Genomic DNA, 54,421 nt, shown 5'->3' on the forward strand with positions numbered 1-54,421 from the left:
GCGGCAGCAACCAGCGCATCACACAGGTGGAGGCCTTGAGTTGCAGGGTCTGGCGGCGACTGCCGATCTGCTCCACCGCATCACCGAGCAAACCAAATACCTGCTGCGCACGCACTGACCACTCGCGCCCCTCTTCGGTCAGGCTCAAGCCCCGTGCCTGGCGTTGGAACAGCGCGTAACCCAAGTGACTTTCCAACCCGGCAATCTGCCGGCTCACCGCACCCTGAGTGATGTGCAGTTGCTCGGCGGCGCGGGTGAAGTTGCAGCACTGGGCCGTGACCCAGAAAGTGTGCAGCGCGGGCAGTGGAGGAAGACGTTTCATCGGGCTCAGCCATGACGTGAGGACATGGCTAGTATGACTTTTTATCGATTGTTGCCGCTACGGGCCAGCCGTTCCAATACCGCCTCGAATCAATAACAAGAGCGACTTGTATGGCGACCTGCGGCGAAGTGTTGGTGAAGCTCCTGGAAGGCTATGGCGTTGAACAGGTGTTTGGCATCCCCGGCGTGCACACCGTGGAGTTGTACCGCGGCCTGGCCCGTTCCAGCATCCGTCACGTCACCCCGCGCCACGAGCAAGGGGCCGGGTTTATGGCGGACGGTTATGCACGCACCAGCGGCAAGCCCGGCGTGTGTTTCATCATCACCGGCCCAGGCATGACCAACATCACCACGGCCATGGGCCAGGCCTATGCCGACTCGATCCCGATGTTGGTGATTTCCAGCGTGCAATCACGCAGCCAGTTGGGCGGCGGGCGCGGCAAGTTGCATGAGCTGCCGAACCAGAGCGCGATGATCGCGGGCGTGGCGGCGTTCTCCCATACCTTGATGTCGGCGGCGGACTTGCCCGCGGTGCTGGCACGGGCATTTGCACTGTTCCAGGCCGGCCGTCCGCGGCCGGTGCATATCGAGATCCCGCTGGATGTGCTGGTGGAAAACGCCGACGCACTGCTGGGCAGCAAGCCGATCAGCGTCACGCGCGCCGGTGCCGCACCCTCGGCGATCAAGCAGATGACTCAGTTGCTGGCGTGCGCCAAGCGCCCGTTGATTCTCGCCGGCGGCGGCGCCATCGATGCCGCGCCCGCGCTGACCCGCCTTGCCGAAACCCTCGGCGCGCCAGTGGCGCTGACCATCAACGCCAAAGGCATGCTGCCCGCCGCGCACCCGTTGCTGATCGGCTCCACCCAAACGTTGGTGGCCACCCGCGCATTAGTCGCCGAAGCCGATGTGGTACTGGCCATCGGCACAGAGCTTGCGGAAACCGATTACGACGTGACCTTCGCGGGCGGGTTTGAGATTCCCGGCGCACTGCTGCGCATCGACATCGACCCGGACCAGACCGTGCGCAACTACACACCTCACGTCGCCTTGGTAGCCGATGCGCAGATCGCCACCGAAGCCTTGCTGGCCGAGTTGGACAGCAAGGAGTTACCCCTGCGCAACACCGACTGGGGCAGCCAACGCGTCGCGCGTTTGTGGGCTGAATTGGCCCCATCCTGGGACGCCGCCACCCGTGCGCAAACCCTGTTCCTCAGTACGATCCTGGAGACGTTGCCCGGCGCCGTCATGGTGGGCGACTCCACCCAACCGGTGTACAGCGGCAACCTCACCCTCAACCTCGACCACCCACGCCGCTGGTTCAACTCCTCTACCGGCTACGGCACCTTGGGTTACGCCTTGCCCGCCGCGATAGGCGCCTGGCTGGGGCGCGGCGATGGGCAACCGGTGGTGTGCCTGATCGGTGACGGCGGACTGCAATTCAGCCTGCCGGAACTGGCCAGCGCGGTGGAGGCACGCACGCCGATCATCGTGTTGCTGTGGAATAACCAGGGCTACGAGGAGATCAAGAAATACATGGTCAACCGCGCCATCGAACCGGTCGGCGTGGACATCTACACACCGGATTTTGTCGGCGTGGCCAAGGCGCTGGGTTGCGCGGCTGAACGCATCGAGGGCATCGAGCCGTTACGCAACGCATTGCTGGCCGCCTCTGATCGACAGGGGCCGACGCTGATTGAAATTGACCAAGAGCTTTGGATGAAGGAGGTCGCGGTATGAACGCAGTATTGAACGGTGTGTATATCGACGGCGAATGGCGTGCTGGCCACGACGTGCTGGAGGTGATCAACCCGGCGACCGAATCCCGCTTGGCCCAGGTCAGCGTAGGGGACATGGCTGCCGTGACCCAGGCAGTGGATGCCGCCAGCCGGGCGTTTGCCGGCTGGTCAAAAAGCACCGGCCGTGAGCGCGGCGCCCTATTACGCAAAATCGCCCAAGGGGTAAGCGAACAGCGCGAAGCCTTAATGCACCTGCAGTCGAGCAACAACGGCAAACCGCTGTTTGAGGCGGGCATCGATGTGGACGACGTGATCGCCACCTTCGAGTACTACGCAGGTGTTGCCGAGGATCTGGACGCCGGGCAAGACCGGCCGGTGGCACTGCCCAGCGATGAGTTCAGCGCTCGCCTGCGCCGCGAGCCATGTGGCGTAGTGGGGCTGATCGTGCCGTGGAATTTCCCTATGGTGACCACCGCCTGGAAACTCGCCCCCGCCCTCGCCTCCGGTTGCTGCGTGGTGCTCAAGCCGTCGGAAGTCACGCCCCTGGCAGAGCTGCAATTGGCGCGAATCATCGCCGAATCCGGGCTGCCCGCAGGCGTGTTCAACCTGGTCTGCGGCACGGGCCTGGCGGTCGGTGCACCGCTGGCAGCGGACCGTCGTGTGGCGAAAATCTCCTTTACTGGCAGTAATGCGGTGGGCGTGCAGGTGATGCAACGCGCCGCCGAAACCATCAAGGGCGTCAGTCTGGAACTGGGCGGCAAATCTTCGTTGCTGGTGCTGGCAGGTGCTGACCTCGACTTGGCCGTGGAACTGGCCTGCGGCGGTGGATTTTTCAACGCCGGGCAGATGTGTTCTGCCACCAGCCGCGTCCTGGTGGCCGACACCTTAGCGGACGAATTCCTGCAACGCTTGCGGGCGCGGGCTGAAGGGATTCGCGTGGCTGACCCGTTTGCTGAGGACGTGGAAATGGGCGCGCTGATCAACCGTGCGCAGTATCAGCGGGTATTGGGGCATATCCAGCGAGGCATCGAGGACGGCGCGCGGTTGCTGTGTGGCGGTGAACGTCCGGCGGATCTGGCCAGGGGTTATTTCATCCGCCCGACGGTGTTTACCGCTGTGCCGTTGGACAGTGCGTTATGGAACGAGGAAATCTTCGGCCCGGTGCTGTGTGTACGAAGTTTCGCAACTGAAGATGAGGCGATTGCCTTGGCCAACGACAGCGATTTCGGCCTGGTGGCCAGTGTGGTGGGCACCGATGTCGAGAGCGCCGAGCGGGTTGCAAATGCCCTGCAGGCCGGACTGGTATGGATCAACGCGCCGCAGGTGATCTTCCCGCAGACGGCGTGGGGGGGTTACAAGCAGAGCAGCATCGGACGCGAGCTGGGGCCTTGGGGGTTAGCGGCGTTTCAGGAGATAAAGCACGTCATTCGGTCTAACTGACACTGCAGCCCCTGCTGTAGAAGGTGAACCCCTGTGGGAGGGAGCTTGCCCCCGATAGCGGTGGATCAGTTACAGATGCTTAGACTGAAACACGGCTATCGGGGGCAAGCCCCCTCCCACACCTTGATTTGCGTTGTTTGTGGGAACTGCAATTTTTAGATAGTGCCTGCGACTTTCTCATTTGCCCCCCTGCCCCATGCGTGGCCTGATTCACCCTTGTTCACTCAAGGCAGGCCCATGGAAAACGTTCACGCAAAACCCACCACTGCCGTTTGGCTGATGATGAGCGTGGTGCTGGTCGCCCTTAACCTGCGCCCGTCGATGGCTGCAGTGGGGCCGTTGTTGTCTTCGATTCGTGGCGATGTGCCGTTGAGTTTCAGCAGCGCGGCGTTGCTGACCATGTTGCCGGTCATGACCATGGGCCTGGCGATGTTCTTTGGCATGGGCCTGGCCAAGCGTTTTGGTGAGCACCGCAGCATTGTCCTGTCGCTGCTGGTGATCGGCGTGGCGACGCTGTCGCGGTTGTTCCTGGATTCGGCGCTGGAGCTGATCGTCAGCGCGATTGCGGCGGGGATCGGTATTGCGATGATCCAGGCGTTGATGCCGGCGCTGATCAAGTCGCGCTTCAGCGATAACGTTTCACTGTTCATGGGCCTGTACGTCACCGCCATCATGGGTGGCGCGGCGCTGGCGGCTTCGTTCTCGCCCTTCGTGCAAACGCACACCGGCAGTTGGCGTATCGGCCTGGCGATCTGGGCTGTGCTGGCGTTGCTCGCCTTGGTGTTCTGGTACGCCCAGCGCTCGGTAATGCCGCCATTACCCGAGGCCGGTTCCGGCCCGCAGGAATCATTTTTCGGCAATCGCCGCGCCTGGTTGCTGGCGATCTTTTTTGGCTTGGGCACCGCGTCCTACACGTGTGTACTCGCGTGGCTGGCGCCGTACTACGTGGAGCAAGGCTGGAGCGAGCAGGACGCCGGTCTGCTGCTGGGCTTTCTGACCGCCATGGAAGTGGTGTCTGGCCTGATCACACCCGCCATCGCCAACCGCCGCCAGGACAAACGCGGCGTGGTAGCCGTGCTGCTGGTGCTGATCATCATCGGTTTCTGCGGCCTGATCCTCAGCCCGCAATCCCTCAGTTTGCTGTGGCCGTGCCTGCTCGGCCTGGGCATCGGCGGCCTATTCCCCATGAGCCTGATCCTGTCCCTCGATCACTTGGACAACCCGCGCCGTGCCGGTGGCCTCACTGCCTTTGTGCAAGGCATCGGCTACCTGATTGCCGGCCTGTCGCCGCTGATCGCCGGGATGATCCGTGACCAACTGGGCAGTTTCGAATGGGCCTGGTGGTCGCTGACGGCGGTGATCGTATTGATGTTGCTGATCGTCACGCGCTTCAACCCGAGGCATTACGCGCAACATATCCGCTGAGGTCGTGTTGCAAACAGTATTTGTCCCACTGCAAACATAGAAACGCCCTACAGAGCTTTCTATTGGTACGCACGTTCCGTTAAGCTTTTGGGCTGTCTTGTACTGAGTTCGGTACAAAGGGTTTACGGACGAAACCGATGTTAAACAGTAACTTGCTCAGAAAACTCGATATGCAGGACTTGATGGTGTTTATCGCCGTCTACGACCAGAGCAGCGTTACCGAGGTGTCCGAAACGCTGTTCGTCAGCCAGTCCACCGTGAGCTACAGCCTGAAGAAGCTGCGCACCAGCTTTGAAGACGAGCTGTTTATCAACACCCGAGCGGGCATGCGTCCTACGTACAAGGCCACCACCATGTACGGCCATGTGCAGAAGATCCTCGAAAGCATCAACCTGTGCCACGCCGGTGGCCAGGCCTTCGACCCCACGCAAAAAGCCGTGACCTTCAACGTATGTGCACCGGAATACTTCGAACAGTTGATCCTGCCGCGCCTGCTGAAAACCTTCGACCGGGCCGACTTGCCGGTGATCGTCAATGTGCAGAAGCTGGAAACCGACATCCCCGCCGATGACCTGCGCGAAGGCCGCCTGGACTTGGTGATCTGCTTCGGCCCGCACTTTCATCGCGCCCACAAAGACGTCAAGACCCAGATGCTGCTGGAGGACGATTTGGTGTGTGTCTTCGATAAACGCTCAGCGCCCAGGGAGCCAGCATTCAGCCTGCAATCCTTCGTCGAACGGCGACATGTATTCCCCACGCCGTGGACCTCCGACACCAACATGATCGACGGCTGGCTGGCGCGCCAGGCCCACAAGCGCCAGGTGGTCGCCCGTGCCAACAGCTACAGCGCGGCATTGAAGATGATCACCGGCACCGACTTTATCCTCACCCTGCCCCGCCGCGTGCAAAAGCTACTGGCGCCGGAGCCGGTGTTCGGCCATTGCGAGGCGCCCAACGGATTGCCGGGGTTCACCCTTGATATGCAGTGGAACGAAACCAGTGAACAGGACAGTGCCAATACCTGGTTTCGCGAGCAGGTGGTGAAGGTATGTGCCGATCAGGGCTTGTTGTAAGCCTTAGCCGATAGCGACTTTGCTATAGGCATCGCGGTCCATGTCGCGCAGTTCAACGCTCAGTTGTACCTGCACGCCTTCGGGCCACGGGCTAAGGTCCTGCAACACCGCCAGCAGGCTTTCCGACAGCTGCTGCTTGACCTGCGGCGAACGCCCGCTGAGCAATGACAGCTTCACCGCAATAAATCCGCGCGGATTGAGGGAGGTACCTACCTGAAAATGCTCAAGCTTCACCGCACGGCTTTTGATATCGAACTCGGAGCCGAATTGCCCGGACGCCATTAGCACATTGTTGAGCCGCAACAGGGTTTTATCGACGGTCAGGTCTGTCAGGTTGGCGGTGTATTCCAGGTGCAGATGCGGCATGGGTTGCTCCGAGGCTTGTTGTAGGAAGATTCTTGAATATATAGCGTCACGCCTTGGCGCCCAACCCTCTATCGCTCATGAACGCCTCCAGTCTCGACCGCACCCAACGCTCGGCGGGGTCGGTGTCCACATGGCTGAGCCAAACCATGGACAAATCCAACGTTGGTGTCTCGAACGGAAACGGCTCACAAAACAGATTGCCCGACACCGCCATGGCTTCGGCGGTGTAGTCCGGCAGGCTGGCGATGAGGTCGGTGCCGGCCAGCAACGCCGGCAACGCGCTGTATTGCGGTACCGATAAAACCACGTGGCGCTTACGGCCAATCTCGGCCAGCCACTCATCGGCAAAACCCGACACGTTGGCGGTGTGAGACACCAGCACATGGGGCCGCGAGCAATATTCATCCAGGGTAAGCGGTGTGTCCGAGGCATCCGCGCGCAGGAGTCGCGGACGGATATGGCGCAGCAACTTGCGCTTGGCATTCGCCGGCAGACCACGGGTCTGGGTGATGCCAACGGTGATATCGCCGGACGCCAGCAGGTCAGGGATGCGCCAATAATCCACATGCTGCACCACGAACACCACTTGGGGCGCTTCCTGGCGCAGCGCGCGCAGCAACGGCGGCAACAGGCCGAACTCGACATCGTCGGACAGACCGATGCGAAACGTCATGGTGCTGATGGAAGGGTCAAAATCGTGGGTCAGGCTCAAGGCCGACGACAAGGAATCGAGGGCCGGGGACAGATGCTGAATGATTTCCTCGGCGCGCGCGGTGGGCTCCATGCGATGGCCAACACGAATAAACAATGGGTCGTTGAACAAGGTACGCAAACGGTTCAGGGCCGAACTGATGGTCGGCTGGCCGAGGAAAAGTTTTTCGGCCACCCGCGTCACATTGCGCTCAAGCATCAGTGCTTCGAAGACCACCATCAGATTGATGTCGGCCTTGCGTAATTCATTGCGATTCATCGGCGCCTGCCCGTTTCACCAAGACAGGTCGCAGTGTAGAAAGCGCGGCGCACGCCGTCTATGCGCTTAATTGCCGATAAGCCAGCATCACAGGCGGATAGGTTGCTCAGGGCTTGAGCGGAAACTCCTGATCGCGCTCGGAAAGCTCCGTACCGTCGTCCGGATGCTTCCAGGTCTGCGGCTTTTCCTCTTCGCACTGCCGCTGGGGTTGCTCACGCTCTGGTTCATCGCGCCGCTTTTGTTCGTTACCCATAGCCACCTCTTTCCTTAAGCATCGGTCACCTGTTCAAGCATAGGACAGGGAAAGAGATTTTGACGGCCACAGGGATTGATAATCCCTGAACATCAATAAACCCAAAATTTTCACTTATCATTTCTAAATGTGTCAGCCACTATCCATAGTCTTAAGCGAAATAAGCACTTTGAAAAGAACGCTGGAGACACAAAACCATGACTAGCCCTTCCCGCCCCGACTCTGCCCGCTCGAAAGTTGGCGCGGTATTCCGCGTTACTTCGGGCAATTTCCTCGAACAGTTCGACTTCTTTCTGTTTGGTTTCTACGCCACCTACATCGCGGCTGCGTTCTTCCCGGCCGCTAATGAGTTTGCGTCATTAATGATGACCTTCGCCGTGTTTGGCGCAGGCTTCCTGATGCGCCCACTTGGCGCAATCATTCTCGGTGCCTACATCGACGACGTCGGTCGCCGCAAAGGGCTGATCGTGACCCTCTCGATCATGGCCAGCGGTACGTTGCTGATCGTGCTGGTGCCGGGTTATCAGACCATTGGCCTGTGGGCACCGCTGCTGGTGTTGCTTGGTCGCTTGCTGCAAGGCTTCTCGGCCGGTGCGGAACTGGGCGGGGTGTCGGTGTACTTGTCTGAGATGGCCACCCCAGGCCGTAAAGGCTTCTACACCAGCTGGCAGTCGGGCAGCCAACAGATCTCCATCGTGGTCGCCGCTGCGCTGGGTTATGGCCTGAACGTGTGGATGGAACCGTCGGTGGTTGCCGACTGGGGCTGGCGCATTCCGTTCGCCGTCGGTTGCGTGATCATTCCGTTTATCTTTGTGCTGCGTCGCAACCTGGAGGAAACCGAAGAGTTCGCCAACCGCAAGCACCGCCCGACCATGCGCGAAGTGCTGGCAACCCTGGTGAAAAACTGGACCGTTGTGATCGGCGGCATGCTGATGGTGGCCATGACCACTACCGCGTTCTACCTGATCACCGTGTACGCGCCGACCTTCGGCAAGACCGTGCTGCAACTGAGCACCTCGGACGCCCTGCTGGTGACGTTGCTGGTGGCCGTGTCGAACTTTGTATGGCTCCCCATCGGCGGCACCCTCAGCGATCGCTTCGGCCGCAAGCCGGTACTGATCGCCATGACAGCGCTGGCGGTTCTTACAGCGTATCCAGCACTGTCTTACGTGGTGAATGCACCGAGCTTCGGCCATATGCTGGAAACCCTGCTGTGGTTCTCCTTCCTCTATGGCATGTACAACGGCGCGATGATCCCGGCGCTGACCGAAATCATGCCGGTGGAAGTGCGCGTGGCGGGCTTTTCCCTGGCCTATAGCCTGGCAACTGCGATCTTCGGTGGCTTCACCCCGGCGATCTCCACCTGGTTCATCCACATCACCGGGGACAAGGCCTCACCGGCCTACTGGATGATGTTCGCCGCACTGTGCGCACTGTGTTCGACCCTGGCGTTGTACCGCCGCGCCAACACTCGCGGGCAGATGCTGCAGGGGGCGGTATGATGCGACCTCTGCTCAACACACTGGCGGCCTTGGCCCTAGGCGCGCTGGCGCTGTCGGCCCAGGCCGAGGAGCTCAACGTAATGACCTCCGGTGGCTTCACCGCCGCTTATAAGTTGCTTGGCCCGCAGTATGCCCAGCAAAGCGGTGACACCCTCGATACCATTCTCGGCCCGTCCATGGGCAAGGCGCCGGAAGCGATTCCCAACCGCCTGGCCAGGGGCGAACACGCCGATGTGGTGATCATGGTCGGCTACGCCCTGGATGACTTGATCAAACAAGGCAAGGTCGACCCGGCGTCTCGCGTGGAACTGGCGGACTCGCGGATCGGTTTGGTGGTGAAGGAAGGCGCGGCGAAACCCGCCATCGGCACCGATGCAGAACTGAAGGCAGTGCTGAGCAAGGCCAAGTCAGTAGCGTACTCGGACAGTGCCAGCGGTGTGTATGTCGAGAAAGAGCTGTTCAAGAAGCTCGGCATGCCGGCCAAGGGCACGATGATCGAACGTATTCCGGTGGCTGAGCAGGTTGCCAAAGGTGACTACGAAGTGGGTCTGCAGCAGGTCGCCGAATTGTTGCCCGTACCGGGCGTGACCTATGTGGGCAAAATCCCCGAAGACGTGCAGTCCGTTACGCGTTTTGCAGCAGGTATTCCGGTGAACGCCGAACATCCAACCCAAGCCAAGGCGTTGCTGAAGTACCTGGCCTCGCCCGAGGCGCAACCGCTGGTGCAATCCACCGGCCTGGACTCGGTGTCACGCTGACCGAAACGGCATCTCCCGCACCAACCGTTCCAACTCCAGCGCCGCGGGCGGCAATGTCCGCCCGCGGCGCTTGATCAAGCCCACATTGCGCATCACCTGCGGCTCCACCAACGGCACGCTTACCAGAACCGGGTGCGCGCACGCCGGCATCGCAATCGAAGGCACCATCGCTACCCCCAACCCCGCCTCCACCAACGCGATCATGGTGGTCACGTGGTGCGTCTCGCAGACACTCGGTTTTTTCACACGTACGCCGCGCAAGGCCTGGTCAAGCAGGAAGCGGTTGCCCGAAGTTTTGTCCACCGTGATGTAGTCATGCTCAAAGGCTTCGGCCCAGGTCACGCTGTCACGTTCGGCCAACGGGTGATCACGGCGACAGGCGAGTACGTATCGCTCCTGCAGCAGCAATTCGAACTCCACTTCATCGGGCAGGCTGCCGCTGAAACTCACGCCAAAATCCGCCTCGCCATTTTCCACCGCATTGCACACCTCACCGGCACTGGCATCCAGCACCCGCAGGCGAATCTTTGGATACAGCTTGTGGAATTCGGAGATCACGTGAGGCATGAAGTAGTACGCAGTCGAAGGCACGCAGGCGATGATGACATCGCCCATGCGCGTGGACGCGACGTTACTGATGCCCATCAGCGCGATGTCGAGGTCGTCGAGCATGCGCTCGACTTGCGGCAGGAATGCACGGCCCACCATGGTCAGGCTGACCCGTCGGGTGGTGCGCTCGAACAGCTTTACATCAAGCGCGGATTCAAGTTTTTCGATGCGCCGACTGAGCGCCGGTTGCGAGATACGGATGGCCTCCGCGGCGCCGCGAAAACTGCCCTTGTCTACCACAGCGCGGAAGGCTTGGAGGTCGTTGAGGTCGAAGTTGATGATCACGGAGAACGGCCAGTCAATAGCGGGATGGACGGCATTATCGTACGACTGTCGGTGGGAAGCCATGCATGAGGACCGCCAGAAAAACTGCAGTTGTGGCTTAGCCGGATTCTGAGAGCCCCGTCAGTTGCTTCCTGTTTTTTCTGACGTAAAGACACGCTCGCTCTGGTTCCCTAGAATCCCGCGTTCGACTTTATGACTAATGGACCCAGCCATGGCCGAACCGATCGTAAAAAGCACACCACTGACTTGGTACGTCGAGCATTTCGCCTTCTTCAGCGGTGCCTTTACCTTTCTCGCTATCGCGGGACTGTTGATATTTATCTACCGACGTTCCGGATCGCTGCTGTTTTTGCGGGATTGGATATGGCGGTTTTTTGGGGGCAAAACGCGCTTCGAAACAGAACGTTTTGAACGCATGCGCAAGGATTTGCGCGAGCTTGAATATTACCGCTACGAATTCAACATCCCTGCCAAAACGCTGCGGGAGGCAGACTTGGCCGAGGATTGGATGTACAGCAATGAATTCGCCCCGCGCGACTTCGGCCGCGTGAAGCGCTACATAGAGTGGGGCGACTTCACAGCGCTGAATTTCATCACCCGGCGGTTCGCACAATGGCGCATCAACTGTTTTTTTGTACTCGCTTTCGTGCTTTTGGCAGGTGTAGCCATTGCGGTTCCGCTGATTGAATCGAAGTACCTGATGGTGTCCCTGAAAAACGCCCCAGATGCCCCATCGTTCTATTTATCTGAAGATAACGTGAAGTTCGGCATCTGGTCCGACAACGTCTTGATGGTAGAACACTGCCGGTCGTCCGAGTCGCTACAGGCTTTTCTTCTCCCGGGATTACCGGAAGAGAAACTCGACATCATTTGCTCATTCTTCCTCGACAAGAACTACAACAAATACGTACGAGAGGGTTTGAGCGAACAGCGCGGGCTACTGTTCTCGCTGGTACTCGTGTCGATGGCCTGGATGATTTACCTGGTGATCCTGATCGCGCGAATGGAAGTCGCCCGACGACTCTACAGACAATGGCAGGCCAACCAGTCTTGAAAAAGCTGCCTTGAAAAAAGCACTTAGGTGCGTAGTCTGCAATCCGACCGTTTTCGACTGAGAGTTCAATGAGCAAGGCATCCGGCAGAAAAACGCTACACCGAGCGCTGAAAGGAGCTGTATGCCTGGTAGGCCTGCCCTGCCTCGCCGCGCTGGGCTTCTTCACTTGGCAAAACTTCTACCCCGTGAGTACGGCGAGCGGCTGGACTGTTCAGGTGCTGCACCGCGATGTGCCCAAAGCTGCCTCGCTGATGCCGTTACCGGACGGCGCGTTGATGGTCAGCCAGGAGCTCGACGACGCCAAGGGCAGTATCGTGCGCATTCACCTGGACGGGACACGCGAAGTGGTGGTGGGCAAGCTGTCCAAACCCGACGGTATGCTCTCCACCCGTGGCGGCTGGGTATTCAGCCAGGAAGCACTCGACTCTCCCGTCAGCTTCCTCAAGGACGGTACCGTCACAGAGTTATTCAGGGGCGAAAACGTGCAAGGTCTGTGGGACGACGGGGACTACCTCTATGCGATGGAGGACCGTCGCGACGAGGGCCGTCTCCTGCGTTATCGCTGGAGCGACCGGACCTTGAGCGTCGTGCGCAAAGACCTCGATGAGGGTGAATCCATCATCCGCTGCACCGATGGCCGCATGCTCTACACGAAGAAGAAAGAAGGCACGGTGCGTGAGCTAGCCGCAGACGGCAGTGATCCGGTGGTACTGGCCAAGCTGAACCAGCCGACGTTTTTGATGTGCGATGAGCGCGGGTTATGGATCAATGAAGACGCCACCCACCGCGCGCGGCTGTTGTTGATCGACAAGCAAGGCCGCCAGCAGACGATTTTGTCATTCTTGAAAGCGCCACAATCGATCGTGCCGACTGCGCGCGGGACTTATCTGCTGGCCGAGGGCGGGCGTGATCGCGTATTGGAGCTGACCCCGCCCCAGCACGCTGTCGCGCAGGAGTGAGCGCGCTGCTTACGCAGGTGATGCCATTCAGTGCGAGCGCCTCGGTGAGCGTCTCTCGGTAAATCAATATACCCGTCTCCCAAAAAACGATGGCGTGTCGACGAAGACCGGCAAACACCCAGGCTTCAATCTTGGAAGGAGGTATGAACAAAGCTGTGCGGAAGGGTATGTAGGACTTTTATGGCACCAAAAACGAAAAAGCCCCGTAGCTTATTCAGCTACGGGGCTTTTTCTATGTAATGGCGGAGAGATAGGGATTCGAACCCTAGGTACCGGTGAAGGTACAACGGATTTCGAATCCGTCCCATTCGGCCACTCTGGCATCTCTCCAACGGCGCGCATCATAACAGCATGATTCGTGGATGCAAAGCGCCTAAGCGATTTTTTTCCGTGCTATCAGATGCTTGCGTCGATTACAGAGGTACGCCGAGACGATTGGCGACTTCTTCGTAAGCTTCGATAACGTCACCGAGGCCCTGGCGGAAGCGGTCTTTGTCCATCTTCTTCTTGGTGTCCTTGTCCCACAGGCGGCAGCCGTCCGGGCTGAATTCGTCGCCCAGGACGATGGAACCGTCGTGGAACACACCGAATTCCAGCTTGAAGTCCACCAGCAGCAGGCCTGCGTCGTCGAACAGCTTGCTCAGTACGTCGTTGACCTTGAGGGACAGCTCTTTCATGCGAGCCAGTTGCTCAGCGGTGCCCCAGCCAAATGCCACGACGTGGGATTCGTTGATGAACGGGTCGCCCTTGGCGTCGTCCTTCAGGAACAGTTCGAACGTGTAAGGGTTGAGCTTGAGGCCCTCCTCCACACCCAGGCGCTTGACCAAGCTGCCGGCGGCGTAGTTACGCACGACGCATTCGACCGGGATCATGTCCAGCTTCTTCACCAGGCACTCGTTGTCGCCCAGCAGTTTGTCGAATTGGGTCGGAATGCCGGCCTCTTCGAGTTTCTGCATGATGAAGGCGTTGAACTTGTTGTTCACCATCCCCTTGCGGTCCAGTTGTTCGATGCGCTTGCCGTCGAACGCCGAGGTGTCGTTGCGAAACAGCAGGATCAGGCGGTTGGCGTCGTCGGTCTTGTAAACCGACTTGGCCTTGCCGCGGTAGAGTTCTTCACGTTTTTCCATGATGGGCTCCGCTTTGAGTGAGGTGGGCTAGGCGATATGTCGCCAGTCGAGCCCTGAATCTTGATCGGCCAATTGCAGCCAGTCCGGGTCGCACCCGAGGGTGTCGACAAAACATTGCCGGGCAAGCGTCGGCAGGTTGTTCTTGCTGCTCAGGTGGGCCAGGACCAGGTGTTGCAGGTCTTGCCAGCCCAACTCATACACCAGGTACGCCGCCTGGTGGTTGTTCAAATGTCCCAGTTCGCCGCCCACCCGCTGCTTGAGAAAGTAGGGATAGTGACCGCGAGCCAGCAGGTCTCGGCAGTGGTTGGACTCGATCATCAAGGCATCGAGGTCGCGGTAACCGTCCAGCACCTTGGCGCAGTAGGAGCCCAGGTCGGTCAGAACGCCGAAGCGTCGCTGGCCATCACTGAATACATACTGCGTCGGCTCCTGAGCGTCGTGCGCCACGGCAATCACATCAATGCTCAAGGCACCGATTTGCAGTTGCTCACCGCCAGCCAGGAAACCTGCGGGCTCAATGGGCTTGCGCATCCCGCGCAAGGTGCCGCGACTCAGGTACACAGGAAGATTGTAGCGCCGAGACAGCAAACCCACGCCATGCACGTGATCGGCATGTTCGTGGGTCACTAGAATAGCGCTCAGCTGCGTGGGGTGAACCCCCAGGCGCAGCAGGCGCCGCTCGGTTTCTTTTAACGAGAAACCACAATCCACCAGTACGTACGTGTCGTCGTGGGCGACCAGCGTGCCGTTCCCTTGGCTACCGCTACCGAGAACAGCAAAACGCATCGGATCAGCCCAGGTTGTCCTGAATTACGCCCAACACTTTGCGGGCTGTTTCAGCCGGCGCAACGGTGTTGATGTTCTTCTCGACAGTGACTTGCACAGTCTCGCCAACCTTGCTCAAACGAACCTGATAACGCTCGGCGCGGGTCTCGATTTCTTCCTTGGTCGGCTGGCTGCCAAACAGCTTGCCGAAGAAACCAGGCTCGTCGTCTTTGCGCTCGGCCTTTTCAGCCACGTTGATGTAGTAGAGGCCGAGGCTACGGTTGATGTCTTCAACACGCCAAGGGCCTTGCTCCAACGCGCGACCGACGCTGGCCCAGGCGCGGTTCAGGTCTTCACCCAGGTTCAGCACCACGTTGCCACTGCCGTCCTCGGTGAGGCTGACGCGACTCGGGGTGTCGTAATCACGTGCGGCGAGCAGGGAAACGGAACCGCCCTTCTCGGAAATACGGCTCATGCTGGCCAGCATCTCGTCGACCAGTGCCGAGTCAACGCCGGTATTGACCGAACGGTTGGTGAAGGCGACGTTGGCGGTGCTGCCGGCAGGACGCTCGGCACTCACCACGTAGACTTCACTGGTATTGCGCTGCACGCCTGGCTCGATGCGAACACGCACGCGGGCTTCGCTGTCAGCCACTACACCACCGGCTTGCAAACGCTTGGCCATGGTGGCGGACAGTTCGCTGCCTTGCTGCCATGCCGTGGTGAATTCGCCGGTCTGCGGGCGCTGCTCGTCGATGCGGAAACCGTTGTCCTGGAAGAACTGCACCGCCACTGGCCAGACTTCAGCAGGTGGGCGCTGAGCAACGATCCAGCGGGAATCACCGCTCTTCTGGAGGCTGTAGTCGCTGGCATCCGCCACGGCCGAGATCGGCTGTGGACGTGGCACTACGTATTCACCCTTAGTGGTGTCGTCGGCAACGTTGCGTGGAATCGGCAGCAACGGGTCAAGACGCTTTGCAACGTTGACGTCCGGCGGCAATTGCATCGGTTTGGTTGCTTGTGCTTCCAGGTAATCGCTGCCGCGGTCACGGAAGTAGCCTTCCGGGCCCCAGATCCAACCGCAGCCACTGGTGCTGGAGATAATCAAGGCAAGTGCGGAAAGTCCGGCCAATCGCTTCATGCGTAGTGCTTCCTCAATTAAACCAGGACGCCGGACTGGCGCAGGGCCTGTCGCAGCGGTTCGTGACAGGCTTCGCTGAGACGGGTGAGCGGCAGACGGATACCGTCCGGCATCAAGCCCATCTCGAACAGCGCCCATTTCACGGGAATAGGGTTGGATTCGATAAAGAGTGTCTTGTTGAGCGGCATCAGCTTCTCGTGGATCGCACGGGCGGTCACGGCGTCGCCAGCGATGGCAGCAGCGCACATGTCACTCATGGCACGTGGGGCCACGTTGGCGGTCACGGAGATGTTGCCCTTGCCACCCAGCAGGATCAGCTCGACAGCCGTGGCGTCGTCACCGGAATACAGCAGGAAGTCGCTGCTCACACCGGCCAGGATGTCCTTGGCGCGCTGCAGGTCGCCAGTGGCTTCCTTGATGCCGATAATGTTCGGCACGGTGGACAGGCGGATCACGGTCTCGGCCTTCATATCGCACGCGGTACGACCCGGCACGTTATAGAGGATCTGCGGGATGTCGACGGCTTCGGCAATGGTGCGGAAGTGCTGGTACAGGCCTTCCTGGGTCGGCTTGTTGTAGTACGGAGTCACCAGCAGGCAGGCGTCGGCGCCAGCCTTCTTGGCGTTTTTGGTCAGCTCGATCGCTTCTCGCGTCGAGTTGGCACCCGTACCGGCGATCACGGCGATGCGGCCCGCAACACGCTTGACCACGAACTCAATCACCTGGATGTGTTCTTCCACATCGAGGGTGGCCGACTCACCTGTGGTGCCGACCGCCACAATGGCGTTGGTGCCTTCTTGCAGGTGGAAGTCCACCAGTTTGCCCAGGCTGTCCCAGTCGAGATGACCTTGTGCATCCATGGGTGTGACCAGTGCCACCATACTGCCCGCAATCATGCAACCGCTCCTGCCGGAAAAAGAGAGCCGTAATGGTACTGGCGCCAAGATGCTTGTACAAGCGAAGTACCGCGTGAGGATGCGTTCTGGGGCAACTAAACGATGGGCAATGCCATCATTGGACGAAAGCATGGGTTACAGCAGGCTGGAATCACGCCGTTCACGTAATGAAAACGCCACCTCCTATCCCTTGGCGGCGCTTTTCGCTACCCTTCATGCTTTGATCGATACGGCCCTCATGGTATCGACCGCTCATCGTTTAGGAAGGCTGCATGTCCACCCCCACAGTTCGCGAACAATTCCTTGTTATCAGTGCCCTCGGCGCCAACCCCATGGAGCTGACGAACGTCCTGTGCCGCGCCAGCCATGAAAACCGCTGCGCCGTCGTGACCTCCCGCCTGACACGCCATGGCGAGTGCAGTGCGCTGGTCCTCCAGATCTCCGGCACCTGGGACGCCCTGGCACGCCTGGAAACCGGCCTGCCGGGCCTGGCCAAGAAACATGACTTCACCGTCAATGTAGTGCGTAGCGCCGCGCTGGAAAACCGTCCCCAGGCCCTGCCTTATGTGGCTTACGTCAGCTCGGCGTACCGCTCGGACATCGTCAACGAGTTGTGCCAGTTCTTTATCGACCATAACGTCGAACTGGAAAACCTGACCTGCGACACCTACCAGGCCCCGCAAACCGGCGGCACCATGCTCAACGCCACCTTCACCGTGACCCTGCCAGCCGGTGTGCAGATCAGTTGGCTGCGCGACCAGTTCCTGGATTTCGCCGACGCACTGAACCTCGACGCGTTGATCGAACCATGGCGCCCACAGAACCCAATGTAAGGAAGTATTCATGGCAGTAGTCATCGACCAACCCATAGCCGACTTCGAAGCCCAGGCCACCAGCGGCCAGACTTTTAGCCTTGCGGCCCTCAAGGGTAAGCAGGTGGTGATCTACTTCTATCCGAAGGACAGCACCCCCGGCTGCACCACTGAAGGCCAAGGCTTCCGTGACCAGTACGCGGCGTTCCAAGCGGCCAACACTGAAGTGTTTGGCGTGTCGCGCGACAGCGTGAAGTCCCACGAGAACTTCAAAGGCAAGCAGGAATTCCCTTTCGAGCTGATCAGCGACAAAGACGAGGCGGTTTGCCAGCTGTTTGATGTGATCAAACTGAAGAAGCTTTACGGCAAGGAATACTTGGGTGTGGATCGCAGCACCTTCCTGATCGACAAGGAAGGCGTGCTGCGCCAGGAATGGCGTGGCGTAAAAGTGCCAGGGCATGTGGATGCTGTACTGACAGCAGCGCAGGCTTTGAATAAGGCCTGAAAATGTGAGAGGGGGAGCAGGCTCCCCCTTTCCGTTTCAGAGCAAAGGCGCCACCACTGGCTCCTGCCGCGGCCACGCATCCAGCACTGCCTTGAACAGCGTTGCCAGGGGAATCGCAAAGAACACCCCCCAGAATCCCCATAGCCCACCAAACAACAATACCGCGCAAATGATCGCCACCGGATGCAGGTTGACCGCCTCCGAGAAGAGCAACGGCACCAGCACGTTGCCATCCAGGGTCTGGATGATCCCGTACACCGCCATCAGGTAAATGAACTGGTCGCTCCAGCCCCACTGGAACAAAGCGATCAGCGTCACTGGTACCGTCACCACTACCGCGCCGACATAGGGCACCACCACTGAAATACCGACCAGCAATGCCAACAGGGCCGCGTAATTCAGGTCCAGGGCAATAAAAGCGATGTAGGTAACGCCGCCGCAGATAATGATCTCGATGACTTTGCCACGAATGTAGTTGGCGATCTGCCGGTTCATTTCCTCGGCAACCCGAGTAATCAGCGCTCGCTCACGCGGCAGGTAGCCACTCACCCAGCGACCGATCATGGCGCGATCCTTGAGAAAGAAGAACACCAGGATCGGGACAAGCACCAGGTAGATCATGATATTGACCAGCAGCGGCAAGCTGGACAGGGAAAACGTCAGCGCCCATTGCCCGAATTTCCCGATTTCGCCGCGCGCCACTTCAATGGCCTGCAACACCTGCTCATCCGATACCAGATGCGGGTAGCGCTCCGGCAACAGCAGCAACAGCGACTGCCACTTGGCGAGCATGCCCGGCAACTCGTTGAACAGCGTTATCAGTTGATGCCACAGCAGCGGCAACACCACCACGATAAACACCACCAGCAGGCCCATGAACAAGGCGAAGACCAACCCCACTGCCGCACCGCCCGGCAAGCGCAAACGCTCAAGGGTGGTGACCAGGCCCTGCATCAGGTAAGCGAGCACCATCCCCGCAAGTACGGGCGCCAGCATGCCACCCAAGGTGAGGACTGCGGTAAAGGCCAAAAACAACAGGACGGCTAGTACCACGGCTTCTTCATCAGAGAAGTAGCGCTGGATCCAGTCTCGTAACACTTTGAACATCAATCAACCTCGGGTGGTAGGGGCAACGGCTCAGGCCTTGCGCAACCAGTAACGGTACACACCGGCGGCATCTTCTTCATGCAACAACGTGTGGCCGGCCAGTTTGGCAAATGTGCGGAAATCCCTCTGGGAACCTGCGTCCGTTGCGATCACCTTGAGCACGGCACCGCTGGTCAATCGGTTGAGTTCCAGCTTGGCCTTGAGCAAGGGCAACGGGCAATTGAGGCCGCTGGCGTCGAGCTCGGCATCAAAGGCTACAGCGTCGGTCATGGTTTTACTCCGGGCAAGCGTTCGGGGTGCTTAGAATATCTGGTCCGAAGCTCAGTGTCCGGCTACAGTAAGCTCTTTGTCGAAAGGCTATGTGCATGACTTTTTTGCGCCCCACCCTGCTGACGCTGGCTTGCCTGCTGGCCTCTCCAGGCTTCGCTGACGACCTGCCGTCGCTTGGCGACGCCAGTTCTGCCATTGTCTCGCCACAACAGGAATTCCAACTGGGCCGTGCCTGGCTGGCCTACCTGCGCGGACAGGTTTCCCAACTGAACGACCCGCAACTCAAAGATTACGTCGAAACCAGCGTGTATAAGCTGGTAGAAACCAGCCAGGTGAACGACCGACGCCTGGAGTTCATCCTGATCAACAGCCCGCAACTCAACGCGTTTGCCGCGCCAGGCGGTATTGTCGGCGTGAACGGCGGCCTGTTCCTCAACGCCCAGACCGAAGGAGAATACGCCTCGGTGCTGGCGCACGAATTGGCTCACTTGTCACAGCGTCACTTCGCCCGTGGCGTTGAAGCGCAGCAGCGCATGCAGATCCCGATGATGGCTGCTCTCCTCGGTGGCATCATCGCGGCAGCCGCCGGCGCAGGTGATGCGGGCATTGCTGCGATCGCCGGCACCCAGGCGGCGGCGATCCAGGAACAACGGCGGTTCTCTCGGCAGAATGAACAAGAGGCTGACCGTATCGGTATCGTCAATCTGGAGAAAGCCGGCTACGACCCGCGCTCCATGCCGACCATGTTCGAGCGATTGGGGCGTCAATACCGCTTCGACGCCAAGCCACCAGAATTCCTGTTGACGCACCCGGTCACTGAATCGCGGATCGCCGACACCCGAAACCGAGCCGAGCAATCCAAGCCCGGCGGAAAGGAAGACAGCCTGCGCTATCAACTGATTCGCGCACGGGTGCAGCTGCAATATGAGGACACCTCAGGACTCGCCGCCAAACGCTTCCAGGCGCAACTGGACGAGAATCCGAAAAACGATGTGGCGCGTTATGGCCTGGCCATCGCCCAAATCAAGGCCTCACAATTCAAGCAAGCGAGAGATAGCCTGCAACCGCTGCTGGCCAAAGCGCCCAATGACATCACTTATAACCTGGCGCAAATCCAGCTGGACATAGACAACAGCCGTCTAGCCGACGCCCAGCAACGCACGGATCGGATGCTGACCCAATACCCCGGCAACTATCCGCTGAATCAGATCCGAGTCGACCTGCTGCTTAAACAAAATCGTACAGCGGATGCGGAAAAGGCCCTGGATGGCCTGCTCAAGTCTCGTCCGGACGATCCGGACGTGTGGTATCAAGTCGCCGAGACACGCGGGTTATCCGGCAACATCATCGGCCTGCACCAGGCGCGCGCTGAATACTTTGCTCTGGTGGGCGACTTCCAGCAGGCGATACAGCAACTGGACTTCGCCAAACGCCGCGCCGGCAGTAACTTTCCATTGTCGTCACGTATCGACGCACGCCAGCGTGAGCTGATCGAACAGGAACGCCTGGTAAAAGGGATGATGAGCTAAACCCATCACCCACAAAAAAGCCCCGCCATCGTTGACCGACGGCGGGGCTTTTTATTGGCTTAGCGGATTACTCGGCCAGCTTGAAGGTAATGAAGCTGGCGCGCCCCTGACGCAGCACGCGCATCGACACCGAGCGATTCTTCGGCAACGCCTTGGCGATGTCAGTGAACTGCTTGGTGGAGTCAATCGCCTGATTGTTCAGATGGGTGATCACGTCGCCCGGCTGCAGGCCGATCAACGCTGCTGGGCCATCCTGCACTTCCTTGATCACTACGCCGCCCTTGAGGTCGAAGCTTTTCTTCTGCTCTTCGGTCAGCTCAACGACTGCAATGCCCAGACGGTTGCTGCTTCGCTCAGCACCCGATTTGTTATTGCCGAGGGCGTCCAGAGTCGCACCTTCTTCAGGAATAGCGCCTACCGTCAGTTCAACGTTCTGGCGCTTGCCGTCACGAATTACTTCCAGCTTGGCCTTGCTGCCCGCCTTGAGTGCACCGACCAGGTGTGGCAGGTCGGCCGACATGACAATCGGTTGGCCATTCATGGTCAGGATCACGTCGCCGACTTGCAGACCGCCTTTAGCAGCAGGGCCGTCGTCCTGGATCTGTGCAACCAGAGCACCAGCAGGCTTGTCGAGACCGAAGGACTCAGCGAGGTCTTTGTTCACTTCCTGGATCACTACGCCCAACCAGCCACGGCTAACCTTGCCACCGCTTTTCAATTGGTTGGAAACATCCATGGCCACGTCGATCGGAATAGCAAACGACACGCCCATGAAACCACCGGAGCGGGTGTAGATCTGCGAATTGATACCCACTACTTCACCGGCCAGGTTGAACAGCGGGCCACCGGAGTTACCTGGGTTGATCGGCACGTCGGTCTGGATGAATGGCACGTAGTTCTCATTCGGCAGGCTGCGACCAATGGCGCTGACGATACCCTGAGTCACAGTGTGGTCAAAACCGAACGGCGAGCCGATGGCGACTACCCACTGCCCGGCCTTGAGGTCCTGGGATTTGCCCAGTTTCAAAACGGGAAGGTCCTTACCGTCGATTTTCAGCAGCGCAACGTCTGAACGTGGATCGGTACCCACCAGCTTGGCTTTCAGCTCGCTGCGGTCGGCCAGGCGAACGAGAATCTCGTCAGCGTCAGCGATCACATGGTTGTTGGTAAGGATGTAGCCATCAGGGGAAATGATGAAGCCCGAGCCCAGGGACTGCGCTTCACGCTGGCCACCACCACCGCCACGAGGCGTGCGCGGTTGTGGCATGCCGCGCTCGAAGAACTCTCGCAGCATCGGCGGCAGGCCTTCCAGGTCAGGCATCTGCTGGTTCGACACTTTGCGATCTGGCAGTTTCTGCGTGGTGCTGATGTTCACCACGGCCGGCGAGGCTTGCTCAACCAATTGGGTGAAATCAGGCAACTCGGCCGCTTGTGCAGGCAAGGCCTGGCCAAGCACCAGTACCGTGGCGACTATGGATAGGTAGGATTTCAAACGTGGTATCGACATACAGCTCCCGTTACGACGAGCAGGGTTGAGCGACAGGGTTCAAGAAACGCCGAAAACTGCGACCGACATTTTTGTTCCGCGAACAAAACAAGGCCAGAGCCGACAAGCCCTGACCTATAAAAAACATGGGAGATTTTTGCAAGTGAAAATGCTGATCCAGACATTTCATGCTCTCGGCAGCCAGCCTGACATGGACGTACAGTGGAAGAGCAGGATGAACATAGGATTAACAACTCACGGCTGGATGGTGGCCTTTTTTTCACCGCGCACCGACAGCGCGATACGCTCGGCGGTGCCGATAGGAATTTCACCAACTACCGTCACCATCATTTCGCCGTCCACCGTATTCAGCCGGCGGGACACAGCAACCGTGGGGCCCAATTGAGTGCGGGTTTCAGTCACGCTCACAGCGCTGATCGGCTCAAGAAATACCGAAAAACGTGCCAGCCCGTCTTCATACATCAAGCTGTCGACAGTGGCTTTGGTCTGAGCATCTTTACGGGCACTGCTATTGGTCAGTTGAAAACCCGGCGGCAACCATTCCAAATGCCAAGCCTGAGTGGGCTCTACTTCCGACGCCTTAGTATCTGAGATGGCGATAGACGTGCAGTCACTGCTGGGCTGTAAATCACGATCGGTGGGCGAGGTGGAAGTGTTCAAACGTGTGAATTGAAAGCGCTCCAGTAACTGTCCTTGATCGTTCAGCAACAGGGACTTGAGCGGCAATGCGGTTTCACGATCCAGATGCAGCTCAAAACCATAACGGTATTGATCACGTGGCGTAATCGAAACGATGACTGCATTACGACCGGCCACGCGGGATTTGCCGATGATGGCCAATTCGTAAAATGGATTGATTTTTTGCGGGTCAAGCGCTCGTGAAGGCTCATCTCGCGAATTGCCAATGCCAGCAACCAGCGTGCCGCTGACACATTGGGTGCGGCCATCCACTCGCACAACTTCTTGGGCAGAACCATCGAGCTGCAAGAGCCGCTCGCGTACCTGACCATTCTGGACACGATGCCAGATGTCGTGGGTGGAAAAACTGCCGTTACGTTCATAGACGAACGTACCTTCAAAGCTTTGCTGCTGCTCTGCACGCCCAAGTCGAGTCAGCCAGTCTTGGGCTTCATCGGCATGGGCGGGTAGTGCAAACCAACCACTGAGAAACAGCGTAAGGAGCGGTATGGCGCGCATAATGCCCCTTAGCGGTTTAGCGATTTTCCAGGCTTGCAGCGCGAGCGTATGGCAGAGCGCTTTCAGTGCCTTTCAAGGCTGATTCCTGTGCGTGTTGGCGCAAGTAGCCTGGAAGACGCTGGTCCTGCGATTGCCCTTGAAGTACACCGTTGGCCATAGGGCCAGTGGTGTCAGAGCTTTCCTTGTAGCCGGCCAGTACAGCTGGGCCTTTGACTTGCGGACCGGCCATGACCGGCTGCTGAGTCTGTTGGGCCAGTTCGGCACCAGCAATTTCGTCCTGGTTGTACAGGCGAACACCAGCAAGCACTGCAACTGTCACCGAGGCAGCGACTGCCAGGCGACCCAGGCTACGCCAAGGACCACGAGCAGCTTTTGCCGGAACGGCTTCATCGGCCAGCGCAGCAGAAACAGCCGCAGCAATATCCAGACGAGGGATTAGAAGATCCTTATGCATCACCGCCCGAGCGACTTGGTAACGAGACCAGGTGTCACGGGTTTCGGCATCATCAAATGCGTTGAGCACTCGACGAAGTTCCAGTTCATCCGCTTCGTTATCCATCACTGCGGACAGCGATTCCTGCAGGGCATCACGACTCATGGCGGTTCCTCTCTTGGCTGTCGCCGCTGTCTTTAGTTTTCCTGCAACAAAGGTTGCAAGGCTTTATCGATGGCTTCCCGGGCCCGGAAAATCCGTGACCTCACAGTCCCCACCGGACACTGCATGACGCTCGCAATGTCTTCGTAACTCAGACCATCGAATTCACGTAAAGTTAACGCCGTACGCAAATCTTCTGGCAGTTGCTGAATTGTGCGATGAACGGTGCCTTCGATCTCGTCGCGCAGCAATGCACGCTCCGGCGACTCGAGATCTTTGAGGCCGTGATCACCATCGTAAAATTCTGCATCTTCTGAACTTACATCGCTATCTGGTGGGCGGCGTCCGCGAGACACCAGATAGTTCTTCGCCGTGTTGATGGCGATGCGGTACAGCCACGTGTAAAACGCACTATCACCGCGGAAATTGCCCAGTGCACGATAAGCCTTGATAAAGGCCTCTTGTGCAACGTCCTGCGCTTCATGGGTGTCGTGCACAAACCGCACGATCAACCCGAGAATTTTGTGCTGGTATTTCAGCACTAGCAGATCAAATGCTCGCTTGTCGCCGCGCTGAACGCGCTCGACGAGCTGCTGATCCTCTTCCTGGGTTAGCATGAACACTCCTCGTTGTACTTGAAGGAGGCTTGCATAACTAAACGATCAGGCTTGCAAACATAGACTCGGACTTTTCGCAAAAGTTCTCCCCCTTCAAGCAAGTTTCCGGCATGCACTGATTTGGCACACACGAAAAACGCAGCGCGGGCAACGCCGGCTGCGCGAATAATCTTGTCGCCGGTTTTCTGACGCGTCCAATGCTCCCGACGGGCCAATAAACTCAACGTTTCCCAGCTTTCGGGCAACCTGCTATTGAGTCGGGGCTTATGCAAAAAGTTCCCGCTTCAACAACCGGCTGATTTTACCCGAGCTGCGCACCGTAATCTCACATTGCCACGAATGCCCGGCTATTGTGCCGCTCCCCCCCTCTATATACTAGTGGCCCGTGTGACCCTTTGATTCGCCGATCCAGGCCTCCTGTCTGCGCCTGACCTTTGGATCGCTTTTTGCGGAATCCTTCAAATGAGCCAACAGTTTCAACACGATGTCCTGGTGATCGGCAGCGGCGCGGCAGGATTGAGCCTAGCGCTGACCCTTCCCAGCCATCTGCGCATTGCGGTCCTGAGCAAAGGCGACCTGGCCAACGGCTCCACATTCTGGGCCCAGGGTGGTGTGGCCGCCGTGCTGGATGATACCGACACGGTGCAATCCCACGTCGAAGACACCCTCAACGCTGGCGGTGGCCTGTGCAACGAAGATGCGGTGCGTTTCACCGTCGAGCATAGCCGCGAGGCGATTCAATGGTTGATCGATCAAGGCGTGCCGTTCACCCGCGACGAACACGCGAGCAGTGACGACGGCGGCTTCGAATTCCACCTCACGCGCGAAGGCGGCCACAGCCACCGCCGCATCATCCACGCCGCCGACGCCACCGGCGCCGCGATCTTCAAGACCCTACTCGACCAAGCCCGCCAGCGTCCTAACATCGAATTGCTGGAGCAGCGCGTCGCCGTTGACCTGATCACTGAAAAACGCCTGGGCCTGGACGGCGAGCGCTGCCTCGGCGCCTACGTGCTCAACCGTTCCAGCGGCGAAGTCGACACCTATGGCGCACGCTTCACCATTCTCGCGTCAGGTGGTGCGGCCAAGGTCTACCTCTACACCAGCAACCCCGACGGCGCTTGCGGCGACGGTATTGCCATGGCCTGGCGTTCGGGTTGCCGGGTGGCGAACCTGGAATTCAACCAATTCCACCCCACCTGCCTTTATCACCCGCAGGCCAAGAGCTTCCTGATCACCGAGGCGCTGCGTGGTGAAGGTGCACACCTGAAACTGCCGAATGGCGAACGTTTCATGCAGCGCTTCGACCCGCGCGCCGAATTGGCCCCGCGCGATATCGTCGCCCGCGCCATTGACCATGAAATGAAGCGCCTGGGTGTCGACTGCGTGTACCTGGACATCAGCCACAAACCCGAAGACTTCATTAAAACCCACTTCCCCACGGTCTATGAGCGCTGTCTGGCGTTCAATATCGACATCACCAAAGGCCCGATCCCCGTCGTGCCCGCCGCGCACTACACCTGCGGTGGCGTGATGGTCGACCAGCACGGCCGCACCGACGTGCCCGGCCTGTACGCGATTGGCGAAACCAGCTTCACCGGCCTGCACGGCGCCAACCGCATGGCCAGCAATTCTTTGCTCGAATGCTTTGTCTACGCGCGCTCGGCGGCGACAGACATTCTCGACCAACTGCCGCACACCCCAGTGCCGACCGCCCTGCCCCGCTGGGATGCCAGCCAGGTCACAGATTCGGACGAAGACGTGATCATCGCGCACAACTGGGACGAGCTGCGGCGGTTCATGTGGGACTACGTGGGGATCGTGCGCACCAACAAGCGCCTCCAACGGGCTCAGCACCGCGTGCGTTTGCTGCTGGATGAGATCGACGAGTTCTACAGCAACTATAAAGTCAGTCGTGACCTGATCGAATTGCGCAACCTGGCCCAGGTCGCGGAACTGATGATCCGCTCGGCCATGGAACGCAAGGAAAGCCGAGGCCTGCATTTCACCCTCGACTATCCACAGACGCTGCCAGAAGCCCGCGACACTATTCTGGTGCCAACCACCTTCGGCGGCTGAACTTCAGGCGTACCCGCAGGCGCCGATGCACATCGGCGACCTGCGAATCCCGTGGGACACAGACGGAACGCTTCCGCCACTCGCCCTGAACCCGATAGCGCAATACGACAATCAGCGGCAACGCCAGGCTGTCGGGGCGCAACTGCACGCTGTGCCAACCGCGCTCATGACTGAACAACTGCCAGCCATCCTCATCGCGACGCAGGCCAACAATCGACGAACGGTGGGTCAACAGGACATGACGCGGCAGCACCCAGGCCGCATGGGCCAGGCATAACAGCACGCCAAGGAAAGCAAAGGGGGAATCGAGGACCAACAACGCACCCAGCGCGAATAGCTGGGCGAGCACATACGCCGCCAGCATTAGCCGTGAGGCCCGCCAGCGGCATTCAAAACGATTACTTGGGCTGAACACGGTCCAGAATGATCCGAACCATACGCTGCAGCTCAGGATCTTCCGATTCGGCGCGTTCCATGAACCAGCCGAACATGTCCTGGTCTTCGCATTCGAGCAGACGGACATAGAGGTCGCGATCTACTTTATTGAGCGTGGCGTACACCTCTTTGGTGAAAGGCACCAACAACACATCCAGCTCCAGCATGCCACGACGGCTGTGCCAGTAGAGGCGATTGATTTCTACTTCTTCGACCATGGAGCGCTCCTCAAATAGCGCGCAAGTATACAGGCACCACGGCCCCGGAACAGCCGGCTTTGGTCGCACCATATGGAAACTATCCATTTGCCGGGCGCCCCTCTATGATGCACCCATGACTTTTTGACCTGCGATGACCCATGGCTGACTCCGCTTTTTTCTGCCCGCTGTCCCACGAAGGCGTTCTGGCCGTCCGCGGCTCCGACGCTGCCAAGTTCCTGCAGGGCCAGCTCACCTGCAACCTCAATTACCTGAGTGATACTCAGGCTAGCCTCGGCGCGCGCTGCACGCAAAAAGGCCGCATGCAATCGAGCTTCCGTATCCTCTTGCAAGGTGACGGAGTATTGATGGCGATGGCCACCGATTTGCTGGAACCGCAACTGGCCGACCTGAAGAAATACGCGGTGTTCTCCAAGTCCAAGCTCACCGACGAAAGCGCCGCCTGGGTGCGTTTCGGCCTATCGAACGCTGACCATGCACTCGCCAGCCTGGGTCTTGAACTTCCAGCCGAGACTGACAGCGTTGCGCGTGCCGACGCACTGATCGCCATCCGCGTATCCCCAGCCCGCGCCGAACTCTGGGTGCCTGCCGAGCAAGCCGACACCGTCCGCAGCCAACTGGCCGCTCACGTAAAAGAAGCAGACTTGAATGAATGGCTGCTGGGCCAGATCCGCGCTGGCATCGGCCAGGTCATGCCGCAAACCCGCGAAGTCTTCATCCCGCAAATGCTCAACCTGCAAGCGGTGGGCGGCGTGAGTTTCAAGAAAGGTTGCTACACCGGCCAGGAAATCGTCGCGCGCATGCAGTACCTGGGCAAACTCAAGCGCCGCTTGTACCGCCTGAGCCTCAACGCGGCTGACATGCCCGAGCCAGGCACCCCACTGTTTTCCGCCAGCCACAACAGCTCGATCGGCGAAGTGGTGATTGCAGCAAAAGCTGACCAAGCGATTGAACTTCTGGCCGTATTGCAAGCCGAAGCAGCCGATAGTGGCGATGTGCACTTAGGCACACTGGAAGGCCCAGGTTTACAGCTGCTTGAGCTGCCTTATACCCTCGACCGCGATCGAGAAATCCAGCGTTAGTCGCCGTACCTTTTTGCAGCACCCTAGAGAGCATGAATGAACAAACTGGCGGAAAAAGTCCAACAGGCGTTGGTTAAGGCCATCAACAACGATGACCTGGTTCTGCCGACATTGCCGGAAGTGGCCCTGAACATCCGTCAGGCCGCTGAAGACCCGGAAATCAGCATCAGCCACTTGAGCAAAGTCATCGGTCGCGACACCGCGCTGTCGGCGCGCCTGATCAAAGTGGTCAACAGCCCGTTGTTACGCGCCACTCAGGAAGTCACCGACCTGCACACCGCCATCACCCGGCTGGGCACCAACTACAGCAGCAACCTGGCCATCGGCCTGGTGATGGAACAGATCTTCCACGCCCGCTCCGAAACGGTAGAACAGAAAATGCGCGATGTGTGGCGCCGCAGCCTGGAAGTAGCGGGCGTGAGCTATGCGTTGTGCCGCAGCCACAGTCAGCTCAAGCCGGACCAGGCAGCGTTGGGCGGACTGGTGCACCAGATCGGCGTGTTGCCGATCCTGACCTACGCCGAAGACCACTACGAACTGCTGTCGGACCCGGTCAGCCTCAACCATGTCATCGACAGCATCCACCCGGTATTGGGCGACAAGTTGCTCGGTGGCTGGGACTTCCCGGAAATGCTGGCGAAACTGCCAGGCCAGTACCTGAACCTGGAACGCGACTCCGCCAGCCTCGACTACATCGACCTGGTGCAGATCGCCGTGCTGTATTGCCATCACGGCACCGATCACCCCTTGGCAAAGGTGGAAGTCTCCAACGTGCCGGCGATGAAGAAACTGCGGGTCGACCCCTACAGTGAAAAACTGCGCGCAGAGCTGGATGAAGCCCGCTTGATGTTCGACTGATCAACCGGCGATAAAACTTACCCGCACCTTCAACCCCGCCTGCGCACCATCGTGCAGGCTGATCTGCGCCAGATGGGCGCGGCAGATTTCGCCGACAATCGCCAACCCCAGGCCTGAGCCCATGCCTTGCTGGCTGCGGCGGTAGAAGCGCTCGAACACCCGATCGCGTTCATCCAGCGGAATACCTGGGCCGTCATCTTCCACCTCCAGTACCGCAGGCGCCGACACCCGCAAAATCACGTTGCCACCCGGTGGCGTGTGGGCCAGGGCGTTGTCCACCAGGTTGCTCAGCAACTCGTTCAGCAGCGTCGGCTCACCGCGCAACCACACCGGCTCGTCGGCCTCAAGCGCCAATGCCACGCCACGCGCATGGGCCAAGGGCGCCATGGCCATGCCCAGTTCACGGGCCAACTGGCTCAGATCCAGCAACTGCGCCCCCCCTTCGGCAATCGCCCGCGCGCCATTTTCAATGCGTGCCAGGGACAGCAATTGATTGGCCAGATGGGTCAGGCGGTCGGTGCCCTGGGCGGCGGTTTCCAGGGTGCTGCGCCAGGTCGCCGGATCTTCCGCGCGCAGACCCAGTTCCAGCCGCGCCTTGAGTGCCGCCAACGGTGTACGCAGTTCGTGGGACGCGTCGGCAATAAACTGCGCCTGGCGTTCGAACTGCCCGCGCAGGCGCTCAGTGAAGTGATTGAGGGAACGCACTAGCGGACCGAACTCATGCTGCACTTCCACCAACGGCAAGGGCCGCAAGTCGTCGGGCTGGCGTTCTTCCACTGCCGTGCGCAAGCGCTCCAGCGGGCGCAGCGCTGCGCTTACGGCGAACCACACCAATAACAAGGCGCCGATCGCAAGCATACCCAAGCGCAGCAAGGTATCGGCCATCAGGCTGCGGGCCATGCTCACGCGCGCTTCATCGGTTTCGGCCACGCGGATTTCCGCCATGCCGTTCATATTCGGCTCGGAGACGGCCTTGAGCAGGCTGACCACACGCACCTGCTGGCCTTGGTACGTGGCGTTGTAAAACCGCGCCAGCGCCGGATAGTCATCGGTGCGAGGCGTGCCCGGCGGCGGGCCGGGCAGGTTCTCGTAACCGGAGATCAGCTTCTGGTCGATGTCATTGACTTGGTAGTAGATACGCCCGGCGCTGTCGTAGGCAAAGGTGTCCAGGGCGACATAGGGCACGTTGGCGCTGAGGGTGCCGTCCACTTGGGTCAGGCCGGCCGCGATGGTCCGTGCCGAGGCCAGCAACGTGCGGTCATAGGCGGTGTCGGCCGCTTCGCGACCGTTCCAGTAGGCACTCATGCCACTGGCGAGCATCAACAGCACCAGCAACAGCGCCAAGTTCCACAGCAGGCGCCAGCGCAGGCTGCTGGGCTTATGCATCGCGGGCTTCCAGCAGGTAGCCAAGGCCGCGGAAGGTCACGATGGCGATGGGCTGGCCATCGAGTTTCTTGCGCAACCGGTGCACGTAGATTTCGATTGCATCCGGGCTGGCCTCTTCGTCCAGGCCGAACACCTGGGACGCGAGTTGCTCCTTGCTCATCACCCGGCCCGGGCGCGCGATCAAGGCTTCGAGCACGGCTTGCTCGCGAGAGGTCAAGGTCATCAGCTCGCCGCCCACGGTGAAGCGCCGAGTATCGAGGTCGTACACCAACACGCCGCAGGTCTGCTGGCGCTCGCCGCCCAGCACGCTGCGGCGCAGCAGCGCCTTGACCCGGGCTTCCAGCTCCGTCAGTTCGAACGGTTTGGCGAGGTAGTCATCGGCGCCGAGGTTCAGGCCATGCACGCGGTCTTTCACATCACTGCGTGCGGTGAGCATCAGCACTGGCAGATTTTTTCCGCGAGCGCGTAGACGCGCCAGCACCTCGAAACCATCCATGCGCGGCAACCCCACATCAAGGATCGCCGCCGCGTATTCCTCGCTGCTCAAGGCCAAGTCCGCGGCCACGCCATCGTGCAGTACGTCGACGGTCAAACCCGTGCTCTTGAGCGCCTGGGCGACACTTTCGGCGAGTTGCAGATGGTCTTCAACCAAGAGGACACGCATGGATTTCTACCTCGTTCATGGGTGGTCGATGCCACGCCTTGGCGGGCAGTTTACAGGCGCCGCCTGCCCTGTGAAGCCCGAAAACATTGAAAGGCAGCTGAAAGGTTAGTGAAAGCTTCGCCCTTTAGCATCCAGCCAAGGTGGGTCATGCCCGCCGAGCGACCAGATGAGTCGCGTCCGAAAAACGCCTCGATGCGTTTTCGCCAAAATAAGAACAATAACGGAGTGCAACACGATGCTGTCGACCCAGCCCCAGGCTTGCCCGCCTGTTCGTTTTTCCCGCCTGACCCACACAGCCCTTGCCAGTGCCGCTGCCCTTGCCGGCTTTTCGCCGCTTGCCCAGGCTGCCTTCTTTGAAGACAGCAGCGCGACCCTGGAAACCCGCAACATGTACTTCAACCGCGACTTTCGCGACGGCACCAGCGCACAGCAATCCAAGCGCGACGAATGGGCCCAGGGCTTCATGCTCAACCTGCAATCGGGCTACACCGACGGCACCGTCGGTTTTGGCGTCGACGCGCTGGGCATGCTCGGAGTCAAACTCGACTCCAGCCCCGACCGCACCGGTACCGGCCTGCTGCCGACCCATGACGATGGTCGCGCCGCCGATGAGTACTCCAAGCTGGGTTTGACCGGCAAAGTGAAGATCTCCGCCACCGAGCTGAAGATCGGCTCGCTGATGCCTGAACTGCCGATCCTCAAGCCCAACGACGGCCGCATCCTGCCGCAGACGTTCAACGGCGGCCTGCTGACTTCCAAGGAGTTCAAGAACCTGACGTTCACCGGCGGTCGCCTGGACAAGGCCAAGGACCGCGACGACAGCAACTACGAGGACATCGCCCTCAACAACAAGAACAGCCGCTTCCTCAGCGGCGCCACCGGCAAGCATTTCAACTTCGGTGGCGTGGACTATAAGTTCGCCGACAAGATCACCGGTAGCTACCACTTCGCCCAGCTCGACGACGTTTACCGCCAGCACTTCCTCGGCCTGGTGGCCGCACGCCCGATCGGCCCCGGCACCTTCGCCACTGACCTGCGCCTGGCTATCAGTGATGACACCGGTGCAGCCCGTGGCGGCAAGATCGACAACACCTCCCTCAACGGCCTGTTCAGCTATGCCCTCAATGGCCATAAGCTCAGCGCCGGCTACCAGCACATGTCCGGCGACAGCGCCTTCCCGTATGTGGATGGCAGTGACCCGTACCTGGTCAACTTCGTTCAGATCAACGACTTTGCCGGCGCCGACGAGCACTCCTGGCAGGCGCGCTACGACTACGACTTCGCCAAGCTGGGCATTCCCGGCCTGAGTTTCATGAGCCGTTACCTGTCGGGTGACAACATCAAACTCAAGAACGGCGAGACCGGTAAAGAGTGGGAACGCAACACCGAAATCAAGTACGTGGTGCAAACCGGCACGTTCAAAGACGTCGCTGTACGCCTGCGTAACGCCACGTACCGTTCCAACTATTCAGCCCGTGACGCGGATGAAATGCGCGTGCTGGTCAGCTACAGCGTTGCCCTTTGGTAAGTGTGCTCTGGAAGTAGAACCTCACAACAATAAAGACGGAGATAACCATGACCCTTTCACTGCGTAAATTTGCCCTCGCCGCCGGCTGCATGCTGTTCGCCGGCCAACTGCTGGCTGCCGATGAACCCAAGCGCCCGGAATGCATCGCCCCGGCCTCCCCCGGCGGTGGTTTTGACCTGACCTGCAAACTGGCGCAAAGCGCGTTGGTCAACGAGAAGTTGCTCAGCAAGCCGATGCGCGTGACCTACATGCCGGGCGGCGTGGGCGCAGTGGCTTACAACGCGGTGGTCGCCCAGCGCCCTGCTGATGCAGGCACATTGGTGGCCTGGTCCAGCGGTTCGCTGTTGAACCTGGCGCAAGGCAAGTTCGGTCGTTTTGATGAAAGCGCCGTGCGTTGGTTGGCGGCAGTTGGCACCAGCTACGGCGCCATCGCAGTGAAAAGTGATTCGCCCTACAAGACCCTCGACGATCTCGTCAAAGCCTTGAAGAAAGATCCGGGCAGCGTGGTGATCGGTTCCGGCGGCACCGTCGGCAGCCAGGACTGGATGCAAACGGCACTGATCGCCAAGGCAGCCGGGATCAACCCGCGCGAGCTGCGTTATGTCGCCCTCGAAGGTGGTGGCGAAATCGCTACTGCCTTGCTCGGCGGTCACATCCAGGTGGGCAGTACCGACATCTCCGACTCCATGCCGCACATCCTGAGTGGCGATATGCGCCTGCTGGCGGTGTTCTCCGAGAAGCGGCTGGACGAGCCAGAAATGAAGGACATTCCGACCGCCAAGGAGCAAGGCTACGACATCGTCTGGCCAGTGGTGCGCGGTTTCTACCTGGGGCCAAAAGTCAGCGATGCCGACTATGCCTGGTGGAAAGAGGCGTTCGACAAACTGCTGGCCTCGGACGAGTTCGCCAAGCTGCGTGACCAGCGTGAGCTGTTCCCGTTCGCCATGACCGGCCCGGAGCTGGACACCTACGTGAAGAAACAGGTGGCTGACTACAAAGTACTGGCCAAAGAGTTCGGCCTGATCCAGTAATCGCCCCGCCTTCCAAGTGCGGCCACGCCCTCTTTCACAAGGGGCGCGGCCCAGGAGTTCTACATGCTCTTACAACGCATTTTTGCCGCTGTGCTGTTGCTGGCCTGTGCCGGCCTTGCATTGATGGCTTGGCCGTATCAGGCGGCATTTTCCTACGAGCCGGTGGGGCCTCGTGCCTACCCGCTGCTGATGCTAGGGCTGATGAGCCTGGCACTGATCTACATGCTGTTTCGCCCGCAACCTACCAAGCACACCGAGGAAGAACCGGCGCTGGACCGCCAGACCCTGATCAAGATCTGCATCTGCGTAGCCCTGTTGATCGTGTTTGCCGCCACCTTCGAACCCCTCGGCTTCATTCTCAGCAGCATGCTGATCGGCATTCCCATGGCGCGTCTGTACGGCGGCCGCTGGGTGCCCAGCGTGGTGATCGTCAGCCTGATGGCCATTGGTCTTTATCTGCTGTTCGATAAAGCCATGGATGTTCCGCTGCCCCTCGGCCTGCTCGACGTTCTGGAGAACTGATATGGATACTTTCGGCTATTTGGGCCAGGGCTTCGGCGTTGCACTGTCCCCTTACAACCTGGTGACCGCCCTCTGCGGCACCTTGATCGGCACTGTGGTCGGACTGCTGCCGGGCCTGGGCCCGATCAACGGCGTAGCACTGTTGATCCCCATCGCATTCGCCCTGGGCCTGCCGCCGGAATCGGCGTTGATCCTGCTGGCGGCCGTGTATCTGGGTTGCGAATACGGCGGCCGTATCAGCTCAATCCTGCTGAACATTCCGGGCGAAGCGTCGACCGTGATGACCACCCTCGACGGCTACCCGATGGCCCGTAAAGGCCTGGCTGGCGTGGCGTTGTCCTTGTCGGCATGGAGCTCGTTCATCGGCGCGTTTATCGCTACCTGCGGCATGGTGCTGTTTGCGCCGCTGCTGGCCAAATGGGCAATTGCCTTCGGTCCGGCGGAATATTTCGTACTGATGGTATTTGCGATTGTCTGCCTGGGCGGCATGGCCGGTGACAAACCGCTGAAAACGTTTGTTGCGGCGCTGATCGGCCTCTTCCTCTCGGCAGTGGGTATTGACGCCAACAGCGGCGTGTACCGGTTTACCGGCGACAACATCCACCTCACCGACGGCATCCAGTTTGTGGTGTTGGTGCTGGGCCTGTTTTCCATCAGTGAGATCCTGCTGCTGCTGGAAAAAACTCACCGTGGCCAGGAAGCGGTGAAGGCCACCGGGCGGATGATGTTCAACCTGAAGGAAGCGGGTTCGGTGTTCGTTGTGAACATCCGCTGCGGCCTGCTCGGTTTCATCATGGGTGTACTCCCCGGCGCAGGTGCGACATTGGCCTCGGCCGTCGCCTACATGACCGAGAAACGCCTGGCCGGTGCCAGCGGCAAATTCGGCCAGGGCGACATGCGTGGCCTCGCCGCGCCGGAAACGGCCATCGGTGCTTCCGCCTGTGGCGCCCTGGTACCGATGCTGACACTGGGTGTACCGGGTTCGGGCACCACGGCGGTGATGATCGGTGCTCTGTCGCTGTACAACATCACCCCTGGCCCGCTGCTGTTCCAACAGCAACCGGACATCGTCTGGGGCCTGATCGCCTCGTTGTTTATCGCCAACATCATGCTGGTGATCCTCAACATCCCGATGATCCGCATCTTCACGCGCATTCTCGCCGTGCCGAACTGGGCGCTGGTGCCGGTGATCGCCATCATCACAGCGATCGGTGTGTATGCGGTGCACGCCACCACCTTCGATCTGTTCCTGATGGTGGGTATCGGCATCTTCGGCTACATCCTGCGCAAGCTGGATTTCCCGCTGTCGCCGGTACTGCTGGGCTTTATCCTCGGCGGCCTGATGGAGCAGAACCTGCGCCGTGCGCTGTCGATTTCCAACGGTGCGCTGGAAATCCTGTGGTCGAGCCCGATCACCTTTGGCGTCTGGGTACTGACCGCCATCATGCTGTTTGTACCGTTGCTGCGTATCTGGCGTAAACGTGCCCAACAGCGTCGTGCCGTGGCCGATGTCTGAGGTCACCTTTAAACAATGGTGGGGAACGCCGCTGGTCGGTCTGGCCGGCGGTTACCTGGCCAGCCTGGTCGGCTGGCCTTTGCCGTATATGGTCGGTTCGTTGCTGGCGATCATCCTCGTGCGTTGCCTCACGCCATGGCAGTTGGCGGAGATTCCCGGCGGGCGCAAATGCGGTCAATGGGTAGTGGGCATCGGCATCGGCCTGCACTTCACCCCGTTGGTGATTGAACAGGTGATGAGCCACTTCGGCCTGATCTTCTTCGGCGCGCTGGTCACCAGCCTGTCGAGCGTGGTCGGCGTGTGGCTGATGCGCCGCAGCGGTGAAGACCGCGCCACCGCGTTTTTCTCCAGCATGCCGGGCGGTTCCGGTGAGATGGTCAACCTCGGCGCACGCAATGGCGCGGTGCTCAGCCGCGTGGCAGCGGGCCAGAGCCTGCGGGTGCTGGTAGTGGTGTTGTGTGTGCCGGCGATTTTTAAGTATTTGCTGGAGGGCGGCGCGCCGCAGTTTCATCCGGCACCGGTGAGTTGGGCGTGGCTGGCGTTGCTGTTTCCTCTGGGTGCGCTGGTAGCCTGGGGCTGGCAGCGTTTGCGTCAGCCAAACCCCTGGTTGTTCGGCCCCTTGTTGGTGAGTGCCACCGCCAGCGTGGTGTGGGACCTGCACATCGGGTTACCTGACGGCGGCAGCCAGATTGGCCAATGGCTGATCGGCAGCGGCTTGGGCTGCCACTTCAACCGTCAGTTCTTCCGGCGCGCTCCGTCGTTCATGGTTCGCACCTTGATCGGCACGGCGTTGACCATGGCGCTGGCGACGCTGGCGGCGGTGGGCTTGAGTGCCCTCACCCACTTGGACCTGCGCTCATTGACCCTGGGCATGATGCCCGGCGGCATCGCCGAGATGAGCCTCACGGCCGAAACCCTGCAACTGTCGGTGCCGCTGGTGACGGCGATGCAGGTAATGCGGTTGTTGTTTGTATTGTTTCTGGCGGAGCCGTTGTTCCGGCATTGGAACCGCCAGCCGATGCACTAAACAGACGCCTTTGCCTGGCACCCAGATGAAACTTTGCTACCATCTGCGGCTTCGGAAGAGGTGGATTCCATGCATATTCAAAAGTTACAGATAGAGAACTTACGGTCTTTTAAGGCCGTAGGGCTCGACTTCAATGTGCCCGCCACAGGTAACTTACAGATCCAATACCCTAACGTGAATGTCTTGCTGGGAGATAACGGCCTCGGCAAGACCAGCGTATTGCGTGCAGTCGCATTATCGGTGTTGGGGCCTTTGCTCAGCGGAGGGTCCGGCTTTGTTTCCGAAGGCCTGGTTCGTCGTACTGACGCCGCTGAAAAAAAAACGCCTCCCGCCACTATTACTGCAACGCTCCTTTCGACTGACGAAGAAAAAAATCCGAAGCAGACAGACCACCCGCTGCCCGATCAATTTTCGCTGAAGACCCAAATCAGTTCCTTCGGCTCCACTGAGCGCATGCGCAGCAAAGTGTCCCCACGCGATATCGAGAATACGGTCGAGTTTCTTCAGTTCAACGAAGACAATCCTGCGTTTTTCATTGTGGGTTATGGGGCGAGCAGAAGTGTTGAAGCCTCCGCCAGGGTAGATGAAAGTGCACGTAAAAAATCGCGCCTGCGCCGTTATGAACGGGTTGCCAGCCTCTTCGAAGAACACGTCACGCTAATGCCATTGTCCTATTGGCTGCCTGAATACGCCAAAAGCAACAAAGGCCGATACACCCAAGTCATCAACCTGATAAACGATCTGCTGCCTCTGAACTGTCAAATTCAGAAAACGGTGCAGGAAAACGAAAACTTATTTGAAATGAACGGCATTGTGCTGCCATTCCGAGCCTTGTCCGATGGGTTCAGGGCTTATATTGGCTGGATAGGCGATATGCTGTTTCATGTCTGCCAGGGTGTCGCGACAGGGCTGAAACTAAGGGAAATGCGAGGTGTTGTAATGGTCGACGAAATCGATCTGCACTTACACCCTGAATGGCAAAAAGTAGTCGTCCCCACTCTGGCAAAAGCCTTACCCAACGTTCAGTTCATCTTCACCACCCACAGCCCATTGGTGGTGGGTTCATTGATGTCACAAAACCTCTTTTTGCTGAGTCAGGAGGAAGGTTCGACGCTCATAAAGCGGCTGCCCGAACATGTGAGGGGCAAGAGTTCCGAACAGATTCTGCTTTCGCCCTATTTCGGCCTGGACAGTACTCGCGCCGAGTCTACGTCAACCAAACTCAACGAACTGGCACGCAGTGCCGTTTCCGGGAATCGCGACGCCAGCGCCAACTACCTGAAACTTATGGCAACCGGCCTAGGGTTCGACCAGCCCCCGTCACCACCGACCACTTCTGCGCCTAAGAGAAGAAAGAACGGGGAAGGCGTCAAGAAATGATCCGTTATCCAATCCTGGAGAAAGATCTCATTGCACAAATCAAAGAGCGGAATAAAACCTGGCTTGGCCGTGCCAAGGCACGTACTGGAACTTACGTGGCTGCCGGTAAATACACCGGCGGTACTGAGTTCTGGGGCCAGATAAAAACCGTCTATATAGCGCTGCAATACGAAAAATGCGCATATTGCGAAACCAAACTTCAGGGTTCGGTGCTGGCGAGCAAAGTCCACGAAGTGGAGCACTATCGCCCCAAGTCCAGTATCCAGGCCTGGCCCATACACCTTAACTGGGCCACCGGCGCAGCGAGCGCAACGGGGTACTACAAGCTCGCTTATCATCACTTTAACTATGCGATTGCCTGCACCCGTTGCAACTCAACCCTGAAATCAAACTTTTTCCCCATCCGCGGCCATCGAGATGTGCAAGGTTCCGACCCCGCACAAATGGGCAACGAGTTAGCGCTGCTGCTCTATCCGATCTCAACGGTTGACGTGGACGACCCGCAAACGATCATTACTTTTGATGGCGTATTAGCGGTTCCGGCGCAGCAAAACGGGCACGCCTATGAACGGGCGGTCACCAATATCGAATTTTTCCAGCTGAACCATGAAGACCTCACCTCACGTCGAGCGCTTGCACTGATAGAGCTCTGGGTTGCGCTGGAAGCCTTGGCGGCGGACAAGACCGACGTCGCGACGCGAAAGGTCGCACAGCAACTGGTGACCTTCAAATGCAGCGCCCAGAGTGAGTTCACCGCTTGTAACCTCGCTTTCCGACAGCTCTACCAATCCGATCACAACGCCGCCAAACAGATGGCTCTCTTACTGGCGCAAGCCCTCCCGGAATAACCCAAGCCCCCTCACAGCGGCGGCAGCCGCCACTCAATCGGCGTCTCGCCATTCTGCTCAAGAAACTTGTTGGTACGGCTGAAATGCCCGCACCCCAGAAACCCTCGATACGCGGACAGCGGCGACGGATGCACTGACGTCAGTACCAAATGCTTGGTGGCGTCGACCAGTTTCTGCTTGCCTTGTGCATGGGCGCCCCACAACAGGAACACCAAATGCGGCTGGTGCTCGCTGACCACTTCGATAATCCGATCGGTAAAGAACTGCCAACCCTTGCCCGCGTGGGCGTTGGCGTTGGCGCGCTCCACGGTCATGGTGGTGTTGAGCAACAACACGCCTTGGTCGGCCCAGCTTTGCAGGCAGCCATGGTTGGGGATGTCGATGTTCAGGTCGCGCTTGAGCTCTTTATAGATGTTGGCCAATGACGGCGGCGTCGGCACGCCCGGTTGCACCGAGAAACACAAACCGTGGGCCTGGCCGGGACCGTGGTACGGGTCCTGGCCGAGGATCACGACCTTGACCTTGTCCAGAGGCGTGGAGTTGAGCGCATTGAAAATCAGCGGGCCGGGCGGGTAGATCTCTTTGCCGGCTACGTGCTCCAGGCGCAGGAACTCGCGCAACTGAGCCATGTAGGGCTTATCGAACTCATCACGCAGGGCGTGTTTCCAGCTGGGTTCGAGTTTGATACGGTCGCCTTCGGTCATAGTTGAATTGTCTTGTAAAAAATAATGAGGCGAACCCTAGGAAAGCCGGCCTTGCTTGTCAATTGATCTGACACACCATCGGCACTTTCCCACGAAGCGATCATACTGATCCTTCACCCTCCCGAATGAGGTCACAATGAACCTGCACTTCGAAGAGCTCACCGGCAGCGACGGCGCCCGCGTCGGCATCGCCAGCCTTGATGCTGAAGCATCCCTCAACGCCCTGTCCCTGCCGATGATCCTGGCCTTGAGCGATCGCCTGGATGCGTGGGCCAAAGACCCGAACATCGTCTGCGTGCTGCTGCGCGGTAAGGGGCCCAAGGCCTTTTGCGCCGGTGGCGAGGTACGCAGCCTGGCAATGGCCTGCCTCGAACAACCTGGCGAAGTGCCCGCCCTGGGTGCACAGTTTTTTGCCGCGGAATACCGCCTCGACTACCGCCTGCATACGTACCCTAAACCGCTGATCTGCTGGGGCCACGGGTATGTGCTGGGGGGTGGCATGGGTCTGCTGCAAAGCGCGGCCATACGCATCGTCACGCCGAGCAGTCGCCTGGCGATGCCCGAAATCAGCATCGGCCTGTACCCGGATGTGGGCGCCAGTTGGTTTCTGTCGCGCCTGCCGGGCAAGCTCGGTCTATTCCTGGGCCTCACCGGCGCGTACATCAACGGCCGTGACGCGTTGGACCTGGGTTTGGCCGACCGTTTCCTGCGCGACGATCAACAGGACGAACTGCTTGATGGCCTGCTGCAACTCAATTGGCAGGAACAGACCGCGATGCAACTCAACAGCCTGCTCAAGGCCCTGGCCCAAGAGGCTATCAGCCAGCAGCCCGAAGCCCAATGGCTGCCGCGCCGAGCGCAAATCGACGAATGGCTGGACGTGGGCGATGTGCGCTGTGCCTGGCGAGCGTTGAGCCCACTGCGCGACCACGCCGACCCGCTGTTCAGCCGCGCCGGCAAGACTCTGAGCGAAGGCTGCCCGCTGACCGCACACCTTGTGTGGGAACAGATCCAGCGCGCACGGCATTTATCCCTGGCCCAAGTGTTCCAGATGGAATACACCCTGAGCCTCAACTGCTGCCGTCACCCTGAATTCAGCGAAGGGGTACGCGCGCGGTTGATCGATAAAGACCAGAAACCCCATTGGCATTGGCCAGATATCAATACAGTCCCGGACGCCGTGGTACAGGCTCACTTTCATAAGGCGTGGGAAGGTCGCCATCCGCTGGCGGACTTGTCCGATTACTGATTGTTTTCTCCCACAAAAAACGGCGCTTCCTGCGCCGTTTGCATTCAACTCAGATCAACGGTGACCGCCGCGGCCACCGCCATGACCTCCATCGCGTCCATCGCGTCCGTGCCTGCCATTACCCCCATGTTCGCCCCAGCCCTGGTTCGGATAAGGCCGGTAACCGGCCCTCGGCCCAGCCGGGTAATAGCGTGGTGCCGGCTGGTAATAACGCGGCGCCGAGTAGTAACGCGGTGCTGGTGCGTAATAGCGCGGCGACGGGTAGTAATCACGGCGATATTGATACGCCGAGCCACCCCCGTAGTAATACGCCGGCGCCGGTGAGGTATAGACCTCGGATCGATAGTAGCTCTGGCCTCCATCGTAGTAGGGCACACAAGCGGAAAGGGTCAGACCGAGTAAAGCGCTGAGCAGCAGTCGTCGATACATGGCGGCCTCCTGGACCGCGAAAGAGCACCTCCAGCGACGCGGGAGGGCGGCATTCAGCTTTCACTGAATGACGAAATATCTGACATCAAAAACCGAATCTGGTGCGTTTTGGTAACAGATTGATACATCTGCATCCGCCAGATTTGTCATCCGCCCAAAATTGCCCATTGGTCGGAGTTTTTAACTGGATGGAACATTTTTGGATGTATTGAAACTTTAAATAATTGGATAGTGTCACTATGACATCGCACAATGCCAAGGAGGCTCTAGCGCGAGCACTCTACCCATATCACCTCGGATTTAAGCCATGAAGATTTCAACCAAACTGTTGCTCTCCTTTCTACTGTGCGCAGTCGTCACCCTGGGCGTGGGTTTACTGGGTATCAAGGGTGTGGTTCGCCTCGCCAACGCACTCGAACTGACGTTTTCGAACAATCTGGTTTCCGTGAGCAACACCGCGGCCACCCTCAACGGCCTGGTCGCCCACAACCGGGGCTTATACCGGTTGATGGATGCCAGCCAGGGCGACGTGTCCCAGCAAGACCGCGACCGCGTGCGCCAGGACATCGCCAAAGAACTCACGAACAGCCAGGCTGCCTACAAGATCTACCGCGCCACCCCGTTGGAAGACGACGAACGGGCAGCAGGCGACAAGCTCGACCAGCTGTGGCCCGCTTACATCAGCAGCTCCGAACGCATCATGTCGATGCTCGAAAACAATCAGCTCGACCAGGCCCGCGCACAGCTCAACAGCACCAACAATGAAATGTTCCGCCAGGCACGCGACTTGATCCGCGTGATGATCGAGTCCAACAACCGCCAGATCAAAGAAGGCTCCATCGCCGCTGATGAGCTGCGCGACAGCGCGTTGACCTGGATGATCAGCGGCATCGTGCTTGCCTTCATCATCGCCATCACCATTGGTGTGTTGATCACCCGCCTGATCACCCGCCCCATCGCCCAGGCCGTGGAGAGCGCACAACGCATTGCCAAAGGTGACCTGACCCAAGCCATCGTCACCGAGCGTACCGATGAAGCCGGGCAACTGCTGATGGCGCTGTCCGATATGCAGGGTGGTTTGAAAAGCACACTGATGGAAATCGCCAACGCTTCTGACCAGTTAGCGTCGGCCGCCGAAGAACTGAGTGCGGTCACCGATGAAAGCAGCCGTGGCCTCACCCGCCAGAATGACGAAATCCAACAAGCCGCCACCGCCGTCAACCAGATGACCGCCGCGGTGGACGAAGTGGCAAGCAACGCCGTGTCCACTTCAGAAGCCTCGCGCCAAGCCACTACCGAAGCCGAAGAGGGCCGTGAGCAAGTGGCCCAGGCCGTGTCCGGCATGGGTTCGATGGTGGTCGAGATCAACGACTCCACCCAATCGGTCGCCGACCTTGCCGGCCAGGTGCGTGAAATCGGCAAGGTGATCGATGTGATCCGCGGCATCGCCGACCAGACCAACCTACTGGCCCTCAACGCGGCCATCGAAGCAGCCCGTGCGGGCGAACAAGGTCGCGGTTTCGCGGTGGTCGCCGATGAAGTCCGCGCCTTGGCTCATCGAACCCAAATCTCCACGGTCGACATCGAAAAAATGATCGGCGAAGTGCAGGTCGGCGCCGATGACGCCGTGGCCGCGATGAACAAGAGCCTGACCTGGGCCAACAACACCCAGACCCTGGCACAGAACGCCGGTGAGGCATTGGAGCGCATCACCGCCAGCGTGGCGAAGATCAATGAGCGCAACCTGGTGATCGCCTCCGCCTCCGAGGAACAGGCGCAAGTGGCCCGTGAAGTGGACCGCAACCTGCTCAACATCCAGGACCTGTCGACCCAGACCGCCGCCGGCGCCCACCAGACCAACGCCTCCAGCCAGGACCTGTCACGCCTGGCCACCTCGTTCAATGTGCTGGTCAGCAAGTTCCAGCTGTAAGTAGCCTGCCGTGGGTTGGCGCTGTATCGTGCAAGGCCAAGCGAACCTTGCCCGATCAGCCCACGCCATGACCACGCCAACCCTATGCCCCGCCTGCGGCGCCCGCAACGATTGCACCCTGGCCGACCCACGCACGGCCGACCAGGCCTGCTGGTGCTACAGCGTCACCATCGACCCCGCCGTGCTTGAGGCGCTGCCGGATGAACTGCGCAACAAAGCCTGCCTCTGCCCGCGCTGCGCCCAAGTCGATGAACAGTTGCGTCGCCGCGATGCGAGTTGACCGTTTCCTCAGCAACCTAGCGCAGTTCAATCGCAAGCAGGTGCGTCTGCTATTGGTAGAGCGGCGGGTGAGCGTCGATGGGGTGATCGTCAGCGACCCTCACCATGACGTACGGGAATTCAGCCGCGTGTGCGTTGACGACAACGTGCTACAGGCGGGCAAACCGGCGCGTTATTTCATGCTGCACAAGCCCCAGGGGTGTGTGAGTGCGACCTCAGACCCGCAACACCCCACGGTGCTGGACCTGCTGCATGAGCCGGACAAAGCGGATTTACATATCGCCGGCCGTTTGGATTTCAACACCACCGGCCTGATGTTGATCACCAATGACGGCCAGTGGTCGCGCCGCTTGACGCAACCGACGACCAAGTTGCCCAAGGTCTATCTCGTTGCCACTGAACAGGCCATTGGCGCCGAGTACGCGACCACGTTCGCGGGGGGCCTGTATTTTGCGTTTGAGGACCTCACCACCCAGCCAGCCGAATTGGAGCTGCTGGGGCCGACGACCGCGCGGCTGAGCATCATCGAGGGCCGCTATCACCAGGTGAAGCGCATGTTCGGGCACTTCAATAACAAGGTGATCAGCTTGCATCGCGAACGTATGGGACCGCTTGAGTTGGATGCTGCACTGGCGCCGGGCGAATATCGGCCGTTGACGCTTGAGGAAATCCTCCAGGTCTGATGACCGTTCAGCCGGTGATGGCAAAAACCCATTTATAGGCCTTGCGACATCCCGAGTCTGTGCTTGAATCAAGCTCACCAGTTTAAATATGACTGGCGAGTCGCCTATAACCTCCAAGAAACACCTTGCCCACGCCCGCGCTTTATTCCACGGGCCTTCCAGGCAAACAGCCCGCCATAACAACACCCGTCGGCCAGCCGTCACCGGACCGACATGGGCCTTCATTTTTCAGGCGTATGCCTACCTGTCACAAAGCTCGTGCAGAGTTATCTGCGCGCCCTACCCGCTTGCCAGGAGTCTTACGACATGAGGCCAGAAATCGCTGTGTTGGATATACAGGGTCAGTATCGGGTTTACACGGAGTTCTATCGCGCGGACGAGGCTGAAAAGACCATCATTCTGGTCAACGGCTCTATGGCCACCACGGCATCCTTCGCCCAAACCGTGAAAAGCCTGCACCCGCAGTTCAACGTGGTTTTGTACGACCAGCCCTACGCCGGCCGTTCAAAAATCCATAACCGTCATGAGCAGATGCTGACGAAAGAAGTCGAAGGCCAGATCCTCCTGGAACTCATCGACCACTTTGCCGCCGAGCATGTGCTGTCGTTTTCCTGGGGCGGCGCCGCCACACTCGTCGCCCTCGCCCAGCGCCCTCGCCGCGTGGAAAAGGCCGTGATCAGCTCGTTCTCCCCGGTGATCAACGCACCCATGCGCGACTATCTGGAGCGGGGTGTCGACTACCTCGGCAACCTTGACCGCGACCGCGTCGGCCACCTTGTTAACAGCACCATCGGCAAACACCTGCCATCGCTGTTCAAGCGTTTCAACTACAAACACGTGAGCAGCCTGGCCGAGCACGAATACGGGCAGATGCACTTTCACATCAGCCAAGTGCTCACCAGCGACCGACTGTGCTACCTCAAGGCCGCCAAGGCGATCGATATTCCGGTGCTGTTCCTGAACGGCGAATGGGATGAATACACCAGCGCTCAGGACGCCAGGCAGTTTGGCAACTACGTGGCCAACAGCAGCTTCAGCACTATCCAGGCGACGGGGCATTTTCTGGACATGGAGCATAAGGCAGCGTGTAAAGATAGCCGGGAGGCGGTGGTGGGCTTTTTGAAACCGGAGCGGCAGGTCAGCCGATTGCGTTATCACCAAAGTCAGGCACAGCATGCATTTGCGATTTGAAATGATGATTCATGGCCTGGCTCGTTGTGGCGAAGGATCAGCCGCCTTCGCCGCAACCTGCACATTTTCAAAGAAAAACTTCAAATCCATGTGAACATCTGGTACAAAGTCAGCCGCTCTGAGCGGGTATAGTTTAATGGTAGAACAGTAGCTTCCCAAGCTTCCGACGAGGGTTCGATTCCCTCTACCCGCTCCACTCAGACATAGCACCCACGCCACTATCGTTTTGGCGGGGGATGCCCAAGAAACCGGCCCTTTGAGGCCGGTTTTTTTATGCCCAGGATTTTCTCGTCCGCAAACCTGTACAAATATAAAATTCTGTACAACTATCAACACTGGAGCGCTGGCACCACGCCTCGCACGATCAAGGAGCCGCGCAATGACGCGTCTGCTGGTTTCACTGTTGCTGGCGTTGAGCTTGGCGAGTTGCAGCCATGTGGAGGTCGAACACTACGCCGACCAGAAGCCACAGCTGGACCTTGAGCGCTTCTTCAGCAAACCCGTCAAGGCCTGGGGCATCTTTGAGAAACGCTCGGGCGAAGTCGCCAAGCGTTTTGAAGTGGATATCGCCAGCCATCGCGAGGGCGACAAATTAATTCTCGACGAAAAATTCCTGTACAGCGACGGCACTCGCCAGCGCCGTGTGTGGACCCTTACGCCCGATGGCCCGGGACGCTGGCGCGGACGGGCCGGTGATGTGGTCGGCGAGGCCATCGGCGAGGTCGCCGGGAACGCGTTGCGTTGGCGCTACCGGCTCAACCTCCCGGTGGAGGGCTCGGTATACGAGGTGAGCTTTGACGATTGGATGTACCTGATGGACGAGGACACGATGATCAACCGGTCGAGCATGACCAAGTTCGGCGTGGAATGGGGCCAGGTCACGTTGTTCTTTCGTCGCCAATAACCCCCAAAGGTAGGGTGAACCATGAATGTACAAAAGCTGACCCAACTGGCCGAGAAAGGTGAAATACGTAGTTTGGAGTTGCTGTCCCTGGAGGGCGGTTTCTATATCGCTCGTGTGAAACTGGATCAGGTCGACATCACATTACTGGACGATAACGGCAAGACACTGCGGCTGCGGTCCAGCACGCATTTGCGCGACCTGTTGCAGGGTGTTCCGCCATTTCCCTGTGTGCTGGTGCAACAGTGCGCCCATGACGAAATGTGTGGCATCCGTGAGGGCGCTATCGGGGCGTTACGCATTCCATTTTCGCTGGGTGCAACCCTTTAAGATCGTTGCGTGTTTGGCTCTCGTCCCGCTTGGCGTGAGCGCTGCACTCAGTAATCAACGCCCCTCGACGGCTGGCAGGCAACATCACGACGGCAGACCTCGCACAGTTTCGCAGGGTCGCCAACCTGTCAGCGCGATCAACAAGGTCAGCAGTTGGAACACGATGATCAGCACCACACAACCCGCCCAGCCCCATCGTTCCCAAATCAGCGCTGGGACAATCGCACCGCAACTGCCCCCCAAGTAGTAACACGTGAGGTATACGCCGACGGCACCCGCCTTGTTGTCGCGCGCCGTCGCGGTGGTGAAGGCATTGGCCGCGGCCTGGGCGAGGAACACGCCAGTGGAACTGAGGGCCAGGCCCGTCACGATGCACCACAGAGAGGGCACCAGCGTCAGGGCCGATCCACTGACGCCAAGTACGGCAGCGACCGTCAGCAATTGGGCATGTGGACGCGCCTTGCTCAGGCGGCCGGCGATAGGAATCACAATCAGCGCCAGCAAAAACACCATGTACAGCGTCCCCAAGGCCGCAGACCCAAGGTTGAACGGCGGTAAGCCGAGGTACAAACCTGCGTAGGTAAACGCCGCCACCTGGGAAAACAACACGCAAAAGCCTACGGCGTACGCAGCCAATAACGGTTTGCGAAAAACACTCGTAAAGGAAGCCCTGCCCTGCTCCACTCGCGCACGATTGGCGGGCAACAGAAACTGGATAAACCCGCCGACCATCAGGCTCAACACCGCCAGTAACTCAAAGGCTTCACGCCAGCCTACATATTCAGTCATCACCCCCGTGACAAAACGCCCGGCAAACCCGCCCAACACCGTGCCCGCGACATAAAGGCTGGTGACTTCGGTGACGTTGCCACCGCGCCAACGGTCGCCGATGTAGGCCACGCTGGTGGCAAACACCACGGGTATCACCATGCCCTCCACGAAGCGCCACACCAGCACTTCAGCAAAGCTGTCGGCATAGGCGGTCATGAGTGTCGGCACCGCCAGCAGCAACGCGGCCACGCAGATCACCGTGCGTTGCTCGAAACGCCCGGTCACACGGCTGACAAACGGTGCAGTGATTGCCACGGCCAAGGTAGTCACGGTGATGCTCCAACCCGCTGCGTTGGCGCTGAGATGAAACTGCGCGGCAAAGGTCTGGAGGATGCTCTGGGTCGCATACAGGTTGAGAAATGCCGCACAGCCACACAGGAACAGGGCAAGGCGGGCACAATGCAGACGCGGCTTCATGAAACCTCTCGTTTTATTTTGAAAGGTCTTTATAGAATGGCCGGCAGGTCTGGAACCAATACCGAATTCAGACCGATTGATACCCAAGGATCAGGATGCTCGACCTACGCAAGCTGCGTTACTTTCTGACGGTCGCTGAAGAATTGCACTTCGGCCGTGCAGCCATTCGCCTGCACCTCGCGCAACCACCGCTGACCCGGCAGATTTCAGCGTTGGAAGCGCAGTTGGGTTTCAAACTGTTTGATCGCACCAGCCGCACCGTGACGCTCACCGCCCAAGGCCGGTCGTTCCTGCCCTACGCACGCGGGGTGTTGGAACAGGTGGACTTGGCCCAAGCGATCGCAGACAAATTGGCTGCGGGTACCGCCGGACAACTGTCCGTCGGTTATGCCAGCTCAATCGCCCTGTCAGATCTGTTCAGCCAAGCGATCCAGTCTTTTGCCCGGCAATTTCCGGATGTGCAGCTGACGCTGGTCGAAAGTGCCTCCGGCAGCCTGTGTGCTCAGGTAGCGGATGGGCGGCTGGATATCGGGTTGAGCCGCATGGTGCCGCAACGTCCAGAAGTGCAGGCGCTATCCCTCGCAGAAGAGCGCTTACTGGCGGCAGTGTCCAAAGACAGCCCACTGGCGACTCTGGCCGAGGTCAGCCTGGCGCAGCTCAGTGCCTACCCGTTGATATTATTTCCGGCGGATTATGGCTCGGGGCTTAACCAGTCCATCGAACAGCTTTACCGATACCACGGCGTGCGCCTGCACCTTGGGCCGACTGGGCGGCAGATCACCTCGATCATTGCGCTGGTGGCGGCCGGCCAAGGTGTGGCGTTGGTACCGGAATGCACGCAGAGCTTGATGAACAAAGGCGTGACGTACAGGCCGTTGGTCGAGGGGGATGCTTACGCGCAGTTGTTAGTGTTGACCCCGGCTGAAACAAAAAGCGTGCTGGTGGAGGCCTTCCTCAGCGTGATCGTTGGGATCTCCCATAACCGGTAACACCTGCGGAAAACCTCGCCACACCTCACAGGATCGCTCGCCTGATGTCAGCAATGCCTGACAGCGGCAAATAACAAGTGCCCCGACAATCCCGGTTGGTCGGCCAGAAATGCGGAACCACAGCCATGCTTGAACCTGGACAAGCCACACCAAAGCCCCTATTGCGCCAAATACTCGGCTGGGTGCTGGTATTACCCCTGCTGATCTCGTTTGTACGGTTGCCATTCCCTCTAGGACTGGTGCTGGCACTGGGCGTCATGGCCGGATCGGTCTACGGCTTACGGCTAGCCCATCGTCATGCAACCCGACGAGTCACCCTGTTCGCCTTGATCGTCACCCTGCTGAATGGCATCTCATTGATCGCAATGGGGACAGCTTCACTGCTTAAAGCCGTGTTTTATCTTGTGTGGCTCTACGCGTATCCGCATTACACCAACTGGGTGTACTGGAATTTCTAAGCCCTGAAGAATTCGATCGCAAGAAACGTAGTTTCCAGTGCAGCGCAGGGAGCTACAGTCTCGATCACGTATCGACACGGCCTGACGAGGACCTCAACCATGCCCTACGAATACAAGCTCATGCCCTCCCCCGTCGGCCAACTCACCCTGGTGGCGCGCAATGGCAAGCTAAGCGCCATCCTCTGGGAGACAGAACGCGCCAACCGCGTGCGCCTGGGGGAGTTGCACGAGGCCAACCAGAATCCGGTGCTGCTGGAGACCGAGCGCCAGTTGCAGGAGTACTTCGCCGGCACGCGCAGCACCTTCGAGCTGGAACTGGATTTCAACGGCACCGAGTTCCAAAAGCAGGTCTGGCAGGCGTTGCTCACCATTCCTTTCGGCGAAACCCGCAGTTACAGCCAGATCGCCCGGCAGATCGGCAACCCCAAAGCCGTGCGCGCCGTCGGCGCTGCGAATGGGCGAAACCCGATTTCGATCGTTGCCCCATGCCATCGGGTCATTGGTGCGGCGGGCAGCCTGACCGGATTTGCCGGTGGACTGGAAGCCAAACACTACTTGCTCACGCTGGAAGGCACCGGCCAGGCCCAATTGGCGTTCTAGGATTACGCGACAAAATCGTACACATGTGTTCAGGCGCGCAATTGTAAAAAGAAATTTCAGCGAACCACTGCGGTCCATCATTTCATCGCCATCTCAATAAGGAACCCGGTCATGAAATTCTCCGCAGTCTCGCAATCCCTGTCTCGCTGGGCTGGCAGTCCGCGCACCTTCTACGCAGCGGTGGCGTTGATCTTGGCATGGAGCCTGAGCGGGCCGTACTTTCACTACAACGACACCTGGCAACTGATCATCAACACTTCGACCACGATCATCACCTTCCTGATGGTGTTTCTGATCCAAAACACACAAAACCGCGACAACGACATCCTGCATATCAAGATCGACGAGTTGCTGCGCGTGTCCAAGGATGCGCAGAACGCCGTACTCAGCCTGGACGGCCTGGACCGCAAAGAGCTGGAAAAACTGCGCCAGGAATACCGCAGCATTGGCAATACCGGCATCGTCAACCTGAACAGCAGTTGCGGCCACGCCGCCGACGACGCGGCGCCCGCCAAAACCGATCTGAACCAGGCATAAAAAAACGGCGGTTGGAGAAGATCCAACCGCCGTTTTTCAATTCAGGTAACGGCTTCAACCGTCGCCTTGATGACCTTTACCGTAGGTGGACGCCAAGGCTCGGGCCTTCTGCAGGCGCTCCTCCAATTTGGGCAGTGTCTCATCCACCAACGCTTTTATTTCCGGCACATCCGACGCAGCGCCTTCCTTCTTGAACAGCGCGATGGCGTCTTCGTTTTCCTTCACCTGCTGCGCGGTGTAAGCGGCATCGAACGAGTCACCGTCCTTGAGTTCGGGCATCAGGGTTTCAGCTTTGTCGACGATTTTTTCGCGGGGCGCCACGGGCAGGTCGAGCTTCTTGGCGATGGCCGCCAAGTGCTGGTTGGCCAAGGTGCGCTCGTTGATCACCTCGATGGTGTAGTCCTTGATTTCCTGGGACGAGGTTTTCGCGTGTGCCATGCGGCTGGTCTCGATATCGGCCATGCCTTTGGCAGAAGCCTGCTCGATGAATTCAGCAGGCGACTGGGCGAAAGCATTGCTGGCGCCGAGGCCCAGCAGCATCGCGAAACTGGCGGTGCGTAACCGGATAGCCATGCGGCTCATGATGGGTTCCTCCAGGGCAAAAATAAGTACGGGGAACACACCCCGCCCTGAATTCGAATTTTCAGGGCGGTAAAGGTTTAGAAAAAACTCGCCGGTGCGACGAACGGTCGTCGGCGCATCAAGCGGATTTGCTGGCAAACAGGCCCGGCAATGCATGGGCCAGGGCATTGATGGCGAAGCCGATAAACATCACGCCACAGAGCCTGGTGATGAGAATTTCATGGCGCTGATACACCGTGCGTACGCGCTGGGCGCCGACCACGCCGATCAGGATTGCGTAGGCCAACACACCACCGACGAAGCTCAGGAAGATCAACGCCGGCAGCATCGACCAGGTCAGCAATTCGGCACGACTGGACAGCAACGCCGTAAACGTCGCCACCGCGACTGGATACGCCTTGGGGTTGGTCAAACCGAACACAATGCCGTGCCAGAACGGATGCCGCGCGGCGCCCTGAGGGGCATCACTGCTGCGACGCTGGGTGCGGATGGCCCGCCAGCCAAGCCAGAACAGATACAGGCCACTGAGCACGCCGAGCACATCGAACGCGCTGCTGCCGACTTCCCGGGCGCCCACAATCGCGACCAACGCCGTACTGCACCACAGCACATCGCCGAGCAAGTGCCCGCACAGAAACCCCGCCCCGGCACGACGGCCGCGGGCGGCGCCGATGCCAAACACTGCCAAGACTCCGGGGCCAGGCGTAATACCGTAGATAAAACCCGACGCGAGGACGGCGAGCAGCAGGGATAGGGTCATGGGCGTGACTCAAACAAAGCGTGGGAAGGTGGAGCGATTCTGCACGTTCCTACGCTAAGGGTAAAACCTCATTCCCGAATAGGGTTTGTCGCGGCAAGCCAACAGACGCGAAGCCAGGTCGCCGACATGGGCTTCGAGCTTATGACCGTCGGGATCAAGGAAATAGAACGAGGCGCCTTCGCTTCGGTTATCGCGCCACTCCTGCACCTCGGCGGCGCGCAGACGCGAGACCAGCGCAGCGAACTCACTCGATCCGACGGTGAACGCATAGTGGGTGTAATCGGCACCTGGCTTCGACTCGCGTAGCGGATCAAGCGACAGGCATAGCCATAGACCCGGCAATGACAAATAAGCGCTGCTGTCCCAAGTGGCGTCGAGCTTGAGCTGCAACAGCTCATGGTAAAAAGTGACGCTACGACTCAAGTCGGTGATGGCCAGGGTCAAGTGATTGAAGCCTGAGAGCATGTCTTTTTCCTGTTATCTGCGGCCTTCGGACAACATACCCTGCACCTGCCCAATCAACCACTGCAACCCAGAATCCCCTCCCCGTCGCGCATGCCACGCCAGCTCGAAGGCAAACGACGGAATATGAAATGGCGGCGCCACGGCGACCAGATGCTGGTGATCAATATTCAGCAAGCCTCGCGACGATACAGTCAGGATCAAGTCCGTGCCCTCAATCAACTGCGGCGCCACGCCCCAGTGCGGCAGGCTGATCGCCACATGCCGCCGCTGACGAATCGCCGTCAGCGCTCGTTCGATTTCCGGGGTGCCGCTGCCGCGCATTTCCAGCAGCACATGGGGGCGCGAGAGGTAGGTGGGCAGGTCGAGAGAGCCGTCCTGCGGCAGGCTGCTACGGTCCACCAGACAGGTGTAATGCTCGTCGAACAAGGGCGTAGTACGCAGTTCAGCAGGCATATCGGGGAACACGCCAGCGGCCAGGTCAAGGTCGCCATTGAGCACGCCGTCAACCATGCCTTCGCGGCTGGTCTGGATGATTTGCAGGTCGATGCCCGGTGCTTCACGGCGCAGTACACGAACCAACCTCGGTAAGAAAATCGCCGCGCTGTAGTCCGACATCGCCACACGAAAACGACGCTTCGCCGATGCCGGATCAAAGCGATTAGGCGCCAGTAGCGCCTGCACCTGCGCCAACGCTTCGGCCAGCGGGGCCGCCAATTCCAATGCGCGGGCGGTGGGCACCAGCGTGCCGCCCTGACGCACCAGCAACGGATCACCCAGCACATCCCGCAACCGCGCCAACGCATGGCTGACCGCCGGCTGGCTCAGGTGCACGCGCTCGGCGGCGCGGGTGACGTGTTGCTCACTGAGCAAGGCGTCGAGGATCACCAACAGGTTGAGGTCAATACGGCGCAGATCATTCATCAGCTGCATATCCAGCATAAGAATTTGGAATTTAAATTTGATCGACGAATGACCTAGAGTCCAGCAAAACCTCTGGGAGATCCAACATGACAACGTTGCAGTGGGCAGGTTTATTGGCGCTAGCGGTAATCGCCGGGGCGGTGGTGCCGTTTCAGAGTGCAATCAATGCCAACCTTGGGCGCGGGCTCGGCCACCCGCTGTGGGCCACCCTGGCGTCACTGCTGGTGAGCATGATGGTGTTGCTGCCGGTGATCGTGGCGCTGCGTCTGCCGCTGCCCAGCCTCACGTTTATGGTCAAGGCGCCGCTGTGGATGTGGGCCGGTGGCGCGTTTGGTGTGTGCTTTATCGCGCTGGCGTTGATGCTGCTGCCCAAGCTGGGTGCGTCGGGGTTTATCGCCCTGGCGTTGGCGGGACAGATGCTTGCATCACTGCTGCTCGATCACTTTGGGTTGTTCGGTCTGGTGGAGCGTCAACTGACAACGCCACGGGTGCTTGGGGCGTTGTTGTTGATGGGAGGTGTGGCGCTGATTCAGTTTGGCAACACGTCCGCACGCGCACTGGCAACAGCGAGCTGATCAGCCTTTGGCATCGATTTCAGTGATGTCATCCGGCGCGCAAGGCAACTCACAGTTGCGCGCGGCCACAGCATCAGCAGCGCTCAGCCGTCAGGCGATTGATCTCGCCCTGCTCCACCACCGGTTGCGGCGCGCCATGGCGCACCGCTTGCAACATGGCTCGGCCGACAGTTTCCGTACTCACCACCCAGCCCGGC

General features: G+C 59.4%; 60 protein-coding genes and 2 tRNA genes (2 of these 62 only partly in view). 34 read left to right on the top strand and 28 right to left on the bottom strand.

The annotated features are described in order from the left end of the window. On the bottom strand, positions 1-322 hold the 5' end (the start) of the coding sequence (locus ACKZ62_RS21205; RefSeq protein WP_122764913.1) for a LysR substrate-binding domain-containing protein. It extends 557 nt beyond the left edge of the window; only the first 322 of its 879 coding nucleotides appear in the window; the start codon lies at positions 320-322; the stop codon falls past the left edge of the window. A 110-nt stretch (positions 323-432) separates the two neighbouring features. Here ACKZ62_RS21205 and ACKZ62_RS21210 point away from each other — a divergent pair, with 110 nt between their 5' ends. From ACKZ62_RS21210 to ACKZ62_RS21225, 4 genes are all read left to right on the top strand, one after another. Beyond that, entirely contained in the window at positions 433-2,058 is a 1,626-nt protein-coding gene (locus ACKZ62_RS21210; RefSeq protein WP_447095786.1) for a 5-guanidino-2-oxopentanoate decarboxylase, read from the top strand. Then, complete coding sequence (locus ACKZ62_RS21215; RefSeq protein WP_447095787.1) at positions 2,055-3,497, top strand: aldehyde dehydrogenase family protein; 1,443 nt, start codon at positions 2,055-2,057, stop codon at positions 3,495-3,497. Before ACKZ62_RS21210 ends, ACKZ62_RS21215 begins: the two co-directional genes overlap by 4 nt. Positions 3,498-3,734: 237 nt before the next feature. Further along, positions 3,735-4,922, top strand: coding sequence for a CynX/NimT family MFS transporter (locus tag ACKZ62_RS21220; RefSeq protein ID WP_447095788.1), 1,188 nt, complete (start codon positions 3,735-3,737; stop codon positions 4,920-4,922). 137 nt (positions 4,923-5,059) lie between these two features. Continuing rightward, positions 5,060-5,995, top strand: a complete 936-nt coding sequence (locus ACKZ62_RS21225) for a LysR family transcriptional regulator (protein ID WP_447095789.1) — start codon at positions 5,060-5,062, stop codon at positions 5,993-5,995. Positions 5,996-5,998: 3 nt separating this feature from the next. Here the strand turns inward: ACKZ62_RS21225 and ACKZ62_RS21230 are convergent, their stop codons facing one another. From ACKZ62_RS21230 to ACKZ62_RS21240, 3 genes are all read right to left on the bottom strand, one after another. Next, on the bottom strand, positions 5,999-6,361 hold the full coding sequence (locus ACKZ62_RS21230) for a 5-carboxymethyl-2-hydroxymuconate Delta-isomerase (RefSeq protein WP_032888675.1): 363 nt from the start codon (positions 6,359-6,361) through the stop codon (positions 5,999-6,001). Between the two features lie 46 nt (positions 6,362-6,407). Further along, entirely contained in the window at positions 6,408-7,331 is a 924-nt protein-coding gene (locus ACKZ62_RS21235) for a LysR substrate-binding domain-containing protein (protein WP_017526706.1), read from the bottom strand. Between the two features lie 106 nt (positions 7,332-7,437). Further along, a complete protein-coding gene (locus ACKZ62_RS21240) occupies positions 7,438-7,584 on the bottom strand; it encodes a hypothetical protein (protein WP_447095790.1) in 147 nt (48 codons plus the stop codon). A gap of 197 nt (positions 7,585-7,781) precedes the next feature. Here ACKZ62_RS21240 and tcuC point away from each other — a divergent pair, with 197 nt between their 5' ends. Together tcuC and ACKZ62_RS21250 are read left to right on the top strand one after the other, a co-directional pair. Then, entirely contained in the window at positions 7,782-9,086 is a 1,305-nt protein-coding gene (gene tcuC / locus ACKZ62_RS21245) for an MFS transporter (protein ID WP_032888673.1), read from the top strand. After that, complete coding sequence (locus tag ACKZ62_RS21250; RefSeq protein WP_447096975.1) at positions 9,086-9,844, top strand: substrate-binding domain-containing protein; 759 nt, start codon at positions 9,086-9,088, stop codon at positions 9,842-9,844. The genes tcuC and ACKZ62_RS21250 overlap by 1 nt, the downstream gene beginning before the upstream one ends. On the opposite strand, the gene ACKZ62_RS21255 is transcribed toward ACKZ62_RS21250, so the two are convergent. Beyond that, positions 9,836-10,738, bottom strand: coding sequence for a LysR family transcriptional regulator (locus ACKZ62_RS21255; RefSeq protein WP_099601501.1), 903 nt, complete (start codon positions 10,736-10,738; stop codon positions 9,836-9,838). The genes ACKZ62_RS21250 and ACKZ62_RS21255 overlap by 9 nt on opposite strands. A gap of 211 nt (positions 10,739-10,949) precedes the next feature. Between ACKZ62_RS21255 and ACKZ62_RS21260 the strand changes: the two genes are divergently transcribed. Together ACKZ62_RS21260 and ACKZ62_RS21265 are read left to right on the top strand one after the other, a co-directional pair. Next, entirely contained in the window at positions 10,950-11,792 is an 843-nt protein-coding gene (locus ACKZ62_RS21260; protein WP_095184080.1) for a DUF6216 family protein, read from the top strand. A 68-nt stretch (positions 11,793-11,860) separates the two neighbouring features. Next, complete coding sequence (locus tag ACKZ62_RS21265; RefSeq protein WP_447095791.1) at positions 11,861-12,751, top strand: hypothetical protein; 891 nt, start codon at positions 11,861-11,863, stop codon at positions 12,749-12,751. Between the two features lie 240 nt (positions 12,752-12,991). Here the strand turns inward: ACKZ62_RS21265 and ACKZ62_RS21270 are convergent. The 5 genes from ACKZ62_RS21270 to dapA all read right to left on the bottom strand — a co-directional run bounded on the left by ACKZ62_RS21270 (position 12,992) and on the right by dapA (position 16,680). Next, a tRNA-Ser gene (locus ACKZ62_RS21270) sits at positions 12,992-13,081 on the bottom strand. A gap of 83 nt (positions 13,082-13,164) precedes the next feature. Further along, positions 13,165-13,878 (bottom strand): phosphoribosylaminoimidazolesuccinocarboxamide synthase, encoded by a 714-nt coding sequence (gene purC / locus ACKZ62_RS21275; RefSeq protein WP_003172493.1) that lies wholly within the window; start codon positions 13,876-13,878, stop codon positions 13,165-13,167. A 27-nt stretch (positions 13,879-13,905) separates the two neighbouring features. After that, positions 13,906-14,664 (bottom strand): MBL fold metallo-hydrolase, encoded by a 759-nt coding sequence (locus tag ACKZ62_RS21280; protein ID WP_032888564.1) that lies wholly within the window; start codon positions 14,662-14,664, stop codon positions 13,906-13,908. A gap of 4 nt (positions 14,665-14,668) precedes the next feature. Further along, positions 14,669-15,784: an NlpB/DapX family lipoprotein gene (gene bamC / locus ACKZ62_RS21285; RefSeq protein ID WP_447095792.1), complete on the bottom strand. Its 1,116-nt coding sequence runs from the start codon at positions 15,782-15,784 to the stop codon at positions 14,669-14,671. 17 nt (positions 15,785-15,801) lie between these two features. Beyond that, positions 15,802-16,680 (bottom strand): 4-hydroxy-tetrahydrodipicolinate synthase, encoded by an 879-nt coding sequence (gene dapA, locus ACKZ62_RS21290; protein WP_032888561.1) that lies wholly within the window; start codon positions 16,678-16,680, stop codon positions 15,802-15,804. Between the two features lie 272 nt (positions 16,681-16,952). Between dapA and ACKZ62_RS21295 the strand changes: the two genes are divergently transcribed. After that, complete coding sequence (locus tag ACKZ62_RS21295; RefSeq protein WP_003172487.1) at positions 16,953-17,513, top strand: glycine cleavage system transcriptional repressor; 561 nt, start codon at positions 16,953-16,955, stop codon at positions 17,511-17,513. Positions 17,514-17,523: 10 nt separating this feature from the next. After that, positions 17,524-17,997: a peroxiredoxin gene (locus tag ACKZ62_RS21300; RefSeq protein ID WP_095184079.1), complete on the top strand. Its 474-nt coding sequence runs from the start codon at positions 17,524-17,526 to the stop codon at positions 17,995-17,997. Positions 17,998-18,033: 36 nt separating this feature from the next. On the opposite strand, the gene ACKZ62_RS21305 is transcribed toward ACKZ62_RS21300, so the two are convergent. After that, positions 18,034-19,104, bottom strand: coding sequence for an AI-2E family transporter (locus ACKZ62_RS21305; RefSeq protein ID WP_032888556.1), 1,071 nt, complete (start codon positions 19,102-19,104; stop codon positions 18,034-18,036). A gap of 30 nt (positions 19,105-19,134) precedes the next feature. Further along, the gene (locus tag ACKZ62_RS21310) at positions 19,135-19,374 is read right to left on the bottom strand and encodes a sulfurtransferase TusA family protein (RefSeq protein ID WP_099601374.1); all 240 of its coding nucleotides are present in this window, start codon (positions 19,372-19,374) and stop codon (positions 19,135-19,137) included. Positions 19,375-19,469: 95 nt separating this feature from the next. Here ACKZ62_RS21310 and ACKZ62_RS21315 point away from each other — a divergent pair, with 95 nt between their 5' ends. Continuing rightward, on the top strand, positions 19,470-20,903 hold the full coding sequence (locus ACKZ62_RS21315; RefSeq protein ID WP_095184077.1) for a M48 family metalloprotease: 1,434 nt from the start codon (positions 19,470-19,472) through the stop codon (positions 20,901-20,903). A gap of 67 nt (positions 20,904-20,970) precedes the next feature. Here ACKZ62_RS21315 and ACKZ62_RS21320 read toward each other — a convergent pair whose 3' ends face one another. The 4 genes from ACKZ62_RS21320 to rpoE all read right to left on the bottom strand — a co-directional run bounded on the left by ACKZ62_RS21320 (position 20,971) and on the right by rpoE (position 24,819). After that, positions 20,971-22,410 carry a DegQ family serine endoprotease gene (locus tag ACKZ62_RS21320; RefSeq protein ID WP_032888548.1) on the bottom strand — a complete coding sequence of 480 codons (1,440 nt, stop codon included), beginning with the start codon at positions 22,408-22,410 and terminating at the stop codon, positions 20,971-20,973. A 234-nt stretch (positions 22,411-22,644) separates the two neighbouring features. Further along, positions 22,645-23,607, bottom strand: coding sequence for a MucB/RseB C-terminal domain-containing protein (locus ACKZ62_RS21325; RefSeq protein WP_122764908.1), 963 nt, complete (start codon positions 23,605-23,607; stop codon positions 22,645-22,647). 16 nt (positions 23,608-23,623) lie between these two features. Further along, entirely contained in the window at positions 23,624-24,205 is a 582-nt protein-coding gene (locus ACKZ62_RS21330) for a sigma-E factor negative regulatory protein (RefSeq protein ID WP_032888545.1), read from the bottom strand. 32 nt (positions 24,206-24,237) lie between these two features. Continuing rightward, on the bottom strand, positions 24,238-24,819 hold the full coding sequence (rpoE, locus tag ACKZ62_RS21335; protein ID WP_003172477.1) for an RNA polymerase sigma factor RpoE/AlgU: 582 nt from the start codon (positions 24,817-24,819) through the stop codon (positions 24,238-24,240). Positions 24,820-25,281: 462 nt separating this feature from the next. Here rpoE and nadB point away from each other — a divergent pair, with 462 nt between their 5' ends. Then, positions 25,282-26,898 (top strand): L-aspartate oxidase, encoded by a 1,617-nt coding sequence (gene nadB / locus ACKZ62_RS21340; RefSeq protein ID WP_447095793.1) that lies wholly within the window; start codon positions 25,282-25,284, stop codon positions 26,896-26,898. On the opposite strand, the gene ACKZ62_RS21345 is transcribed toward nadB, so the two are convergent. Together ACKZ62_RS21345 and ACKZ62_RS21350 are read right to left on the bottom strand one after the other, a co-directional pair. Further along, on the bottom strand, positions 26,867-27,313 hold the full coding sequence (locus ACKZ62_RS21345) for a protein YgfX (RefSeq protein WP_447095794.1): 447 nt from the start codon (positions 27,311-27,313) through the stop codon (positions 26,867-26,869). The genes nadB and ACKZ62_RS21345 overlap by 32 nt on opposite strands. After that, positions 27,297-27,551: an FAD assembly factor SdhE gene (locus ACKZ62_RS21350; protein WP_032888540.1), complete on the bottom strand. Its 255-nt coding sequence runs from the start codon at positions 27,549-27,551 to the stop codon at positions 27,297-27,299. Before ACKZ62_RS21350 ends, ACKZ62_RS21345 begins: the two co-directional genes overlap by 17 nt. 140 nt (positions 27,552-27,691) lie before the next feature. Between ACKZ62_RS21350 and ygfZ the strand changes: the two genes are divergently transcribed. Together ygfZ and ACKZ62_RS21360 are read left to right on the top strand one after the other, a co-directional pair. Beyond that, positions 27,692-28,633, top strand: coding sequence for a CAF17-like 4Fe-4S cluster assembly/insertion protein YgfZ (ygfZ, locus tag ACKZ62_RS21355; protein WP_447095795.1), 942 nt, complete (start codon positions 27,692-27,694; stop codon positions 28,631-28,633). Positions 28,634-28,669: 36 nt separating this feature from the next. Further along, positions 28,670-29,491, top strand: coding sequence for an HDOD domain-containing protein (locus tag ACKZ62_RS21360; RefSeq protein WP_032888536.1), 822 nt, complete (start codon positions 28,670-28,672; stop codon positions 29,489-29,491). Here ACKZ62_RS21360 and ACKZ62_RS21365 read toward each other — a convergent pair whose 3' ends face one another. Then, entirely contained in the window at positions 29,492-30,877 is a 1,386-nt protein-coding gene (locus ACKZ62_RS21365) for a two-component system sensor histidine kinase TctE (protein WP_032888534.1), read from the bottom strand. Then, the gene (locus tag ACKZ62_RS21370) at positions 30,870-31,541 is read right to left on the bottom strand and encodes a two-component system response regulator TctD (RefSeq protein ID WP_017736361.1); all 672 of its coding nucleotides are present in this window, start codon (positions 31,539-31,541) and stop codon (positions 30,870-30,872) included. Before ACKZ62_RS21370 ends, ACKZ62_RS21365 begins: the two co-directional genes overlap by 8 nt. Before the next feature lie 235 nt (positions 31,542-31,776). Between ACKZ62_RS21370 and ACKZ62_RS21375 the strand changes: the two genes are divergently transcribed. From ACKZ62_RS21375 to ACKZ62_RS21405, 7 genes are all read left to right on the top strand, one after another. Then, on the top strand, positions 31,777-33,069 hold the full coding sequence (locus ACKZ62_RS21375; protein ID WP_447095796.1) for an OprD family porin: 1,293 nt from the start codon (positions 31,777-31,779) through the stop codon (positions 33,067-33,069). 41 nt (positions 33,070-33,110) lie between these two features. Continuing rightward, positions 33,111-34,100: a Bug family tripartite tricarboxylate transporter substrate binding protein gene (locus ACKZ62_RS21380; protein WP_163033161.1), complete on the top strand. Its 990-nt coding sequence runs from the start codon at positions 33,111-33,113 to the stop codon at positions 34,098-34,100. Between the two features lie 63 nt (positions 34,101-34,163). Beyond that, complete coding sequence (locus ACKZ62_RS21385; protein ID WP_032888529.1) at positions 34,164-34,622, top strand: tripartite tricarboxylate transporter TctB family protein; 459 nt, start codon at positions 34,164-34,166, stop codon at positions 34,620-34,622. Between the two features lies 1 nt (position 34,623). Next, positions 34,624-36,138: a tripartite tricarboxylate transporter permease gene (locus ACKZ62_RS21390; protein ID WP_032888527.1), complete on the top strand. Its 1,515-nt coding sequence runs from the start codon at positions 34,624-34,626 to the stop codon at positions 36,136-36,138. After that, positions 36,131-37,165: an AbrB family transcriptional regulator gene (locus tag ACKZ62_RS21395; RefSeq protein ID WP_032889255.1), complete on the top strand. Its 1,035-nt coding sequence runs from the start codon at positions 36,131-36,133 to the stop codon at positions 37,163-37,165. Before ACKZ62_RS21390 ends, ACKZ62_RS21395 begins: the two co-directional genes overlap by 8 nt. A 69-nt stretch (positions 37,166-37,234) precedes the next feature. After that, positions 37,235-38,545 carry an AAA family ATPase gene (locus ACKZ62_RS21400; protein ID WP_179179410.1) on the top strand — a complete coding sequence of 437 codons (1,311 nt, stop codon included), beginning with the start codon at positions 37,235-37,237 and terminating at the stop codon, positions 38,543-38,545. Next, on the top strand, positions 38,542-39,393 hold the full coding sequence (locus ACKZ62_RS21405; protein ID WP_122755723.1) for an HNH endonuclease family protein: 852 nt from the start codon (positions 38,542-38,544) through the stop codon (positions 39,391-39,393). Before ACKZ62_RS21400 ends, ACKZ62_RS21405 begins: the two co-directional genes overlap by 4 nt. A gap of 11 nt (positions 39,394-39,404) precedes the next feature. Here the strand turns inward: ACKZ62_RS21405 and ung are convergent, their stop codons facing one another. Next, entirely contained in the window at positions 39,405-40,097 is a 693-nt protein-coding gene (ung, locus tag ACKZ62_RS21410; RefSeq protein WP_032888523.1) for a uracil-DNA glycosylase, read from the bottom strand. Between the two features lie 136 nt (positions 40,098-40,233). Here ung and ACKZ62_RS21415 point away from each other — a divergent pair, with 136 nt between their 5' ends. Beyond that, positions 40,234-41,346 carry an enoyl-CoA hydratase/isomerase DspII gene (locus tag ACKZ62_RS21415; protein WP_447095797.1) on the top strand — a complete coding sequence of 371 codons (1,113 nt, stop codon included), beginning with the start codon at positions 40,234-40,236 and terminating at the stop codon, positions 41,344-41,346. A 54-nt stretch (positions 41,347-41,400) separates the two neighbouring features. Here ACKZ62_RS21415 and ACKZ62_RS21420 read toward each other — a convergent pair whose 3' ends face one another. After that, positions 41,401-41,775 (bottom strand): hypothetical protein, encoded by a 375-nt coding sequence (locus ACKZ62_RS21420; protein ID WP_095184064.1) that lies wholly within the window; start codon positions 41,773-41,775, stop codon positions 41,401-41,403. 307 nt (positions 41,776-42,082) lie between these two features. Between ACKZ62_RS21420 and ACKZ62_RS21425 the strand changes: the two genes are divergently transcribed. The 7 genes from ACKZ62_RS21425 (at position 42,083) to ACKZ62_RS21455 (ending at position 47,089) form a co-directional block, all read left to right on the top strand. Then, the gene (locus ACKZ62_RS21425; protein WP_447095798.1) at positions 42,083-43,705 is read left to right on the top strand and encodes a methyl-accepting chemotaxis protein; all 1,623 of its coding nucleotides are present in this window, start codon (positions 42,083-42,085) and stop codon (positions 43,703-43,705) included. Positions 43,706-43,772: 67 nt separating this feature from the next. Further along, a complete protein-coding gene (locus ACKZ62_RS21430) occupies positions 43,773-43,985 on the top strand; it encodes a cysteine-rich CWC family protein (protein ID WP_099601364.1) in 213 nt (70 codons plus the stop codon). Beyond that, complete coding sequence (locus tag ACKZ62_RS21435; RefSeq protein ID WP_447095799.1) at positions 43,975-44,667, top strand: pseudouridine synthase; 693 nt, start codon at positions 43,975-43,977, stop codon at positions 44,665-44,667. Before ACKZ62_RS21430 ends, ACKZ62_RS21435 begins: the two co-directional genes overlap by 11 nt. Positions 44,668-44,973: 306 nt before the next feature. After that, positions 44,974-45,858: an alpha/beta fold hydrolase gene (locus tag ACKZ62_RS21440; RefSeq protein WP_095184060.1), complete on the top strand. Its 885-nt coding sequence runs from the start codon at positions 44,974-44,976 to the stop codon at positions 45,856-45,858. A 122-nt stretch (positions 45,859-45,980) separates the two neighbouring features. Next, a tRNA-Gly gene (locus tag ACKZ62_RS21445) sits at positions 45,981-46,054 on the top strand. A 183-nt stretch (positions 46,055-46,237) separates the two neighbouring features. Continuing rightward, positions 46,238-46,762: a DUF3833 domain-containing protein gene (locus ACKZ62_RS21450; RefSeq protein WP_447095800.1), complete on the top strand. Its 525-nt coding sequence runs from the start codon at positions 46,238-46,240 to the stop codon at positions 46,760-46,762. Positions 46,763-46,783: 21 nt separating this feature from the next. Continuing rightward, the gene (locus ACKZ62_RS21455; protein ID WP_032888511.1) at positions 46,784-47,089 is read left to right on the top strand and encodes a DUF6482 family protein; all 306 of its coding nucleotides are present in this window, start codon (positions 46,784-46,786) and stop codon (positions 47,087-47,089) included. A gap of 84 nt (positions 47,090-47,173) precedes the next feature. Here the strand turns inward: ACKZ62_RS21455 and ACKZ62_RS21460 are convergent, their stop codons facing one another. Next, on the bottom strand, positions 47,174-48,337 hold the full coding sequence (locus ACKZ62_RS21460; RefSeq protein ID WP_447095801.1) for an MFS transporter: 1,164 nt from the start codon (positions 48,335-48,337) through the stop codon (positions 47,174-47,176). Positions 48,338-48,432: 95 nt separating this feature from the next. On the opposite strand from ACKZ62_RS21460, the gene ACKZ62_RS21465 reads away from it, so the two are divergent. From ACKZ62_RS21465 to ACKZ62_RS21480, 4 genes are all read left to right on the top strand, one after another. Continuing rightward, on the top strand, positions 48,433-49,326 hold the full coding sequence (locus tag ACKZ62_RS21465) for a LysR family transcriptional regulator (protein WP_447095802.1): 894 nt from the start codon (positions 48,433-48,435) through the stop codon (positions 49,324-49,326). Between the two features lie 125 nt (positions 49,327-49,451). Then, positions 49,452-49,784, top strand: coding sequence for a hypothetical protein (locus ACKZ62_RS21470; protein WP_032888505.1), 333 nt, complete (start codon positions 49,452-49,454; stop codon positions 49,782-49,784). A 99-nt stretch (positions 49,785-49,883) separates the two neighbouring features. Next, positions 49,884-50,384 carry a methylated-DNA--[protein]-cysteine S-methyltransferase gene (locus tag ACKZ62_RS21475; RefSeq protein ID WP_447095803.1) on the top strand — a complete coding sequence of 167 codons (501 nt, stop codon included), beginning with the start codon at positions 49,884-49,886 and terminating at the stop codon, positions 50,382-50,384. Between the two features lie 111 nt (positions 50,385-50,495). After that, the gene (locus ACKZ62_RS21480; protein WP_447095804.1) at positions 50,496-50,921 is read left to right on the top strand and encodes a low affinity iron permease family protein; all 426 of its coding nucleotides are present in this window, start codon (positions 50,496-50,498) and stop codon (positions 50,919-50,921) included. 54 nt (positions 50,922-50,975) lie between these two features. Here ACKZ62_RS21480 and ACKZ62_RS21485 read toward each other — a convergent pair whose 3' ends face one another. The 4 genes from ACKZ62_RS21485 to ACKZ62_RS21500 all read right to left on the bottom strand — a co-directional run bounded on the left by ACKZ62_RS21485 (position 50,976) and on the right by ACKZ62_RS21500 (position 53,658). Beyond that, positions 50,976-51,503, bottom strand: coding sequence for a DUF4142 domain-containing protein (locus tag ACKZ62_RS21485; RefSeq protein ID WP_005785958.1), 528 nt, complete (start codon positions 51,501-51,503; stop codon positions 50,976-50,978). Between the two features lie 118 nt (positions 51,504-51,621). Beyond that, the gene (locus tag ACKZ62_RS21490; protein ID WP_032888500.1) at positions 51,622-52,263 is read right to left on the bottom strand and encodes a LysE family translocator; all 642 of its coding nucleotides are present in this window, start codon (positions 52,261-52,263) and stop codon (positions 51,622-51,624) included. Positions 52,264-52,317: 54 nt separating this feature from the next. Next, positions 52,318-52,728, bottom strand: a complete 411-nt coding sequence (gene fos, locus ACKZ62_RS21495) for a fosfomycin resistance glutathione transferase (protein ID WP_447095805.1) — start codon at positions 52,726-52,728, stop codon at positions 52,318-52,320. Positions 52,729-52,740: 12 nt separating this feature from the next. Beyond that, positions 52,741-53,658 carry a LysR family transcriptional regulator gene (locus ACKZ62_RS21500; RefSeq protein ID WP_401382253.1) on the bottom strand — a complete coding sequence of 306 codons (918 nt, stop codon included), beginning with the start codon at positions 53,656-53,658 and terminating at the stop codon, positions 52,741-52,743. A gap of 77 nt (positions 53,659-53,735) precedes the next feature. Between ACKZ62_RS21500 and ACKZ62_RS21505 the strand changes: the two genes are divergently transcribed. After that, positions 53,736-54,224: a DMT family transporter gene (locus tag ACKZ62_RS21505; RefSeq protein ID WP_032888494.1), complete on the top strand. Its 489-nt coding sequence runs from the start codon at positions 53,736-53,738 to the stop codon at positions 54,222-54,224. A gap of 73 nt (positions 54,225-54,297) precedes the next feature. Here the strand turns inward: ACKZ62_RS21505 and ACKZ62_RS21510 are convergent, their stop codons facing one another. Then, positions 54,298-54,421 carry the 3' end of an NAD(P)H-binding protein gene (locus ACKZ62_RS21510; protein ID WP_122764900.1) on the bottom strand. 551 nt of this gene lie beyond the right edge of the window, so only the last 124 of its 675 coding nucleotides appear in the window; its start codon lies off the right edge, out of view; the stop codon is at positions 54,298-54,300.

Source organism: Pseudomonas sivasensis, from assembly GCF_052938085.1.

What these genes read in the sequence shown, in the direction of transcription:
- ACKZ62_RS21210 (WP_447095786.1), top strand. Translation starts at nt 433, where the DNA reads ATGGCGACCTGCGGCGAAGTGTTGGTGAAGCTCCTGGAAGGCTATGGC.
- ACKZ62_RS21215 (WP_447095787.1), top strand. Translation starts at nt 2,055, where the DNA reads ATGAACGCAGTATTGAACGGTGTGTATATCGACGGCGAATGGCGTGCT.
- ACKZ62_RS21220 (WP_447095788.1), top strand. Translation starts at nt 3,735, where the DNA reads ATGGAAAACGTTCACGCAAAACCCACCACTGCCGTTTGGCTGATGATG.
- ACKZ62_RS21225 (WP_447095789.1), top strand. Translation starts at nt 5,060, where the DNA reads ATGTTAAACAGTAACTTGCTCAGAAAACTCGATATGCAGGACTTGATG.
- ACKZ62_RS21230 (WP_032888675.1), bottom strand. Translation starts at nt 6,361, where the DNA reads ATGCCGCATCTGCACCTGGAATACACCGCCAACCTGACAGACCTGACC.
- ACKZ62_RS21235 (WP_017526706.1), bottom strand. Translation starts at nt 7,331, where the DNA reads ATGAATCGCAATGAATTACGCAAGGCCGACATCAATCTGATGGTGGTC.
- ACKZ62_RS21240 (WP_447095790.1), bottom strand. Translation starts at nt 7,584, where the DNA reads ATGGGTAACGAACAAAAGCGGCGCGATGAACCAGAGCGTGAGCAACCC.
- tcuC (WP_032888673.1), top strand. Translation starts at nt 7,782, where the DNA reads ATGACTAGCCCTTCCCGCCCCGACTCTGCCCGCTCGAAAGTTGGCGCG.
- ACKZ62_RS21250 (WP_447096975.1), top strand. Translation starts at nt 9,086, where the DNA reads ATGCGACCTCTGCTCAACACACTGGCGGCCTTGGCCCTAGGCGCGCTG.
- ACKZ62_RS21260 (WP_095184080.1), top strand. Translation starts at nt 10,950, where the DNA reads ATGGCCGAACCGATCGTAAAAAGCACACCACTGACTTGGTACGTCGAG.
- ACKZ62_RS21265 (WP_447095791.1), top strand. Translation starts at nt 11,861, where the DNA reads ATGAGCAAGGCATCCGGCAGAAAAACGCTACACCGAGCGCTGAAAGGA.
- purC (WP_003172493.1), bottom strand. Translation starts at nt 13,878, where the DNA reads ATGGAAAAACGTGAAGAACTCTACCGCGGCAAGGCCAAGTCGGTTTAC.
- ACKZ62_RS21280 (WP_032888564.1), bottom strand. Translation starts at nt 14,664, where the DNA reads ATGCGTTTTGCTGTTCTCGGTAGCGGTAGCCAAGGGAACGGCACGCTG.
- bamC (WP_447095792.1), bottom strand. Translation starts at nt 15,784, where the DNA reads ATGAAGCGATTGGCCGGACTTTCCGCACTTGCCTTGATTATCTCCAGC.
- dapA (WP_032888561.1), bottom strand. Translation starts at nt 16,680, where the DNA reads ATGATTGCGGGCAGTATGGTGGCACTGGTCACACCCATGGATGCACAA.
- ACKZ62_RS21295 (WP_003172487.1), top strand. Translation starts at nt 16,953, where the DNA reads ATGTCCACCCCCACAGTTCGCGAACAATTCCTTGTTATCAGTGCCCTC.
- ACKZ62_RS21300 (WP_095184079.1), top strand. Translation starts at nt 17,524, where the DNA reads ATGGCAGTAGTCATCGACCAACCCATAGCCGACTTCGAAGCCCAGGCC.
- ACKZ62_RS21305 (WP_032888556.1), bottom strand. Translation starts at nt 19,104, where the DNA reads ATGTTCAAAGTGTTACGAGACTGGATCCAGCGCTACTTCTCTGATGAA.
- ACKZ62_RS21310 (WP_099601374.1), bottom strand. Translation starts at nt 19,374, where the DNA reads ATGACCGACGCTGTAGCCTTTGATGCCGAGCTCGACGCCAGCGGCCTC.
- ACKZ62_RS21315 (WP_095184077.1), top strand. Translation starts at nt 19,470, where the DNA reads ATGACTTTTTTGCGCCCCACCCTGCTGACGCTGGCTTGCCTGCTGGCC.
- ACKZ62_RS21320 (WP_032888548.1), bottom strand. Translation starts at nt 22,410, where the DNA reads ATGTCGATACCACGTTTGAAATCCTACCTATCCATAGTCGCCACGGTA.
- ACKZ62_RS21325 (WP_122764908.1), bottom strand. Translation starts at nt 23,607, where the DNA reads ATGCGCGCCATACCGCTCCTTACGCTGTTTCTCAGTGGTTGGTTTGCA.
- ACKZ62_RS21330 (WP_032888545.1), bottom strand. Translation starts at nt 24,205, where the DNA reads ATGAGTCGTGATGCCCTGCAGGAATCGCTGTCCGCAGTGATGGATAAC.
- rpoE (WP_003172477.1), bottom strand. Translation starts at nt 24,819, where the DNA reads ATGCTAACCCAGGAAGAGGATCAGCAGCTCGTCGAGCGCGTTCAGCGC.
- nadB (WP_447095793.1), top strand. Translation starts at nt 25,282, where the DNA reads ATGAGCCAACAGTTTCAACACGATGTCCTGGTGATCGGCAGCGGCGCG.
- ACKZ62_RS21350 (WP_032888540.1), bottom strand. Translation starts at nt 27,551, where the DNA reads ATGGTCGAAGAAGTAGAAATCAATCGCCTCTACTGGCACAGCCGTCGT.
- ygfZ (WP_447095795.1), top strand. Translation starts at nt 27,692, where the DNA reads ATGGCTGACTCCGCTTTTTTCTGCCCGCTGTCCCACGAAGGCGTTCTG.
- ACKZ62_RS21360 (WP_032888536.1), top strand. Translation starts at nt 28,670, where the DNA reads ATGAACAAACTGGCGGAAAAAGTCCAACAGGCGTTGGTTAAGGCCATC.
- ACKZ62_RS21365 (WP_032888534.1), bottom strand. Translation starts at nt 30,877, where the DNA reads ATGCATAAGCCCAGCAGCCTGCGCTGGCGCCTGCTGTGGAACTTGGCG.
- ACKZ62_RS21370 (WP_017736361.1), bottom strand. Translation starts at nt 31,541, where the DNA reads ATGCGTGTCCTCTTGGTTGAAGACCATCTGCAACTCGCCGAAAGTGTC.
- ACKZ62_RS21375 (WP_447095796.1), top strand. Translation starts at nt 31,777, where the DNA reads ATGCTGTCGACCCAGCCCCAGGCTTGCCCGCCTGTTCGTTTTTCCCGC.
- ACKZ62_RS21385 (WP_032888529.1), top strand. Translation starts at nt 34,164, where the DNA reads ATGCTCTTACAACGCATTTTTGCCGCTGTGCTGTTGCTGGCCTGTGCC.
- ACKZ62_RS21390 (WP_032888527.1), top strand. Translation starts at nt 34,624, where the DNA reads ATGGATACTTTCGGCTATTTGGGCCAGGGCTTCGGCGTTGCACTGTCC.
- ACKZ62_RS21395 (WP_032889255.1), top strand. Translation starts at nt 36,131, where the DNA reads ATGTCTGAGGTCACCTTTAAACAATGGTGGGGAACGCCGCTGGTCGGT.
- ACKZ62_RS21400 (WP_179179410.1), top strand. Translation starts at nt 37,235, where the DNA reads ATGCATATTCAAAAGTTACAGATAGAGAACTTACGGTCTTTTAAGGCC.
- ACKZ62_RS21405 (WP_122755723.1), top strand. Translation starts at nt 38,542, where the DNA reads ATGATCCGTTATCCAATCCTGGAGAAAGATCTCATTGCACAAATCAAA.
- ung (WP_032888523.1), bottom strand. Translation starts at nt 40,097, where the DNA reads ATGACCGAAGGCGACCGTATCAAACTCGAACCCAGCTGGAAACACGCC.
- ACKZ62_RS21415 (WP_447095797.1), top strand. Translation starts at nt 40,234, where the DNA reads ATGAACCTGCACTTCGAAGAGCTCACCGGCAGCGACGGCGCCCGCGTC.
- ACKZ62_RS21420 (WP_095184064.1), bottom strand. Translation starts at nt 41,775, where the DNA reads ATGTATCGACGACTGCTGCTCAGCGCTTTACTCGGTCTGACCCTTTCC.
- ACKZ62_RS21425 (WP_447095798.1), top strand. Translation starts at nt 42,083, where the DNA reads ATGAAGATTTCAACCAAACTGTTGCTCTCCTTTCTACTGTGCGCAGTC.
- ACKZ62_RS21430 (WP_099601364.1), top strand. Translation starts at nt 43,773, where the DNA reads ATGACCACGCCAACCCTATGCCCCGCCTGCGGCGCCCGCAACGATTGC.
- ACKZ62_RS21435 (WP_447095799.1), top strand. Translation starts at nt 43,975, where the DNA reads ATGCGAGTTGACCGTTTCCTCAGCAACCTAGCGCAGTTCAATCGCAAG.
- ACKZ62_RS21440 (WP_095184060.1), top strand. Translation starts at nt 44,974, where the DNA reads ATGAGGCCAGAAATCGCTGTGTTGGATATACAGGGTCAGTATCGGGTT.
- ACKZ62_RS21450 (WP_447095800.1), top strand. Translation starts at nt 46,238, where the DNA reads ATGACGCGTCTGCTGGTTTCACTGTTGCTGGCGTTGAGCTTGGCGAGT.
- ACKZ62_RS21455 (WP_032888511.1), top strand. Translation starts at nt 46,784, where the DNA reads ATGAATGTACAAAAGCTGACCCAACTGGCCGAGAAAGGTGAAATACGT.
- ACKZ62_RS21460 (WP_447095801.1), bottom strand. Translation starts at nt 48,337, where the DNA reads ATGAAGCCGCGTCTGCATTGTGCCCGCCTTGCCCTGTTCCTGTGTGGC.
- ACKZ62_RS21465 (WP_447095802.1), top strand. Translation starts at nt 48,433, where the DNA reads ATGCTCGACCTACGCAAGCTGCGTTACTTTCTGACGGTCGCTGAAGAA.
- ACKZ62_RS21470 (WP_032888505.1), top strand. Translation starts at nt 49,452, where the DNA reads ATGCTTGAACCTGGACAAGCCACACCAAAGCCCCTATTGCGCCAAATA.
- ACKZ62_RS21475 (WP_447095803.1), top strand. Translation starts at nt 49,884, where the DNA reads ATGCCCTACGAATACAAGCTCATGCCCTCCCCCGTCGGCCAACTCACC.
- ACKZ62_RS21480 (WP_447095804.1), top strand. Translation starts at nt 50,496, where the DNA reads ATGAAATTCTCCGCAGTCTCGCAATCCCTGTCTCGCTGGGCTGGCAGT.
- ACKZ62_RS21485 (WP_005785958.1), bottom strand. Translation starts at nt 51,503, where the DNA reads ATGAGCCGCATGGCTATCCGGTTACGCACCGCCAGTTTCGCGATGCTG.
- ACKZ62_RS21490 (WP_032888500.1), bottom strand. Translation starts at nt 52,263, where the DNA reads ATGACCCTATCCCTGCTGCTCGCCGTCCTCGCGTCGGGTTTTATCTAC.
- fos (WP_447095805.1), bottom strand. Translation starts at nt 52,728, where the DNA reads ATGCTCTCAGGCTTCAATCACTTGACCCTGGCCATCACCGACTTGAGT.
- ACKZ62_RS21500 (WP_401382253.1), bottom strand. Translation starts at nt 53,658, where the DNA reads ATGCAGCTGATGAATGATCTGCGCCGTATTGACCTCAACCTGTTGGTG.
- ACKZ62_RS21505 (WP_032888494.1), top strand. Translation starts at nt 53,736, where the DNA reads ATGACAACGTTGCAGTGGGCAGGTTTATTGGCGCTAGCGGTAATCGCC.